This window comes from Nocardia sp. NPDC047648 (assembly GCF_040642815.1).
Taxonomy (GTDB): domain Bacteria; phylum Actinomycetota; class Actinomycetes; order Mycobacteriales; family Mycobacteriaceae; genus Nocardia; species Nocardia gamkensis.
In genome coordinates, this window is sequence record NZ_JBEYSX010000015.1 from 1 (window position 1) to 57,671 (window position 57,671).

The 57,671-nt window shown below is 69.4% G+C and carries 47 protein-coding genes, 1 tRNA gene and 1 other RNA gene (1 of these 49 running past the window's edge); 21 read left to right on the forward strand and 28 right to left on the reverse strand.

Going from position 1 to position 57,671, the window contains the following annotated elements:
• The coding region (locus ABZ803_RS27120; protein WP_357043476.1) for a cytochrome b N-terminal domain-containing protein at positions 1 to 465 on the reverse strand (465 nt) is incomplete at its 3' end.
• A gap of 174 nt (positions 466 to 639) precedes the next feature.
• Between ABZ803_RS27120 and ABZ803_RS27125 the strand changes: the two genes are divergently transcribed.
• Entirely contained in the window at positions 640 to 2,412 is a 1,773-nt protein-coding gene (locus ABZ803_RS27125) for a WS/DGAT domain-containing protein (protein WP_357043780.1), read from the forward strand.
• Here the strand turns inward: ABZ803_RS27125 and ABZ803_RS27130 are convergent.
• Positions 2,354 to 2,992, reverse strand: a complete 639-nt coding sequence (locus ABZ803_RS27130; RefSeq protein WP_357043478.1) for a hypothetical protein — start codon at positions 2,990 to 2,992, stop codon at positions 2,354 to 2,356. The two genes, ABZ803_RS27125 and ABZ803_RS27130, sit on opposite strands and share 59 nt — an antisense overlap.
• A 283-nt stretch (positions 2,993 to 3,275) precedes the next feature.
• A tRNA-Ser gene (locus tag ABZ803_RS27135) sits at positions 3,276 to 3,363 on the reverse strand.
• Positions 3,364 to 3,491: 128 nt separating this feature from the next.
• Between ABZ803_RS27135 and ffs the strand changes: the two genes are divergently transcribed.
• Together ffs and ABZ803_RS27145 are read left to right on the forward strand one after the other, a co-directional pair.
• Positions 3,492 to 3,586: signal recognition particle sRNA small type (gene ffs, locus ABZ803_RS27140), an RNA gene on the forward strand.
• Positions 3,587 to 3,827: 241 nt separating this feature from the next.
• Entirely contained in the window at positions 3,828 to 5,117 is a 1,290-nt protein-coding gene (locus ABZ803_RS27145) for an aminotransferase class I/II-fold pyridoxal phosphate-dependent enzyme (protein WP_357043480.1), read from the forward strand.
• 109 nt (positions 5,118 to 5,226) lie between these two features.
• On the opposite strand, the gene ABZ803_RS27150 is transcribed toward ABZ803_RS27145, so the two are convergent.
• Positions 5,227 to 5,667 (reverse strand): SRPBCC family protein, encoded by a 441-nt coding sequence (locus tag ABZ803_RS27150; protein ID WP_357043482.1) that lies wholly within the window; start codon positions 5,665 to 5,667, stop codon positions 5,227 to 5,229.
• 8 nt (positions 5,668 to 5,675) lie between these two features.
• Positions 5,676 to 6,482: a methyltransferase domain-containing protein gene (locus tag ABZ803_RS27155; protein ID WP_357043782.1), complete on the reverse strand. Its 807-nt coding sequence runs from the start codon at positions 6,480 to 6,482 to the stop codon at positions 5,676 to 5,678.
• A gap of 217 nt (positions 6,483 to 6,699) precedes the next feature.
• Between ABZ803_RS27155 and ABZ803_RS27160 the strand changes: the two genes are divergently transcribed.
• The 3 genes from ABZ803_RS27160 to ABZ803_RS27170 all read left to right on the forward strand — a co-directional run bounded on the left by ABZ803_RS27160 (position 6,700) and on the right by ABZ803_RS27170 (position 9,730).
• On the forward strand, positions 6,700 to 7,275 hold the full coding sequence (locus tag ABZ803_RS27160) for an HhH-GPD-type base excision DNA repair protein (RefSeq protein ID WP_040864395.1): 576 nt from the start codon (positions 6,700 to 6,702) through the stop codon (positions 7,273 to 7,275).
• A 125-nt stretch (positions 7,276 to 7,400) separates the two neighbouring features.
• Entirely contained in the window at positions 7,401 to 8,111 is a 711-nt protein-coding gene (locus ABZ803_RS27165) for a hypothetical protein (RefSeq protein ID WP_357043484.1), read from the forward strand.
• 344 nt (positions 8,112 to 8,455) lie between these two features.
• A complete protein-coding gene (locus tag ABZ803_RS27170) occupies positions 8,456 to 9,730 on the forward strand; it encodes an ROK family protein (RefSeq protein ID WP_357043486.1) in 1,275 nt (424 codons plus the stop codon).
• 57 nt (positions 9,731 to 9,787) lie between these two features.
• On the opposite strand, the gene ABZ803_RS27175 is transcribed toward ABZ803_RS27170, so the two are convergent.
• Entirely contained in the window at positions 9,788 to 11,419 is a 1,632-nt protein-coding gene (locus ABZ803_RS27175; protein ID WP_357043488.1) for a DUF2207 domain-containing protein, read from the reverse strand.
• Between the two features lie 286 nt (positions 11,420 to 11,705).
• On the opposite strand from ABZ803_RS27175, the gene ABZ803_RS27180 reads away from it, so the two are divergent.
• Positions 11,706 to 12,626, forward strand: coding sequence for a neutral zinc metallopeptidase (locus ABZ803_RS27180; RefSeq protein WP_357043490.1), 921 nt, complete (start codon positions 11,706 to 11,708; stop codon positions 12,624 to 12,626).
• A gap of 16 nt (positions 12,627 to 12,642) precedes the next feature.
• On the opposite strand, the gene ABZ803_RS27185 is transcribed toward ABZ803_RS27180, so the two are convergent.
• The 4 genes from ABZ803_RS27185 to ABZ803_RS27200 all read right to left on the reverse strand — a co-directional run bounded on the left by ABZ803_RS27185 (position 12,643) and on the right by ABZ803_RS27200 (position 17,920).
• Complete coding sequence (locus tag ABZ803_RS27185; RefSeq protein ID WP_357043492.1) at positions 12,643 to 13,959, reverse strand: ammonium transporter; 1,317 nt, start codon at positions 13,957 to 13,959, stop codon at positions 12,643 to 12,645.
• A gap of 85 nt (positions 13,960 to 14,044) precedes the next feature.
• Positions 14,045 to 14,734 carry a TetR/AcrR family transcriptional regulator gene (locus ABZ803_RS27190; protein ID WP_357043494.1) on the reverse strand — a complete coding sequence of 230 codons (690 nt, stop codon included), beginning with the start codon at positions 14,732 to 14,734 and terminating at the stop codon, positions 14,045 to 14,047.
• Positions 14,731 to 16,977, reverse strand: a complete 2,247-nt coding sequence (locus tag ABZ803_RS27195; RefSeq protein ID WP_357043496.1) for an MMPL family transporter — start codon at positions 16,975 to 16,977, stop codon at positions 14,731 to 14,733. The genes ABZ803_RS27190 and ABZ803_RS27195 overlap by 4 nt, the downstream gene beginning before the upstream one ends.
• Before the next feature lie 79 nt (positions 16,978 to 17,056).
• Positions 17,057 to 17,920: a hypothetical protein gene (locus tag ABZ803_RS27200; RefSeq protein WP_357043498.1), complete on the reverse strand. Its 864-nt coding sequence runs from the start codon at positions 17,918 to 17,920 to the stop codon at positions 17,057 to 17,059.
• 404 nt (positions 17,921 to 18,324) lie between these two features.
• On the opposite strand from ABZ803_RS27200, the gene ABZ803_RS27205 reads away from it, so the two are divergent.
• From ABZ803_RS27205 to ABZ803_RS27220, 4 genes are all read left to right on the forward strand, one after another.
• Positions 18,325 to 21,606: a DNA polymerase III subunit gamma and tau gene (locus tag ABZ803_RS27205; protein WP_357043500.1), complete on the forward strand. Its 3,282-nt coding sequence runs from the start codon at positions 18,325 to 18,327 to the stop codon at positions 21,604 to 21,606.
• 370 nt (positions 21,607 to 21,976) lie between these two features.
• Complete coding sequence (locus ABZ803_RS27210; protein WP_040864405.1) at positions 21,977 to 23,191, forward strand: acetyl-CoA C-acetyltransferase; 1,215 nt, start codon at positions 21,977 to 21,979, stop codon at positions 23,189 to 23,191.
• 115 nt (positions 23,192 to 23,306) lie between these two features.
• Entirely contained in the window at positions 23,307 to 25,457 is a 2,151-nt protein-coding gene (locus tag ABZ803_RS27215) for a 3-hydroxyacyl-CoA dehydrogenase NAD-binding domain-containing protein (protein WP_357043502.1), read from the forward strand.
• 113 nt (positions 25,458 to 25,570) lie between these two features.
• Complete coding sequence (locus ABZ803_RS27220) at positions 25,571 to 26,668, forward strand: esterase-like activity of phytase family protein (RefSeq protein ID WP_357043504.1); 1,098 nt, start codon at positions 25,571 to 25,573, stop codon at positions 26,666 to 26,668.
• On the opposite strand, the gene ABZ803_RS27225 is transcribed toward ABZ803_RS27220, so the two are convergent.
• Positions 26,665 to 27,135 (reverse strand): MarR family transcriptional regulator, encoded by a 471-nt coding sequence (locus tag ABZ803_RS27225; RefSeq protein ID WP_357043506.1) that lies wholly within the window; start codon positions 27,133 to 27,135, stop codon positions 26,665 to 26,667. The genes ABZ803_RS27220 and ABZ803_RS27225 overlap by 4 nt on opposite strands.
• Before the next feature lie 94 nt (positions 27,136 to 27,229).
• On the opposite strand from ABZ803_RS27225, the gene ABZ803_RS27230 reads away from it, so the two are divergent.
• Together ABZ803_RS27230 and ABZ803_RS27235 are read left to right on the forward strand one after the other, a co-directional pair.
• A complete protein-coding gene (locus tag ABZ803_RS27230) occupies positions 27,230 to 27,682 on the forward strand; it encodes an SgcJ/EcaC family oxidoreductase (protein ID WP_357043508.1) in 453 nt (150 codons plus the stop codon).
• Positions 27,683 to 28,021: 339 nt separating this feature from the next.
• Entirely contained in the window at positions 28,022 to 31,603 is a 3,582-nt protein-coding gene (locus ABZ803_RS27235) for a protein kinase (RefSeq protein ID WP_357043510.1), read from the forward strand.
• A 10-nt stretch (positions 31,604 to 31,613) separates the two neighbouring features.
• Here ABZ803_RS27235 and ABZ803_RS27240 read toward each other — a convergent pair whose 3' ends face one another.
• On the reverse strand, positions 31,614 to 32,930 hold the full coding sequence (locus ABZ803_RS27240) for a class I SAM-dependent methyltransferase (RefSeq protein ID WP_040864410.1): 1,317 nt from the start codon (positions 32,928 to 32,930) through the stop codon (positions 31,614 to 31,616).
• Positions 32,927 to 34,369 (reverse strand): FAD-binding oxidoreductase, encoded by a 1,443-nt coding sequence (locus tag ABZ803_RS27245; RefSeq protein ID WP_357043784.1) that lies wholly within the window; start codon positions 34,367 to 34,369, stop codon positions 32,927 to 32,929. The genes ABZ803_RS27240 and ABZ803_RS27245 overlap by 4 nt, the downstream gene beginning before the upstream one ends.
• Positions 34,370 to 34,568: 199 nt before the next feature.
• On the opposite strand from ABZ803_RS27245, the gene ABZ803_RS27250 reads away from it, so the two are divergent.
• Positions 34,569 to 35,003 carry an SRPBCC family protein gene (locus ABZ803_RS27250; RefSeq protein WP_040864411.1) on the forward strand — a complete coding sequence of 145 codons (435 nt, stop codon included), beginning with the start codon at positions 34,569 to 34,571 and terminating at the stop codon, positions 35,001 to 35,003.
• Positions 35,004 to 35,056: 53 nt separating this feature from the next.
• Here ABZ803_RS27250 and ABZ803_RS27255 read toward each other — a convergent pair whose 3' ends face one another.
• Genes ABZ803_RS27255 through ABZ803_RS27265 form a run of 3 tightly spaced genes read right to left on the reverse strand, consistent with a single transcriptional unit; the run spans position 35,057 to position 36,931 of the window.
• On the reverse strand, positions 35,057 to 35,404 hold the full coding sequence (locus tag ABZ803_RS27255) for a VOC family protein (RefSeq protein WP_357043513.1): 348 nt from the start codon (positions 35,402 to 35,404) through the stop codon (positions 35,057 to 35,059).
• A gap of 13 nt (positions 35,405 to 35,417) precedes the next feature.
• Complete coding sequence (locus ABZ803_RS27260) at positions 35,418 to 36,230, reverse strand: MerR family transcriptional regulator (RefSeq protein ID WP_357043515.1); 813 nt, start codon at positions 36,228 to 36,230, stop codon at positions 35,418 to 35,420.
• Positions 36,231 to 36,280: 50 nt separating this feature from the next.
• Positions 36,281 to 36,931 carry a hypothetical protein gene (locus ABZ803_RS27265; protein ID WP_357043517.1) on the reverse strand — a complete coding sequence of 217 codons (651 nt, stop codon included), beginning with the start codon at positions 36,929 to 36,931 and terminating at the stop codon, positions 36,281 to 36,283.
• Positions 36,932 to 37,122: 191 nt separating this feature from the next.
• Between ABZ803_RS27265 and ABZ803_RS27270 the strand changes: the two genes are divergently transcribed.
• The 3 genes from ABZ803_RS27270 to ABZ803_RS27280 all read left to right on the forward strand — a co-directional run bounded on the left by ABZ803_RS27270 (position 37,123) and on the right by ABZ803_RS27280 (position 38,758).
• Positions 37,123 to 37,455, forward strand: coding sequence for a YbaB/EbfC family nucleoid-associated protein (locus tag ABZ803_RS27270; RefSeq protein ID WP_062972321.1), 333 nt, complete (start codon positions 37,123 to 37,125; stop codon positions 37,453 to 37,455).
• Between the two features lie 13 nt (positions 37,456 to 37,468).
• The gene (gene recR / locus ABZ803_RS27275; protein ID WP_357043519.1) at positions 37,469 to 38,077 is read left to right on the forward strand and encodes a recombination mediator RecR; all 609 of its coding nucleotides are present in this window, start codon (positions 37,469 to 37,471) and stop codon (positions 38,075 to 38,077) included.
• Between the two features lie 63 nt (positions 38,078 to 38,140).
• The gene (locus tag ABZ803_RS27280) at positions 38,141 to 38,758 is read left to right on the forward strand and encodes a LysE family translocator (RefSeq protein WP_357043521.1); all 618 of its coding nucleotides are present in this window, start codon (positions 38,141 to 38,143) and stop codon (positions 38,756 to 38,758) included.
• Between the two features lie 6 nt (positions 38,759 to 38,764).
• On the opposite strand, the gene ABZ803_RS27285 is transcribed toward ABZ803_RS27280, so the two are convergent.
• Positions 38,765 to 39,409 carry a hypothetical protein gene (locus ABZ803_RS27285; protein WP_357043523.1) on the reverse strand — a complete coding sequence of 215 codons (645 nt, stop codon included), beginning with the start codon at positions 39,407 to 39,409 and terminating at the stop codon, positions 38,765 to 38,767.
• A gap of 21 nt (positions 39,410 to 39,430) precedes the next feature.
• A complete protein-coding gene (locus ABZ803_RS27290; RefSeq protein ID WP_357043525.1) occupies positions 39,431 to 39,637 on the reverse strand; it encodes a hypothetical protein in 207 nt (68 codons plus the stop codon).
• 246 nt (positions 39,638 to 39,883) lie between these two features.
• Here ABZ803_RS27290 and ABZ803_RS27295 point away from each other — a divergent pair, with 246 nt between their 5' ends.
• Positions 39,884 to 42,799, forward strand: coding sequence for a circularly permuted type 2 ATP-grasp protein (locus tag ABZ803_RS27295; RefSeq protein ID WP_357043786.1), 2,916 nt, complete (start codon positions 39,884 to 39,886; stop codon positions 42,797 to 42,799).
• A complete protein-coding gene (locus ABZ803_RS27300) occupies positions 42,796 to 43,719 on the forward strand; it encodes a transglutaminase family protein (protein ID WP_357043527.1) in 924 nt (307 codons plus the stop codon). Before ABZ803_RS27295 ends, ABZ803_RS27300 begins: the two co-directional genes overlap by 4 nt.
• Positions 43,720 to 43,766: 47 nt before the next feature.
• Here the strand turns inward: ABZ803_RS27300 and ABZ803_RS27305 are convergent, their stop codons facing one another.
• The 8 genes from ABZ803_RS27305 to ABZ803_RS27340 form a co-directional block, all read right to left on the reverse strand.
• A complete protein-coding gene (locus ABZ803_RS27305) occupies positions 43,767 to 44,687 on the reverse strand; it encodes a hypothetical protein (RefSeq protein WP_357043529.1) in 921 nt (306 codons plus the stop codon).
• Between the two features lie 841 nt (positions 44,688 to 45,528).
• A complete protein-coding gene (locus ABZ803_RS27310; protein WP_357043531.1) occupies positions 45,529 to 45,972 on the reverse strand; it encodes a MerR family transcriptional regulator in 444 nt (147 codons plus the stop codon).
• The gene (locus tag ABZ803_RS27315) at positions 45,969 to 46,313 is read right to left on the reverse strand and encodes a hypothetical protein (RefSeq protein WP_357043533.1); all 345 of its coding nucleotides are present in this window, start codon (positions 46,311 to 46,313) and stop codon (positions 45,969 to 45,971) included. Before ABZ803_RS27315 ends, ABZ803_RS27310 begins: the two co-directional genes overlap by 4 nt.
• A 117-nt stretch (positions 46,314 to 46,430) precedes the next feature.
• Complete coding sequence (locus ABZ803_RS27320; RefSeq protein WP_062972307.1) at positions 46,431 to 47,135, reverse strand: glutamine amidotransferase; 705 nt, start codon at positions 47,133 to 47,135, stop codon at positions 46,431 to 46,433.
• Complete coding sequence (locus tag ABZ803_RS27325; protein ID WP_357043535.1) at positions 47,132 to 48,370, reverse strand: MurT ligase domain-containing protein; 1,239 nt, start codon at positions 48,368 to 48,370, stop codon at positions 47,132 to 47,134. Before ABZ803_RS27325 ends, ABZ803_RS27320 begins: the two co-directional genes overlap by 4 nt.
• Before the next feature lie 65 nt (positions 48,371 to 48,435).
• Positions 48,436 to 49,059, reverse strand: a complete 624-nt coding sequence (locus ABZ803_RS27330; RefSeq protein WP_357043537.1) for a pyridoxamine 5'-phosphate oxidase family protein — start codon at positions 49,057 to 49,059, stop codon at positions 48,436 to 48,438.
• A gap of 76 nt (positions 49,060 to 49,135) precedes the next feature.
• Positions 49,136 to 50,908, reverse strand: coding sequence for an FAD-dependent oxidoreductase (locus ABZ803_RS27335; protein WP_357043539.1), 1,773 nt, complete (start codon positions 50,906 to 50,908; stop codon positions 49,136 to 49,138).
• Positions 50,909 to 51,135: 227 nt separating this feature from the next.
• Positions 51,136 to 52,086: an EamA family transporter gene (locus tag ABZ803_RS27340; RefSeq protein WP_357043541.1), complete on the reverse strand. Its 951-nt coding sequence runs from the start codon at positions 52,084 to 52,086 to the stop codon at positions 51,136 to 51,138.
• Positions 52,087 to 52,188: 102 nt separating this feature from the next.
• On the opposite strand from ABZ803_RS27340, the gene ABZ803_RS27345 reads away from it, so the two are divergent.
• Positions 52,189 to 53,124: a LysR family transcriptional regulator gene (locus ABZ803_RS27345; RefSeq protein ID WP_357043788.1), complete on the forward strand. Its 936-nt coding sequence runs from the start codon at positions 52,189 to 52,191 to the stop codon at positions 53,122 to 53,124.
• Between the two features lie 36 nt (positions 53,125 to 53,160).
• On the opposite strand, the gene ABZ803_RS27350 is transcribed toward ABZ803_RS27345, so the two are convergent.
• On the reverse strand, positions 53,161 to 54,789 hold the full coding sequence (locus tag ABZ803_RS27350; RefSeq protein WP_357043543.1) for an AAA family ATPase: 1,629 nt from the start codon (positions 54,787 to 54,789) through the stop codon (positions 53,161 to 53,163).
• Positions 54,790 to 55,051: 262 nt separating this feature from the next.
• Entirely contained in the window at positions 55,052 to 56,845 is a 1,794-nt protein-coding gene (gene leuA / locus ABZ803_RS27355) for a 2-isopropylmalate synthase (RefSeq protein ID WP_357043545.1), read from the reverse strand.
• A gap of 269 nt (positions 56,846 to 57,114) precedes the next feature.
• Between leuA and ABZ803_RS27360 the strand changes: the two genes are divergently transcribed.
• A protein-coding gene (locus tag ABZ803_RS27360; protein ID WP_357043547.1) for a sulfite exporter TauE/SafE family protein crosses the window boundary here: on the forward strand, positions 57,115 to 57,671 show its 5' portion. Its footprint extends 211 nt past the window's final position; 557 of the gene's 768 nt are visible here — the first part of the coding sequence; its start codon is at positions 57,115 to 57,117; the stop codon falls past the right edge of the window.

Genomic DNA, 57,671 nt, shown 5'->3' on the forward strand with positions numbered 1-57,671 from the left:
GCCCTCGAACATCGCCAGGATCAGCAGCAGCGAACCGATCACCCAGTTCGCCTCACGCGGCTTGCGGAACGCGCCGGTGAAGAAGATCCGGAACAAGTGCACGATGATGGAAATGGCGAACAGCAGCGCCGCCCAGTGATGCACCTGCCGCACGAACAGGCCGCCACGCACTTCGAAGGAGAGATCGAGCGCCGTCTCGTACGCCCGCGACATGGTGACACCGCGAAGTGGCTGGTAGGAGCCGTTGTAGACGACCTCTGTCATGGACGGGTCGAAGAACAGCGTCAGGTACACACCCGACAGCAGCAGGATGATGAAGCTGTAGAGCGCGATCTCGCCGAGCAGGAACGACCAATGGGTCGGGAAGACCTTGTTGATCGACCGCTTCACGAACGCGGCGGCCTTATACCGCTCGTCCGCCTCATCGGCTTGGTTGGCGATTTTGCGAGCTAGATCTATTGCCATGGCCGACACCCCGCCCTGGGTGAGTGGTATCCGTTCCTACTACAGACGGTAGCAGAGCTGTCTGCCGGAATCGATGGGGTTCTCCGGAGGAATTGTGGAACAAGATCATTCACATTTGTCCGGCTCGCGGGGCGTCGTTCGATCCGAGTCGATATCGTTTTACTTGTGAGCGCCATGGCACCGCAGGACGCGACGATGTATTGGCTGTCCGAACGGACGCGCAACGACCTTTTTCTGCTGTATTGCTTCGCCGACCGCGGACTGCCCACCGAGGAACTGCGCGCCGCCGTCGCCGAACGGAGCGCGCGGATCGCGGACCTCCGGGTCCGGCTGCGCGAACTGCCCGCCGACGTCGATTACCCGTTCTGGACGCGATGTGAATTCGCTGCCGAGCAATTCGTGGAACACGAACTGGCGGAGCGTAATTGGTCGCACCTGCTGCACGTGCTCGGCGAGCTGCTCGGCACCGGCGTCGATGCCGCCGTGCGTCCGTGGCGGCTGCACGTCTTCCGCGCGATCGCCGACGCGCCAGGGCAGGAAGGCGAGCCCGCGCTGGTAGTGGTGCTCCAGATGTCCCACGCGCTGGCCGATGGGCGACGTGCTTCGGCGATAGGGCGTGCGCTTTTCGGCGCGGTGGGGGACGAAGGCCGAACACGGTTGCCCGCGCCCGGTGGGGTACGGACCGGAGGCGACGGCGGTACCGAGGCCGCAGGTGCCGGCAGTTCGGTCGGCGAGGCTCGGAGCACGCCGAGTGATCGATCGTCGCTGGACGTATCCACGCAAAAGGTGCTCGCCGATTCCCAGGGGTTCAGCTGGACGGCCGAGGCGTGTGGTCGGACGATCGGTGACGCCGTGTCGGCGAGCGTGTCGTCCGCGGGAGGGCGCGTCGGCTCGGTGGTAGTGCGTGGGCGGGCGATCGGTGATGCGGTGTCGGCGAGCGTGTCGTCCGCGGGAGGGCGCGTCGGCTCGGTGGTGCTGCGCGGGCGGATGATCGGTGATGCGGTGTCGCCGATCGGTGTGCTGATCGATTCGGCGGTCGGTCTGCTGCGCGTGCCGGTTCGGATGGCCGCGACGGCGGTGCGTGGCTACCAGGCGTTTCGAGCCCAGCAGCGGCTGGCGGAGCTGACCGAGGCGGGCGAATTGCCGCCGCCCGGGCAGGGTTACCCGCCGAGCGCGCTGAACCGGACCACGGCAGAGGGGATCTCGCGGCACGAAGCTCGGCTGCTGGTGTTCCCGGCGGAAGATCTGCGGGTGCCGGGTCGTACCGTCACGGTCGTCGTCTTGACCGCGGTGTCGCTGGCGCTCGCCCGCTACCTGGCCGATCGGGGCGAGCCGGTGGAGCGTCTCGGTGCGCAGGTCCCGATGGCCCTTCCCGAGGTCGACCGCCCGCGCAACAACTATCGCAGCCTCGGCGTCGATCTCTTCATCGACGAACCCGATCCGGGACTGCGCGCCGACAAGATCGCCGCCGCGCTCGCCGACCGGCGCATCCGCGCACGGCACCCGCTGCTGTCGGCGCAGGACCGGGTCACCGCGACAGTCCCGGCCCCGGTGCTGCGCCGGGACGTGGACCGCTACCCCCTCGACACCGTTCCCGACTCGATAGCGGGGCACACGGTCGTCTCCAGTGTCGACCGCGGCCCGGCCGACCTGTCCTTCGGCGGCGGGGAGGTGCGCTTCACGGCCGGGTTCCCCGCACTCGGCTCGGTCATGCACCTCACCCACGGGGTACACGGCCTCGGCGACACCATCACCATCTCCCTGCACGCCGACCAGGCGGTCCTACCGGATCTCGACGCCTACGCCGCCCACCTCCGCGCGGCGCTGCTGGAAGTACACCGCACCCGGCTCGACTCCGCCCCCGGCGTGACGATCGCACGCCCGCGGGTCAAGAACGGACGAGGGCGGGCTGGGGTGCGGACTGGTGGACCTCGGCGGAGATCTTGATCTCCAGTTCCAGCCGGGTGGCGTTGATGACCGAGCGCTCCTCCTCGACGGTGTTCTCGATCGCCCGCGACCACAGCGCCTGGATCTCGGTGATCTCCTCGGCGACGGCCTCGCCGTCGAGTTCGATCCTGCGGCGCTGCAAACTGATGTTCAGCGCCGCCGTGAGCGTACGCATCAGGTCCTCGCAGCGATTGGGGATCTTGCGATGCGCTACGACGCGCAAACTGCTGATGAAACCTCGCGAACCGGTGATGATCTGCCGGATCTCCTCGTCCACCCGATCCAGCTCCTCGGCCTCCCAGCGTTCGCAGCGCAACAACTGCTGGCGCACGTCGCTCGAGATGGCCAGCACCGAGGACACCGCGGTGAGCACCGACTCCCGCCGCCATTTGTCGTGCTCGCGCCGCTCGGCCGCCGCGTTGGTCGATTCCACGCTGCGCTGCGCCGCGTCCAGGGTGACCCGGTTGCGCTCGTCCGCGGCGGTGAGCGCCGCCCGGTTCGTGCGGTTGTTGACCAGCACGCCGACCAATGCCGCCATGGCGACGATGAGGGAACCGAAGAGCGGGAGCCACTGAGTCACGGGGACGATCATTCCATCGGAATGGGAAGTCGCACAGCCTAGATCGGACGAACGGGGCTCGCCCAGCTGCCGGACGCCGTTGGTCGGCCCGGGCGTCTCGGCTTCTGAAGACCTGCCGCACCGCGAACCCGTAGCCATCGAACGGCGAACGCCTCCGGCGAAGCGATTCGATAGTGGCCCGCGTCACAGCCGTGCCCGGTCGCCGAATGCCCGGCCGCCGCGCTCCCGTATCTCATGCGAAAGGCCGGGCCGGACGCGATCAAGCGTCCGGCCCGGCCTTTCGTGGCGGAGGATAGGGGATTTGAACCCCTGAGGGCGTTAACCCAACCCGCGTTCCAGGCGAGCGCCATAGGCCACTAGGCGAATCCTCCGTGGAGCAGCATACCGGTAGCCCCCCGTCGGTCGCCAAACAGGGTGGGGGAAGGAGGGTGAAACACCTGCTCGGGCGGTGTGATGGACCCGGAAGATGGTGTTGCGGACCGGAGGCGCTACACTGGCCGACGGATCCCGCGCGGCGCGCATCCTGTGAACTCCCCCAGGGCCGGAAGGCAGCAAGGGTCAACGGGCTCTGCCGGGTGCGCGGGGTCCCCTATCTTACGGCTCGCGCGGTGTATGCGCGGTTGCCGCGCCTTCGCTCGATCGATGCGGATTGGACGTGGCCCGGGTTCTGGGCGAACCCCGTTCGTCGGCGGATAACGCCTCCAATTCCGGGCATCACACGGGTAACGTGAACACCGTCCGCGGATGCATGTGCGTCTGCATGGACAACTGTTCGGTCGCCGCCCATCGGTCCGGCCAGACCATCGTCCCCTAGCTGCTTGAAAGGCTGCCCAGGATGCCCCGGCAAACGCAGATCGGTTTGATGAGCCATGAGGAGCTCGTGCTCGAGCACGACACCCAGACCGCGAACTACGCGACGCTCAAGACCGAGAAGCTCACGCTGGACCTGACCCGGGGAAAACCTTCGCCGGAGCAACTCGACCTGTCCGCCGCCCTGCTGCACCTGCCCGGCGAGGGCGATTTCCGCGACGGCGCGGGCACCGACTGCCGCAACTACGGTGGCCTGCACGGTCTCCCGGAGTTGCGCGCGATCTTCGGCGAGCTGCTGAACATCCCGGTGGACAATCTGCTCGCGGGCAACAACGCCAGCCTCGAGCTGATGCACGACGTGATCACCTACGCGATGCTGTACGGCACCAATGATTCCGAGCGTCGCTGGGCCGCCGAGGACACCCTGAAGTTCCTGTGCCCGGCCCCCGGTTACGACCGGCACTTCGCGATCACCGAGGCGCTCGGCTTCGAGATGATCCCGATCCCGATGCGCCACGACGGCCCGGACACCCACGCCATCGCCGAGCTGCTGGCGAAGGACCCGCAGATCAAGGGTCTGTGGGCGGTGCCGAACTACGCCAACCCGACCGGCGTGGTGTTCTCCGAAGACGTTGTCCGCGAATTGGTCTCGATGCCGGCGGCGGCGCCCGACTTCCGGCTGTTCTGGGACAACGCGTACGCGGTGCACCCGCTCACCGACACCGCCGCCCCGGTGATCGACGTGCTCGGGCTGGCCGCCGCCGCCGGAAACCCGAACCGCCCGTTGGTGTTCGCCTCCACCTCGAAGATCACCTTCGCCGGCGCGGGCGTGAGCTTCCTCGGCGGTTCCACCGCGAACCTGGACTGGTACCTGAGCCACGCCGCGAAGAAGAGCATCGGCCCTGACAAGATCAATCAACTGCGTCACCTGCGCTTCTTCGGCGACGCCGACGGCGTGCGCGCGCACATGCAGAAGCACCGCGCCATCCTGGAACCGAAGTTCGCCCTGGTGCTGAAGGTCCTCGAGGACCGCCTGGGCGCGTCCAAGGTGGCGTCCTGGACCGAGCCCAAGGGCGGCTACTTCATCAGCCTGGATGTGCTGGAGGGCACCGCGGCGCGGGTGATCGCGCTCGCGAAGGACGCGGGTATCGCGCTCACGGCGGCCGGTTCGGCCTTCCCGTACAAGAACGACCCGGAGGACAAGAACATCCGGATCGCCCCGAGCTTCCCGAAGCTGCCCGAGCTGGAGAAGGCGATGGACGGCTTGGCCACCTGCGTGCTGCTGGCGGCCACCGAGAAGCTGCTCGGCAAGTAGCGGCGGATCGAGAACATAGAGATCGCCCGGCACGGATTCGTGCCGGGCGATTCTCGTTGTGCCTCGGTCCGGCGCCGACCTGGGCTGTACCGGCGGGACGGGCAGCCGCCTACCCCGTCTCCAGCAGTTCCTTGAGCCGCGCCAGATCCCCCCGGTTCGCCCGCCGGATCGCTGCTTCCAGTACCGGAGCGGCGAGTTTCCCGAATCCGCTCGGCTCGCCGCGGTTGCGCAGCGTCATACGGGTGCCGCCCTCCGGCGTGTCCGCCCAGGTGTAGGTCGTCTCCATCGGAAACGGCCCCTGCGCGGTGCGCATCACCAGCCGTATGCCGGGCTCGTAGGCGACCACCTCGTAGGTGTAGGTCAGTTTGTTGCCGAGGAAGTGCGCGACGAACGCCATCCGCGAGCCGACGCCCAGCGGCGGCTCCGTTTCCCAGGTGACGCCGTGGATGCGCGAATACCAGGCCGGAGCGTGCGCCGGATCGGCCGCGTAGGCCGCGACCAGCTCGCGGGAGCGGTCGATCACGACGTCGGTGAGCACGTCGACGGCCATCGGCCGGGTCAGTGCGGCTTGTGCGCGAGGACGGCGAACATGGTGACCGAGAGGTGGATGTCGCCGTTGGCCGCGCCCGCCTCCAGGTCGGTGAGCAGCTGCTCGCGCTGCGCCTCGGTGATGGCGCCGCGCGCGACCGCCATCGCCGAGACCCTGGTCACCAACGAGCCCGCGCCCACGCTGCGGTCCTGCACCAAGGCATGCGAACCGATGTCGTCGACCACCAAACCCGCCTTGGTGAGCAGGCCGGGGAGCCGACGGCCGGACAACGGATTGGTGGTGGCCGACACGAGGGTGTCGATCACCTCCCGGACGACCTGCCGGTCACCGGGGTGCATGATCGCCGTTCCCCAATCGCTGTCCACCACGACCACGCGTCCACCCGGGCGGAGCACGCGCGCGATCTCGTTGGCCGCGCGGGCCGGCGCGGTCAGGTGCTGGAAGACTCGTTCGCACAGGACGGCGTCGAAGCTCTCCGCGCCGAACGGCACGCCGTACGCGTCCCCGGAGTGGAATTTGGCGGTCGAGCCGGCCTCGGCGGCGCGGCGCTCGGCGGAGGCGAGCAGATGCGGGTCGGGCTCGATCCCTACCGCGCTGCCGTCCGGGCCCACCGCTTCGGCGAAGGTGACGACCTCCGTCCCGGTGCCGGAGCCGATGTCCAGGGCGTGCTCGCCGGGCCGCAGCGCGAGCGCTTCATGCGCCCAGCTGCGCAAGCGGCGGATACCGGGCAGCGCGGCCTGTAGGTCGCGCACGTCTACGAGTTGGTCCTGGCCTGCTCGGTCGAACCGGTCGGGGCGCAATGCGTAGGTGTTCATGGGCCCGTGTCCATCCCTGGCCGTTGCCGTCGTCTTGGTCGGTGTCGCCGTCATCTGAGGCATGGTCTGGAGCCTACGCGGCAGGTCATCTACCCGCGCGTAGGCAGTGTGAGGTGAGTCACTCTCCATCTCGGTCGGCGACGACCGCGGCGTCCCGCCCCGTCGGCGCCGGTGAGATGATCGACCCGTCCCCAGCACACCGAGCAGGAGGTAGGCGATGACTCGCACGCTATGCCTGGCGCAGGACGCCGAGGCGGACAAGCTACTGACCGAGGACCACTTCGCCACCCTGCTCGGCATGCTCCTGGACCAGCAGTACCCGATGGAGCACGCTTTCCGCGGCCCGAAGAAGATCGCCGACCGGATGGGCGGCTTCGACATCCAGCGCATCGCAGAGGCCGACCCCCAGGAGTTCGAGGAGCTCGCCGCGACGCCGCCCGCGATCCACCGCTACGGCAGGTCCATGGCCCGGCGCGCGCAGGAATTGGCGCGCTACGTCATCGAGCACTACGACGGCAAGGCGGAGAACATCTGGACGGCGGGCGACCCGGACGGGAAAGAGGTGCTGCGCCGCCTGAAGGATCTCCCCGGCTACGGCGAGCAGAAGGCGAAGATCTTTCTGGCTCTTCTGGGTAAGCAGCGGGGCGTGCAGCTGGAGGGCTGGCGCGCGGCGGCGGGCGCGTACGGCGACGAGGGCTCACGCCGATCGGTTGCCGACGTGACGGACGCCGAATCTCTCGCACAGGTAAGGGAATTCAAGAAGCAGGCGAAAGCGGCGGCCAAAGCGAAGTAGTACGGCAACTGTAACTCGACGGTTGCCTATTTGAAATCTTCCTGCGTTTTTTCCTCGTTCTCGCACAGCCGGTGCCTGATGCTTTTGCCTGGAACGGCTCCAGCTGAGATGAGGGATTGCAGGACATGAGGATGAGGAAACTCGCCGTGGTGGCGGCGCTGGTGACCATTGCGACCGGAGTGGCCGCGGGGACATCCGGTGCCGCGCCGGCGGAAGAAAGCGCCGAAAGCGCAATCAATTTCACCGCGTACGCGACGGACACCCAGTCGATCATCGAAACCGACGCGGGTTCGCTCGCTGTCGAGGACGAGGTGCTCCAAGTGAAGGCCTCCAACGGTACCGTGCTCGCGGCACAGCCGCTGCGGTTTCAGCTGGAGGACTTCGAATTCCCGATCGCGGCACAGATTTCCGGTCGTAACGCGACGCTGACGCCGCTGTTCGACCGGGAGCACGCGGTCTACAAGCCGGTCGCCCTGCCGTACGAGGACAAGGCGCCGTGGAAGACCGAGTACGACCGTGAGGTCGCCGCCTGGACCCGCCTGACCAGCACGATCGCCGCCGGGGCGACCATCGGCACGCTCGTCGGCGGCATCGCGGGCGGTGCTGTCGGTTGCGTGCTCGGCGGCATCGCGGGCGCCACCGTCGCCTCCGCGGCGATCGTCGGCCTGTTCGGCGCGTTCATCCCGGCCGCCGCCATCGGCTGCCTCGGCGGCATCATCGCCGTCGGTGCCCTCGGCACCCTCGCGGGCCAGCTGCTGGTCACCGCCCCGGTCGCGGTCGGCGCCGCGATCCAGTACTTCACGACGATCAATCAGCCGTTCAACGCGCCGAAGTAATCCTTCCGCGCGAAAATACCCCGCCCCCGTGGAGCTCTCCGGGCAGCGGGGTCTTTTCGCGTGGCCGCGACCTGCGGAAACAATGTGCCTGTGCACACAACGGCGCGTCGAGGGTTGGTGCGTCGCGGAAATCGGTGTTAATTTTGATGACATGTCTGCCGGCCGATCGAACCTCCTGCGCGTCACTTACGTGACCGCCGCGCTGGGTCTGCGGCTGCCATTGACACGCGAACTGTGTCGCCTCTCTTGCTGCAGCTGAGCGGTTTTTCCTGCTCATTTGCTGCCTCGCCGCCCATGTAGGCATGTCCCGTCGATTGCGCGGGACTTCAGCAAGGATCCGCACAATGTCCCTTCCCACCCTTGAACGATCCGTCTCCAGGGTTGCCAACGGCCGTGCCCGCGTTCAGCGTCCGGTTGTCGCTCCCGAACTGCGCCTCGCCGACAACCCGGCGGCCGCGGTCCTGCGCGCCGCCACCGGAGGTCCCGTTTCCCGCGACAACGCCGCGCGCACAACGGGTTTGAGCATCGCCACGGTCAACCGCCAGGTCTCCGCGCTGCTCGCGGCCGGCCTGCTGCGGGAACGCCCCGACCTGACGGCCTCGGGTGCGGTCGGGCGCCCCCGCGTCCCCTTCGAAATCGACCACGACGCCTACCTCACCATCGGTATCCACATCGGCGCCGCGGTCACCAAGATCGTCGCCGCCGACCTGCGCGGCCGCATCCTCGGTGGGCTGGCCATCGCCACCCCGCAGACCGGTCAGGAATTCGCCACCACCACCGTCGCGCGCAGCGCGAAGGCGTTCCTGCAGCGCTGGCACCGGCGCAAGGCGCTGTGGGCAGGCGTCGCGATCGGCGGCCGGGTCGACCCGCTGACCGGTGTCGTCGATCATCCGAAACTGGAATGGCGTGGGGCGCAAGTCGGTTCGGTCCTCGGCGAGGTGCTGGAGTTGCCCGTCTCGGTGGCGCCGCACGTGGAGGCGATGGCAGGCTCGGAGCTGTTGCTGCCCACCGGCGAGCCCAAGGACCAGGCCCGCCTCGAGCGGGGCAGCAGCCTGTACTTCTACGTGCGTGAGACCGCCGGTGTCGCGGTGACCCTGGATGGTCGCGTGCACACGCCGAGCAACGGTCCCGGCTCGATCGCGCATCTGCCCACGGGTTCGGACGTGGAATGCACCTGCGGACGGCGTGGCTGCTTGGAGGTGACCGTCGGTGATCGGTCACTGCACTCCAGGGCCGTCGGGCGCGGCATCATCCCGGCGCACAACGGCACCGCGGGCTCGACCATCGCCGACCTGTACCGGGCCGCGGAGGCCGGATCGGAGTCCGCGCGCGAACTGCTCGCCGAGCGGGCCACCATCCTCGGCCACACCGTGGCGATGGTGCGCGACATGCTCAACCCCGATCGGGTGATCCTCGGCGGCCAAGCCTTCACCGGCTACCGCCCCGCGGTCGCGCATGTGGCGCGGGCGTTCAACCAGGGTTCGACCTTGCCGCCCACCGACATCCGGATCAGCGGTTTCGGCGGCAAAGTGCAGGAATACGCCGCGGTGGTGACCTCGCTGAGCGTTCTCTACGCCGATCCGCTGGCCGCGGTCCGGCGAACCGGTCTGCACGACTGAGTGATACGGCAAAGGGCGATCGGCCGCAGCGGCTGATCGCCCTTTGCGTGCGCGACGCTAGCGGTGCGGATCGCCCGCGAGGGCGAAAAGCCCCTCCAGGGCGGTGATGAAGAACGGGAAGTGGCCCGCGAAGCGCTGCAGGTTGCGGTCGCGTTCGAAGCCGCCGAACCAGTAGAGGCCGGGTTGCGCGTCGGCCGAGGGATCCAGATCGCGGAAGGCGCGGATCCAGTTGTCGGCGCGTGCGCCGAGCACCATGAACGGCAGGGCGCGGGAGAACACGGTTTCCTGGTCGATCGGCGGGATCTGTTCGCGCCGAGTGTTTTCCAGGCCGCGTTGCAGCGCGCGGATCTGCCTTGCGAGTTCCAGCCCGCGCGCCGTCCGCACCGGCAGGTACTTCGGCGAGAGCAGGGTCGCGACACCCCCGAGCGCGATGGCGACACCGACCAGGGCATGTCCGGAGGTGAGTGCGAGCGCCACGGTGGTCGCGACACCCGCGACCACCAGCGCCCCACCGAGCCACAGGGCGAGGCCGGGACGGCGGCGATCGAGGAAGTTGCCGCGGGCGACGGCGTCGGCGACCAGTGCGGCGCGTACCGGTTCGGAGGCCACGCGCCCCGGCTTGCGCAGCTCGCCCAATGTCACCGCGTCGGCGCCTTCGGGCAGCAGCGCCTGGTAGACGGCCTTCTCGTAGTCGCGCAGTTGGTCGTCGGGGGTGTTCACCCGGGTGATCCGCCAGTCGCTGTCACTGAGCGGCGCGATCCGGATGTACCGGCGCACCGCGAGATCCACCACGGTGGCGGCGATGTCGACGGGATCGACATGTCCGTCCAGCAGCAGCCCGGCCGCACCGGGCAGCGTGCCCTCGGGCGAGGTGAACTGCACGCGATCACCCTCGCGCACCAGCGGATCGATCGTCGCGGCACCGCCGCCCACCGTCGCGTCCAGGCGGCGAGCGCGCAGCACATAGGCGACCAAACCGGCCAGCGCGAGCAGCAGCACGCCGAACGAGACGAGCACCGGGGCGGTGATCGCGAAGGGGCCCGCGTCGCCGCTGTCGCGGACATCCGCGTTGCTCGGCACGGTGCCGGGCGGCAATTGCAGCGTCAGATCGATCGCGTCGCCCTTGTGCAGGTCGGTCTGCTCGAGGAAGAGGACGCCGTCGGTCTCGATCTTGACGTCGGCGCACGGCCGGGTGCTACCGGGCGGGCCGAGTTTGCAGTCCACGATGCCCATTTCGAAGCTCGGGCTGATCAGCGAGGCGCTGATGGACGCGATGTCGGTGTTGAGCACACCGAGCCAATGGAAGACCTGGGTGCCCCGCGCGTCGCTGACCGTGTTCTGCACGGAGTACCGGAAGGTCGATTCGCCGGGCCGGGCCTCGATGGTGAACTGGTCGTTGGCGACCGTCGCGGTGCCCGCGCCCTCGGTGTCCACGTCGGTGACCCGGAAGACGCGCTCGGCGTCGTCACCGACCCGCAGCCGCAGCGGAAGTGACATCCGGAACGAGCCCTCCGGCGGCACCGAGACCTGTTCGACCACTTCGAGGACGCCCTCGCGGCTCAGCTTCAGATCGGCGGTGATGGTCACGCCCTCCGGGGCGGGCTGGGCCTGGGTGACCGGCGCCGTCGCGAACATTCCCGCGATGGCGAGAAGCAGCGCGCCTAGGGCGGCCCCCCGAAAAGTCAGCATGGCTGCCTACTCTAGACAGCTTGCTATCCTGCGTCAGCGGCTGTCGGCGATCACTGAGACGAGGGGGTACGGGGGCGTGACACAACCACCGTACGGACACGGACCGGTCCCGCGCGGGGGGCGTCCGGTGCCTCCGCCGCCCGGCTACGGTGCGCCATACGGCCCGCGCCCGGGTTACGGCCCGCCGCCTGGGTACGGTCCGCCTCCCGGTTACGGCCCGCCGCCGGGATACGCGCCGCCCGCCTACGGTCCGCCACCGGGTTACGGCCCGCCGGTCCCTCCGCCCATGCCCTATGGTCCGCCCGGACGGCCGCCCTACCCGCCGCCACGCAAGCGGGGAGGCGGCGGATGGGTTGTGCTGCTGGTCGTCGTCGTATTCCTGGCGGCGGCGGGACTGGTACGCAACGCGATCTCGGTGGGGCGCGACGCGAGCGACGCGTCCGGTCCGCAGCCGAGCTTCACGTTCGACACACAGCCGGACGGCACGGTCGGACCGTCGGAAACCGGCGACAACCCGCTGTTGACCGACCCCAACGCGACGCTGCTTCCGGCGCAGTGCGACTACTCGCCGTGGGGCACCCAGGTGGACGCCGCGCGCAAGTTCTTCGAAAGCGCCGCGTCCTGCCTGGAAGCGGCGTGGAAACCCGTGCTGCGCAAGGCGAATCTGCCGTTCCAGCCGCCGTCGCTGAACGTCAGCGCGACCACGACGGGCATCACCACCCCCTGCACCGGCTCGACCAGCAATTTCGCCGCGTTCTACTGCCCGGCGAACAAGACCGTCTACATGCCGATCAGCCAGTTGCAGACGGACTACTTCAAGGACAACTGGGTGGTCTACCTATCGGTTTTCGCGCACGAGTACGGACATCACGTGCAGGCGATGTCCGGCATCCTGCGCAAGGCCAACAGCGACCGGGCCGACGTGGGGCCGCGCAGCGCCAAGGGACTGGAGCTGTCGCGCCGAGTCGAACTGCAGGCCAACTGCTTCGACGGCATGTACCTCTCCTCGTCGTCGAAGGGCGGTTCGCTCACCGACCCGCAGCTCACCCTGGCCCGCAAGGACGCCTACGGGCGCGGTGACCAGGCCGGGGACATGCGCGACCATGGGTCGTCCGAGAACGGCGGCCAGTGGTTCGAGGCGGGTTTGGACAACAACCGTGCGGCCCAGTGCAATACGTTCACCGCGTCGGCGAGCTCGGTGAGCTGAGTCGCGACGCGGGCGCTCATGCCGTCGGATCGTCCTCGAGCGGGCGCTGGGCGTGCGGACGCCCGAGATGCCCTTCGCCGAGGCGGCGCGGCGCATGGCCGTGCACTCCCTCCGCGTACGCCGTCTCGGCGTGCAGGGCGAAGTCGATCCCGGCGGTCTCGTCCTCCTTGCTGACCCGGAATCCGACGAACCGGTCGATGCCCTTGCCGAGCGCGAACGAGACGCCGAACGCGTAGGCCGCGACGACGAGCACCGCCACCAGCTGCTTGCCGAGCTGAGCGAGCCCACCGCCGAAGAACAGGCCCTCGACACCGCCGGTCATCACCTCGGTGGCGAGCAAGCCGATCAGCACGGTCCCCACGATGCCACCGACGAAGTGCACGCCGACCACGTCGAGCGAATCGTCGTAGCCGACTTTGAACTTCCAGCCCACCGCGAACGAGCACAGCACGCCAGCGGTGAGCCCGACCAGCAGCGCACCGAGGGTGTTGACCGACCCGCACGAGGGAGTGATGGCGACCAGACCGGCCACCACGCCGGACGCGGCGCCGAAGGTGGTCGGCCTGCCGTCGCGGATCTGCTCGACCGCCAGCCAGCCGAGCATGCCGAGGCAGCCCGCCACCAAGGTGTTCAGGAAGACGGCCGCGGCCAAGCCGTTGGCCGCCAGCGCCGACCCGGCGTTGAAGCCGAACCAGCCGAACCACAGCAGGCCCGCCCCGAGCAGTACGAAGGGCAGGTTGTGCGGGCGCATCGCATCGACCTTGAACCCGACGCGCGGGCCGAGCACCAGCGCGAGGGCCAGGGCCGACGCGCCGGAGGCGATCTCCACCACCAGGCCGCCCGCGTAGTCCAGCGCGCCGAACGAGGCCAGCCAGCCGTCCGGGCCCCACACCCAGTGGGCGATCGGCGCGTACACCACCAGCGCCCAGAGCGGCACGAAGATCATCCACGCGCCGAACTTGGCCCGGTCGGCGATGGCGCCGCTGACCAGCGCGGCGGTCAGGACCGCGAAGGTGAGCTGGAACGTCGCGAACAACAGCTCCGGCACCGAGCCGCGCACCGAGGACGGATCGATGCCCGCCATGCCGAGGTGGGCGAGGCCGCCGATCAGGCCGCCGCCCGCGTCGTCGCCGAACGCCAGGCTGTAGCCGAGCAGTAGCCAGGTCACCGTTACCAGCGGGATGGCGATGAAGTTCATCATCAGCATGTTGAGTACGCCGGTCGAGCGGACCATGCCGCCGTAGAAGATGGCCAGGCCCGGGGTCATCAGCAGGACGAGGGCCGTGCTGACCAGCAGCCAGGCGGTAGCCGCGGGGTCGATGGTTGAAGACACGGGTTCACTCCTTCCGCGCGCGTGCGCTGCGAGGAAGTTACCGAATGGTCGCTCGCGGGCCGACAGCCGATCGGTCGAAAGGCGGTCAGGCCGGCGTCTGGTCCTTCCTGACGCGGCGCAGCCACGCCGTCACCGTGTCCGGTGTGGGCGGGTCCGAACCCACCAGGTCGAGCACGCTGTAGCCGACGCATGCCGCGCCCATCACGCGCGAGGCGACGGCTTCCGCGTCGCCCCACGGCAGGAAGGGCTTGGCGAGCAGCAGGGAGGCGATGCCGTGGGCCGCCGACCACAGTTCCAGCACGATCGGCAGTGGGTCGCGCCGCGCCATCGTCCCGTCCTCCATGCACTTGCGTACGGTGGCCGTGAAATGTTCGAAGGCACCGCTGGTGAGCACTTGGTCCACCACGCCCTCGGTCTCGGTGGGCGCGGTCGCGAGCCGGTATTGCTCGGGATGCTCGAGCGCGAAGCGGACGTAGGCCATGCCTTGATCGTGCAGCTGGTGCATCGGAGAGGTGGTGGGATCGGTGGCCGCTCGCATCGCCTCGGCGAGGTCTTCGAAGACCTGGGCGACGACGGCGTCGATCAACTCGTCCTTGTCCGCGAAGTGCCGATAGATCGACGGCGCGCTCACCCCGACCAGCTTGCTCACCGCCCGGATGGAGACGGCGTCGGCATGCCCGGTCGTGGTGAGTAGTTCGGCCGTGGCCCGCAGGATCTCCTCGCGCAGCTGGGCGCCGGAGCCGCGCGGCGAACGCGGACGCCTGCCACCGATCACGCGCGCCCCGCGGTTTCCAGCGGGCGCGCTGCGGCGTCCTCCTCGCCTTCGGTCAGCCCGATCTTGGCGTGCAGGCGGGCCAGCGGTGCGGGCGCCCACCAGTTGGCCGGACCGAGCAGGCGCATGAGCGCGGGCGCGAGCAGACCGCGGATGATCGTGGCGTCGGCGAGCACGGTCAGCGTGAGGCCGAGGCCGAGCAGCTGCATGAACGACACCTTCGCGGTGACCAGCGCGCCGAGCACGATGGCCATCAGCACGGCGGCCGCGGTGAAGATCCGGCCCGTGCGGGCCAGGCCGACCGCCACCGCGCGAGTGTTGTCGTGGGTGGCCAGCCACTCCTCGCGCACCCGCGAGAGCAGGAACACCTCGTAGTCCATGGACAGGCCGAAGGCCAGGCAGAACATCAGGATCGGCATGGTCGGCACCAGATAACCGACCGCCGTGAAGCCGAGCAAACCGGACAGATGGCCCTCCTGGAACACCCACACCATCGCGCCGAAGGCGGCGGCCAGCGACAGCGTGTTCAGCACCAGGGCTTTGATCGGCAGCACGACACTGCCGGTGAACAGGAACAACACGATGAAGGTGGTGAGGGCGATGAGGCCCGCCGCGAGCGGAAGGCGGGCGGCCAGCGCGTGCAGGGAGTCGGCATTGGCCGCCGCGGCGCCGCCGTAGAGCGCCTCGCCCGGGGCCGGGATCGCCCGGATCGCCGTCAGCTGACGGTCCCCGGCGGGGGAGAAGGGATCGAGCTTGGTCGCGACATTCAGGTAGGTCCCGGTGTCGTTGGCCATCCCGGGCGGAGCGGGCGCGACTCGCGCGCCCGCCGCGTAGACCCCGGCCGCGGACAGCACCGCGGGCACGCCTTCGACCTTCGACAGTTCGGCGGCGTACCCGCCGAGCGCCGCGTTGTCACCGTGGTAGCCGTCCAGCACGATCGTGGTGCCCGCGACCGGATCGGCCTGCGGGAACTCGGTGCGCAGGGCGTCGCCGACCTGGCGGCTGGTGGCGCTGACCGGCAGCACCCGGTCGTCGGGATAACCGAACTTCACCGACAGGAACGGTGCGCCGAGCGCCAGCAGCAGCGCGATGATCACGATCGCGACCGGCGCCGCGTGCCGCATCACCACACCTGCCAGCCGGTACCAGCCGCTGTCCTCCGGCGCCCGCGGGCCGGGCGCGGGCGCGCCGCGGCGCAACAGGCGGCGCAGCGGAGCCCGCAGGTCGAGGGAGTTCACCCGGTGCCCGAGCAGGACCAGAGCCGCGGGCAGCACCACGATCGATGCGGTGGCCGCCGCGGCGACCACCGCGACGCCCGCGTAGGCGAAGCTCTTCAGGAAGTACAGGTCGAACACGCTCAGCACGGCCAGCGAGAGCGCGACGGTGAGCGCGGAGAACAGCACGGTGCGCCCCGCGGTCTGCACCGACCGGATGGTGGCGGCGGCCGGATCCAGGCCGCGCGCCAGTTCCTCCCGGAAGCGGCTGACGATGAACAGGCTGGAATCGATGGCCAGCGCCAGCCCCATCGCCGTCGTCATGTTCAGCGCGTAGATCGAGACGTCGGTGAACAGCGTGCACAGGCGCAGCAGCGCCAGCGTCGCCAAGATGGCGAACACCCCGATGGTCAACGGGAGGGCCGCGGCGACCAGACTGCCGAACACCAGGACCAGCACGATCATCGACAGCGGTACCGCGACGCCCTCGGCCAGGGTGAGGTCGCGGGTGGTCTGCTCGGTGACGTCGTGGTAGATCGCGGCGATGCCGCCCTGGCGGACCGTGATGCCGTCGGAGACACCCGAGAACTGCCGCTTCAATTCACTCGCGGTCTGCTGGACCTGCGTCTCGTCGCCGTCGAGATAGGCGACGACCAGGGCGCTCTTGCGATCGGCGCTGCGCAACGCGTTCGACAGCGGCTGCGGCGTGGTCCAGTAGGACTGCACGCCTCGCACGTCGCCGCGGGCCTTCAGCGCGTCGGCCAGCCCGATGCCCGCCGCCTTGGTGGCCGGATCGTCCGCGCCCGCGTCCGAACCGACCAGCAGGACGAAATTGGGCGCGGCGCCGGCGAAGTTGTCGGCGATCAGCTCATTGACGAGGGCGGATTCGGCGTCGTCCGAGGTGAACCCGCCGGACTTCAAGTGCGCGGGCGCGGTGGCGCCGAAGACGCCGCACAGCACGGCGACCGCGAGCGCCGCGGCCAGCACCGCGCGCGGAGATCGGGTGATGAATCGGGCCATCCGGGTCAGCATCGCGGCTCCGCTCGATAGGTTAACGGCGTTAGAGTAACGCCGTTAACCCAGGGTGTCGAGCCCGCGGGCGGCGCCCGAGTCAGCCGCGGGACTTACGGATGGCCCGCAATCCCCTCCGTCCGGGCACGGGCAGGTCGTCGCGCATCTCCACCCACTCCGCGGTGGTCAACCAGAGTTCCTGGGCGCGGGCATCGGCGGTGTTGTGGAAAATCCGGCGGCCGCGGTCGTCGCGCAGTTCTTGCGCGACCACCGACCAGCGTGGCGCGCGGCCGTGTTCGTCGAGGTAATCGGCCAGATAGGCCGCGATCGCGGTGCCGATGGTGTTCACCGGGCGCAACGAGACCCGGTTTCCGTACTGGGCCGCGTAGAAACGGCGGGCCGCGCACAGCGACCGGGGATTGGCGTTGGAGGCGATCCATCCCGCGCGCTGGGCCCGCTCGATCAGCCAGAGGTGTTTGACCGCCGATGGGGCGATGTTGCCGACGCGGGTGCGGATCAGCGACATGATCTGCTCGGTGCACAGCACGTCGCGGCGGGTGGGCCCGTAGCCGTGCGCGGTCCAGTGCGCGTCGGCCAGTTTGGCCAGCACCCGGCCGAAGTCATCGATGCTGCGCTGGGCGCGGCGGCCGAGACGTTCGATGCGCTCGGCCTCGCGGCGCATCTCGTTCTGCGCGGTCAGGGTGCGGATCGCGGCCATGGTCGGCACCTGGCCGCGCTCGAGGAGTTCGAGGATGGCGGCCGCGGTGGCCGGATCGGCTGCCGCGGTGACCGGCAGCGAGTCGCGTTTGATCGCGAACTCCTGCGGGCTGATGGCGCGGCTCAAGAGGGCGACGGCGGAGCGGTCGCCTGCGAAATCGGTGCTGGACAGCCAGGCGGCGGCGATGTCGTCACACGACACGGTGGACGGTCCTCCGGTGGAAGTGGGGGAATTGGCGCTGGTCACCCGTGGTGCTCTCGAGGTTGTGCCCCGGTCGGGATGAGGGACCGGCCGGGGTCACCAACCTGATGAAGGTTTGGCTACCGAAGTTGCCGACTGCCACGTTAGCCAGACGATTGCATCGATGTCACCCATGGTTGCGGTTTCGTTATCTCCGAAAAGTCGAGGTAAATCGGGGTGTGAGTCCGCATTCTCCGGCTCGGGCAGGGCGCCGTGGCGGCTGTGTCCGGACTTCGCTCGTGCAGCGTGAGCGATAGCTCTGAGGTTGCTATCGCGCGTGCGAGGGGCGGCCGTCGAAGAAGACGTGGCGCATGTTGTGACTTGGATCACATTCGCGCGCCCGTGGGAGCCCGCACCCGGCGCGGCGGGCGGGCATGTCCTTTGTCGGAGGCCGCCGGTAACCTCTGGCCGTGGCTCTGTACCGGAAGTACCGACCGGCAACGTTCGCTGAGGTGGTGGGTCAGGAGCACGTCACCGACCCGCTGAGTATCGCGCTCGACACGGGGCGGATCAGTCATGCCTATCTGTTCTCCGGTCCACGCGGCTGCGGTAAGACGTCCTCCGCGCGCATCCTGGCCCGATCGCTGAACTGCGTGTCGGGCCCCACTTCGACGCCCTGCGGTACCTGCCCGTCCTGCGTGGCCCTCGGGCCCGGCGGTACCGGCAACCTCGATGTCATCGAACTCGACGCCGCGAGCCACGGCGGCGTCGACGACACCAGGGAATTGCGGGACCGCGCCTTCTACGCGCCCGCCGAGTCCAGGTACCGGGTCTTCATCGTCGACGAGGCGCACATGGTGACCACCGCCGGATTCAACGCGCTGCTCAAGATCGTCGAGGAGCCGCCCGCCCACCTGATCTTCATCTTCGCCACCACCGAGCCGGACAAGGTGCTGCCCACCATCCGCTCGCGCACGCACCACTATCCGTTCCGGCTGCTGCCGCCCGCCACGATGCGCGGACTGCTCGGGCGGATCTGCGAGCAGGAGCACGTGCCCGTCGAAGAAGCGGTGTACCCCTTGGTGATTCGCGCGGGCGGCGGCTCGCCGCGCGACAGCCTGAGCGTGCTCGATCAATTGCTGGCCGGCGCGGGCCCCGAGGGCGTCACGTACGCCCGCGCGGTCTCGCTGCTCGGCGTCACCGACGTGGCGCTGATCGACGACGCGGTCGAGGCGCTGGCCGCCGACGACGGCGCCGCGTTGTTCGGCACCGTCGACCGGGTGATGGAGGCGGGCCACGACCCGCGGCGATTCGCCGCCGACCTGCTCGACCGCTTCCGGGACCTGATCCTCATGCGGGCGGTGCCCGACGCCACCGAACGCGGCCTGGTCACCGGCCCGGGTGACGTGCTCGACCGGATGCGGGACCAAGCCGAGCGATTGGGTTCGGCCACCCTGACCCGTTACGCCCAGCTGCTGCACGAGGGTCTCGGCGAGATGCGCGGCGCGACGGCGCCGCGACTGCTGCTCGAAGTGGTCTGCGCGCGCATGTTGCTGCCCTCGGCGTCCGATGCGGAATCCGCCACGCTGCAACGCCTGGAACGGCTCGAGCGCGGTATGGCCGGGGGCTCCTTCGCCGCTCCCGCCGCGTCTTCGGCGCCCGCTCCCGCGCAGCCCACGGCGGGGGCCGGGTCGCCGTCGGAGTCACCTCGCCGCCGGGGTGCCGAGGCGCTGGCCGCGATTCGTCGCGAGAACCGCGGCGGTGGTCGCTCGGAGGACGCTGCCGAAGCCGGGGGAGCTGATCCCGTCGGCGGTTCGGCGCAAACCGAGGGGCCTGGTGTCGGAACCGCTGATCGCCCCGTGCCGATCGGTGGCGGGGGAAGTCCGTCTTCGGGTGCGGCAGGTTCCACTGTCGCCGCACCGGGCGGCGAGGATCGACCGATGTCCGCCGGTGGCGAGTCGTCCACGAATGCGTCGGCTCCGGCCACCGAAGGCGGCGCGGATCATGTTGCGCCGGTGGCCGAACCAGACGCCGCCGTTGGGCCCGGCAGCGGGTCGGCGGGAACGATGCAGGCGGGAGGGCCGAGCGCGACCGCCGCGCCGAGTACTTCGAAGGCCGGGACGGCAGGTGCTTCGGGGGCGAATCCTGAGGCGTCCGGGCCGGTTGGCAGCGCAGCGGCCGCCGAAACTGGCCGCATTCCTTCCGGACCGGCTGCCGTGCAGCGCGTTTCCGACGCCATAGCGCAATCGGGACTTTCTCCGTCGCCGCAGCAGGCGGGTTCTCCGGCATCGGATGCGCAGGCGGCGCCGCCTACCGTCGATCCGGCCGTCGGGAACGCCCCCGGGGCCGACCCAACTGCCGCGCGGGGTTCCGTGCACGAGCGCGGGGCCGCCGACGCGACTGCTGCGCGGGATTCTGCCGTGGGGCCTGATCGCGGGGCCGCCGAGTCGACCACACCGCGGAATTCTGCTGGGGGATCTGATCAGGGGGTCGCAGAGTCGACCACGGCGCGGGATCCCGCTGTCGGGCGGGATCGCGGGGCTGCGGATTCGTCTGCTGCGCCGAGTTCTGGGCGCGAGCAGGGGACCGCAGGCCCGGATGCGGCGCGGAGTTCCGCTGTGGGGACTGATCGCGGGGCTGCGGGAGCGAGTTCTGGGCGCGAGGACGGGAGCGCGGGCCCGGATGCGGCACGGAGTTCCGCTGTCGGGCGTGATCGCGGTGCCGTCGAGTCGTCCTCCGGGTCGGGTTCGGGGCGCGAGCGCGGGAGCGCGGGCCCGGATGCCGCGCAGAGTTCCGCTGTCGGGCGTGATCCTGGGGCTGGGGGCCCGAGTGTGGCGCGGCGTGCTGCCGCCGGGCCCGATGGTGGTGCCGCCGACTCGCCCGACGTGCGGGATTCCGGTGCCGGTCAGGGCGATCCTGGGCGATCCGAGGCAGGGCCGCCCCACGCGCCCGCGCAGGAGCCCGCCGGTTCTGCCTCGGCGCCGAGCGGTGATCTGCTGCGCGAGGTGGAAGCCGCTTGGGCGGATATCCGCGCCAAAGTGCGGGAATTCGGCGCGGCCGTGCAGGCGATGCTCGCCGGTGCGTCGGTCGCCCGGGTGGAGGGTGAGGTCATCGTCTTCGCGCATCAGCACGCGCCGCTGGCCCAGCGCCTGTCCGATCCGCGGAATCTGGAAGCGGTGCGTTCGGCGGTGCGGGCGGTGCTCGGCCGCGACCACGAGGTGCGCTGGGAAGCGGGCGGCGCGGCGCCACGGCCCGCGGCGGCGCCACGGGCCGGCGGTAGCGGGAACCGTGCTCGCGGACAGGCGGCGGGCCAGCCGGGACGTGAATCCGGCAACGCGACAGGCCGCGCTCCTGATGCCGCCGCACCGCCGAGGTTCTCCCGCCCCAGCCAGGCGCGCAACGCGGGCGCCGAGAAGCCGGGTAACGCGGGTCGCGCCCGCGCGGGCGGCGCGAATCCGCGCCCGTTCCCCGCGGAGGACGACATCCCGCCGCCCGACTATCCCGACCTGCCGGATGATCCCGGCCCGGCGGACTATCCGCCGCCCTACGACGCCGAACCGAGCGGAAGCGACGCCGCGAGCAGCCGGGGCTGGAGCGGCGACGGCGCCGTCCCCGCCTCGACGCCGGAAGAGGAGCGGGAGATGATGGCCGCCGCGGCCGATCCGGTGGCCCCCGGCGATCGGCGCGACCCGGACGAGGTCGCCCTCGAATTGCTGAAGAGTGAGCTGGGTGCCACACGGTTGGATGGTTGACAACCACCGCTCTCACGACGTTAAGTTAACCGGAGTTCGCACTCCACGGTAGTATGTACGGGTAGCCGGGAGCTTCGGTACGCCGACGTTCTATGGTATGCCCAGGCGTACGGGCGACCGTGACGTGCGATCGCTCTTGCCTGCCTGGTTTTGTACAGCGTTAGGAACGGTCGGCCGCAAGGCCGGTCGGCGAGGTCAGCCGCAGCCACGCCGCACCCGCGGTGTCGCCGCAAACCAGCGCTCGGACGGACGTATGTCCGGCCCGGCCGCACAGGAGCGCTCGGACGGACGAACGTTCCGGTCGACCGCACAGAAGCGCTCGGACGGACGAACGTCCGGCCGCCGCACATTGAGGAAGGAACACTCCGATATGACCACAGAGGCCTACATTTACGAGGCCATCCGCACTCCGCGTGGCCGTGGCAAGAAGAACGGCTCGCTGCACTCGGTCAAGCCGATCGACCTGACTGTTGGTCTGATCCAGGAGCTGCGCGGCCGCTTCCCGAACCTCGACGAGGACCGGATCTCCGACCTGATCCTCGGCGTGGTCGCGCCGGTCGGCGACCAGGGTGCGGACATCGCCCGTACCGCGGTCACCGTGGCCGGCCTGCCCGACACCGTCGGCGGGTTCCAGCTCAACCGCTTCTGCGCGTCCGGCCTCGAGGCGGTCAACCTGGCGGCCCAGAAGGTCCGCTCCGGCTTCGACGACCTGGTTCTCGCCGGTGGCGTCGAGTCCATGTCGCGCGTGCCGATGGGCTCCGACGGCGGCGCCTGGGCGCTGGACCCGGCCACCAACTACGACACCTACTTCGTCCCGCAGGGCGTCTCCGCCGACCTGATCGCCACCATCGAGGGCTTCAGCCGCGACGATGTCGACGCCTACGCGGTGCGCTCGCAGGAGCTGGCCGCCAAGGCCACCACCGGCGGTTACTTCGCCAAGTCGATCGTCCCGGTCAAGGACCAGAACGGCATCGTCGTGCTGGACAAGGACGAGCACATGCGCCCCGGCACCACCGCCGAGGACCTGGCCAAGCTGCAGCCGTCTTTCGCCGTGATCGGTGAGATGGGCGGCTTCGACGCGGTGGCGCTGCAGAAGTACCACTTCGTCGAGAAGATCAACCACGTGCACCACGGCGGCAACAGCTCCGGCATCGTCGACGGCGCCGCGCTCGTGCTGATCGGTTCGGAAGAGGCGGGCAAGGCCTCCGGTCTGACCCCGCGTGCGCGCGTCGTCGCGACCGCCACCAGCGGCGCCGACTCCACCATCATGCTCACCGGTCCGACCCCGGCCGCCAAGAAGGTGCTGGCCAAGGCGGGCCTGACCCTCGACGACATCGACCTGGTCGAGATCAACGAGGCGTTCGCCTCCGTGGTGCTGAAGTTCCAGAAGGATCTGAACATCCCGGACGAGAAGCTGAACGTCAATGGCGGCGCGATCGCGATGGGCCACCCGCTGGGCGCGACCGGCGCGATGATCACCGGCACCATGGTCGACGAACTGGAGCGCCGCAACGGCCGCTACGCGCTGGTCACCCTGTGCATCGGTGGCGGCATGGGCGTGGCGACCATCATCGAGCGGGTCTGAGCCCCAACCGACAGCTGAAGATTTACGGCGGCGTGAGCGTAAGGCCCGGAGGCGGGAGCCTGCGTGACCACGTAGGGCCGCGAACGCCGCCAATTCACTTAGGAGACACAGAGCTGTGAGCGAAACCAACATGATCGGTTGGGAGCAGGATTCGGACGGCATCGTCGTACTGACGATGGACGACCCGAACCAGGGCGCCAACACCATGAACGAGCTGTACAAGAAGTCGATGACCGCCACCGTCGACCGGCTCGAGGCGGAGAAGGACAACATCACCGGTGTCGTCCTGACCTCCGCGAAGAAGACCTTCTTCGCCGGCGGCGACCTGAAGAACATGATGAAGGTCGGCCCGGACGACGCCCAGGCGCTGATGGAGGAGCTCGGCGAGATCAAGAGCGCCCTGCGTCGCCTGGAGCAGCTGGGCAAGCCGGTCGTCGCCGCCATCAACGGCGCGGCGCTGGGCGGCGGTCTGGAGATCGCGCTGGCCACCCACCACCGGATCGCGGCGGACGTGCCGGGTTCGCAGATCGGTCTGCCGGAGGCCACCCTCGGCCTGCTGCCCGCGGGCGGCGGCATCATCCGCACCGTGCGCATGCTGGGCCTGCAGAACGCCCTCATGCAGGTGCTGCTGCAGGGCCAGCGCAACAAGCCGGCCAAGGCCAAGGAGATCGGCCTGGTCGACGAGCTGGTCGGCTCGATCGAGGAGCTGGTCCCCGCCGCCAAGGCGTGGATCAAGGCCAACCCCGAGGCCGGCGTGCAGCCCTGGGACAAGAAGGGCTTCAAGATCCCCGGCGGCACCCCGTCCTCGCCCGCGTTCGCGGCGAACCTGCCCGCCTTCCCGGCGAACCTGCGCAAGCAGCTCAAGGGCGCGAACATGCCCGCGCCGCGCGCCATCATGTCGGCCGCGGTCGAGGGCTCGCAGGTCGACATCGACAACGCGTCGCTGATCGAGTCCCGCTACTTCGTGCACCTGCTCACCGGCCCGGTCGCGAAGAACATGATCCAGGCGTTCTTCTTCGACCTGCAGACGATCAACAACGGCGGTTCGCGTCCGAAGGACGTGCCGAAGAAGGAGATCAAGAAGGTCGGCGTGCTCGGCGCGGGCATGATGGGCGCGGGCATCGCCTACGTCTCGGCCAAGGCGGGCTACGAGGTCGTGCTGAAGGACGTCTCGATCGAGGCGGCCGAGCGCGGCAAGAACTACTCCGAGAAGATCGAGGCCAAGGCCCTCTCCCGGGGCAAGACCACCGAGGAGAAGTCCAAGGCGCTGCTGGACCGGATCAAGCCGAGCGCGGACGCGGCCGACTTCGCGGGCGTCGACTTCGTCATCGAGGCCGTCTTCGAGAACACCGAGCTCAAGCACAAGGTGTTCCAGGAGATCGAGGACGTCGTCACCCCCGACGCGCTGCTGGGCTCGAACACCTCCACCCTGCCGATCACCGGTCTGGCGACCGGCGTGAAGCGCCAGGAGGACTTCATCGGCATCCACTTCTTCTCGCCGGTCGACAAGATGCCGCTGGTCGAGATCATCAAGGGTGAGAAGACCTCGGACGAGGCGCTGGCCCGGGTGTTCGACTACACCCTCGCGATCAAGAAGACCCCGATCGTCGTCAACGACAGCCGTGGCTTCTTCACCTCGCGCGTGATCGGCACCTTCGTCAACGAGGCGATCGCCATGCTCAATGAGGGCATCGAGCCCGCCACCATCGAGCAGGCCGGTCTGCAGGCGGGCTACCCGGCCGCGCCGCTGCAGCTGTCGGACGAGCTGAACATGAAGCTCATGCAGAAGATCGCCAAGGAGACCCTGGAAGCCGCGCAAGCGGGCGACACCACCCTGGGCGTCAAGCGGCACCCGGCGCAGGATGTCATCGACTACATGGTGTCCGAGGGTCGTCCGGGTCGCCTGGAGAAGGCCGGCTTCTACGAGTACGACGAGAACGGCAAGCGCACCGGTCTGTGGGCCGGCCTGCGCGAGCACTTCAAGACCTCGGCGGACTTCGGCGTCCCGCTGCAGGACCTGATCGACCGCATGCTGTTCGCGGAGGCGATCGAGACCCAGAAGTGCTTCGACGAGGGCGTGCTCACCTCCACCGCCGACGCCAACATCGGCTCGATCTTCGGCATCGGCTTCCCGGCCTGGACCGGTGGTGTGCACCAGTTCATCGTCGGTTACCCGGGTGGCCAGGAGGCCTTCGTGGAACGCGCCGACTACCTCGCCAAGAACTATGGCGAGCGCTTCGAGGTCCCGGCCTCGCTGCGTAAGTAGTCTCGCGCCGGAGTGCAACGGCGAAGCCCGTCACCGCTTTTCGCGGTGGCGGGCTTCCGTCGTTTCCCAGCCCGTGCACGTTCGCGTCCTTCCGGCCGGATAGGTTGGCAGCCGTGCCGAGACGTAGTCGCCATGTTCTGATTGCCGGTTGTGCCCTCGTCCTCGCATCGGCGCCGGTGGCGGGCGCCGATTCCGCGCCCGCGCCCTCGGTGCGCTTGCTCGGCGAGCAGGTGATCGCATCGGGCCTGGACTTCGAGGGCACCACCGTGGGCGGCCTGTCCGGTATCGATTACTCGGCACGCACGGGTGAATTCGTGCTGATCAGCGACGATCGGTCGAGCAAGAACCCCGCGCGGTACTACACCGCGCGCATCGAGGTCGGCGAGCGCGGCGTCGGACCGGTGACGATCACCGGCACCCGGCCGCTGCTGACCGCGACGGGCGCTGCCTACCCGCCGATGTCGGTGGACCCGGAGGAGATCCGGGTCGATCCGTGGACCGGCGACTACTACTGGACGCAAGAAGGCGAGCGCGACGGCGACCTGCTGGCCGACCCATCGGTGCGGATCGCGCACCCGGACGGCTCCTATGCCGGTGAGCTGCCGATTCCGGAGAACGAACGGATGCGTCCCGGCTCCGGTCCGAGGCAGAACCAGGCGCTGGAGGCAGCGACCTTCCTGGCCGCCGGCGCGTTGTTCGCGACCGCGACGGAAGGGCCGCTGCTGCCGGACGGACCGCCGCCGACCACGACCAGTGCAGCGCTGGCGCGCATCACCGTCCAGGCTCGATCCGGACCGCTACTCGCGCAGTACGCGTATCCGATGGAGCCTGTCTTCGCCGAGTCGCGGCCCGAACCCGGCCGCGGCGGCACCGGGATCGCGTCCATCCTCGCCGCCGATCCGCTCGACCCGACGAAACTTCTTGTGCTGGAACGGTCTTTCTCCCCGGGTACGGCCAACAAGATCCGCGTCTACGAGGCCGACCTGAGCGGCGCGACCGACATCCTGGATGCTCCGCTCGGCGCCGCGCGCCCGGCGGCCAAGCGGCTGCTGGTGGACCTCGACGACGTCGGACTCGCCGCCGTCGACAACGTGGAGGGTATGACGTGGGGACCCCGGCTGCCTTCCGGCGAACGAACCCTGGTCCTGGTCAGCGACGACAATTTCGACAGCCGCCAGATCACCCAGGTCGTCGTCCTCGCCGTCGCCTAGTCCGCGGGACGCAACTCCTCGGCGGCGGCCTGGTAGGCGGCGGCGGCCCTCGCGAAGTAGTCGAAAAGCACTTCGCGCTGTTCGGGTGAGTAGCCGCCGATGATCTCGCCGATGCGCCGCCGCGCCGGGGCGAGAACCTCGTCCAGATCAGCGGGCTTGCCGACCAGTTCGACGATCACCTTGCGCCGATCGCCCGGGACCGGCGCGCGGCGGACGTAGCCCGCCTCCTCCAGCCGGTCGATCAGCCGGGTGGTCGGGCCGGTGGTCAGGCCGCTGCGAGCGCCGAGTTCGCCCGGCGTCATCGGTCCGGCCAGTCCCAGGATGTTGAGCGCGTAGAGGTCGGTGGCGCCCAGATCGACCGCACGCGCCCCGGCTTGGCCGTGCAGCATCACCGCGCTCAGATAGCGCCGGTAGACCTCATGGGCGTCCGGTCGAAGGCCGTGCGGCCCGGTCTCGGGTGTTGACACGAGATCCCTCCATCCACTAATTTCTTCTTACACGAAGAGACTTCTTTTAAGAAGAAAGCTCTCACAAGAAGTAATCTACCATGGAGGCACCATCATGAGCGGCGACGAGAGCACCGACCGGCGCGGCATCCTGGCCGTCCTCGCCGAGCTGACAGACGCCTGGGGGCGGGGAGATGCCGACGCCTACGGCGAGGTCTTCACCGAGGACGCCACCTACACCAGTTACCTCGGCACCCATTACCGTGGCCGCGCGGACATCGTGGCTTCGCACCGAGCTTTGTTCGCGGGCGTCCTGAAGGGCACCCGGCTGGCCGACGAGGTGCTGGACATTCGTTACTACGGTCCGGATGTAGCCGTGGTCACCAGCCGGGGCGACACCTACAAGGGATCGCCGAAGCAGCCGCCGGCCAAGGTCCAGACCTACACCCTGGTCCGCAGGGGCGGCAGATGGCGCATCGCCGCTTTTCAGAACACCAAACGCAGGAAGCTCATGGAGCGCATGACCTTCTGGATCACTCCAGCGACACGTCCCGCCGAGCAGCGCTGACCGATCCGCGACGGATAGCCCGTGGACCCGGTTGGCCGGCTCCTGCTCGGGTATTCGTCCGGGTGGACCAGACGTGGCGGCGGTCACGAGCCGAGGCGGCACCTGCAAAGGTGAGCGCGAGAGCCCATTTCGCGGCGGACATCGAGCCCCGGCCGGAGCGCTGAGCTGCGCGGAACGCACGGATCGGCGGCACGGGTCGTCCTGTTCGGAAACGTCACCCGCCTGATACCGGGCCGCGCTACGTTGGAGTATGCGCAGACATATCGGACACGGCGTCCGGGGTCGGCGCGGAGTTTGGTCGCCGATGTCGCCGATTCGATGTGAGTTCGAGGTGATCACATGAATCCACAGACGCGTTCGGGCGGGGTGCGCCCCGAATCGACTGCGGCCGAAACGGACACGCGGCGGGAGGCGCCCATCGACATCGCCGACGAGTTGGAGGCGATGGGCCTGTCCGGTGCGGTGGAGATCGGCCGGGGCGGATTCGGCGTGGTGTATCGCTGCGTGCAGACCGCGCTGGATCGGGTGGTCGCGGTGAAAGTGCTCTCCTCGGAGATCGACCAGGAGAGCCGGGAGCGGTTCCTGCGTGAGGAACAAGCCATGGGCAGGCTGTCCGGCCACCCGAATATCGTCGACATCCTCCAGGTAGACGTGACGGCGACCGGCATGCCGCTCATCGTCATGCCGTACTGCACCCACGGGTCACTGGAGCAGCTCATCCGCGATCAGGGCCCGCTGACCTGGGCGGACTCGCTGCGAGCCGGGGTCAAGCTGGCGGGCGCCATCGAGAGCGCACACCGCGCCCGGATCCTGCACCGTGACGTGAAACCGGCCAACGTCCTGCTCAGCGGCTATGGCGAACCGCAGCTGACGGATTTCGGCATCGCCCGCATCCCGGGCGGGTTCCGCACGTCCAGCAGCATGATCACCGGCTCGCCCGCGTTCACCGCGCCGGAGGTCCTCAAAGGCGACGAGCCGACCATTCGTTCCGACGTCTACGGCCTCGGCTCGACGCTGTTCGCCTTGCTCACCGGGCACGCGGCCTTCGAGCGCCAGGCGGGGGAGCGGGTGGTGGCGCAGTTCTTGCGAATCACCACCCAGCCGGTGCCGGACCTGCGCGAACAGGACATTCCGCCGGATGTGGCCACCGTCATCGAACACGCGATGGCTCCGAGTCCGCGAGATCGCCCGGCCAGCGCTTACGAGTTCGGCGAGATGCTGCGCGAGGTGCAGCGCGGCCATGGCCAGCTGCCCGACGAGATGGCGCTGCTGGACACCACGCCGGAACCCGAACCGACGATTCCGACCGCGGTGGGCATACCGACCGTGGCGTGGACCGGTTCCCGCCCCGCGGTCACCGCGCGGCGTAGCTGGCCGTTGACGCTGCGGCCCGCCGTCTCGCAGCATTCGGCGACCTCGACGACGGCACCGCCGACGGCCGTGACCAAATTCCGTCCCCCCACGCCCACGCGAGACCCGATACCGCGGCCGCGTCTGCTGGACACCCTGCGCGGGGGCGGACGGCGCAGACTCGCGGTGATCCACGCGCCCGCGGGGTTCGGCAAGAGCACACTGGCCGCGCAGTGGCGCGCCGAACTCACCGAAGGCTCTGCCGCCGTCGCCTGGATCGGTATCGACCGCGACGACGACAACGAGATCTGGCTGCTCGCCCACCTGATCCAGGCGATCCGCCGGGTGCATCCGGACGTCGGCGCCGGTCTGGACCAGGTGCTGGAGGAACGGCCCGCCGACGCCGCCGCGTTCGTGATTCCCACGCTCATCGACGAGATCCACGCCGCGGGCAAGACCGTCGTGGTGATCGTCGAGGACTGGCAGCGGATCACCGACGCGGGCGCGCACCGGGCGATGGAAGCCCTGCTGGACAACGGGTGCCACCACCTGCGTTTCGTCGTGACCAGCCGAGAGCAATCCGGCCTGCCGACGAGCCGGATGCGGGTACACGACGAACTGGTCGAGATCGGCTCGGCCGCGTTGCGCCTGACCGAGGCGGAGACCAGGCAGATTCTCGTCGAGCGCAACGGATTCGACCTGACCCCCGAGCAGGTGACCGAGATCCACACCGCCACCGACGGCTGGCCCGCGGCCATCCAGCTGGTCGGACTGTCCCTGCGCGGCAACGCCGACCCCGCTCAGCTGATCGCCACGCTGTCGGAGGGCAACCACGGCATCCGCGAATACCTCGCCGAGAACGTGCTGGACACCTTGGAACCCAAGATGCTCGAGTTCCTGATGTCGATCGCGGTGACCGAGCGGATCTGCGGCTCGCTCGCCGCGGCGCTGTCCGGTGAACCGGACGCCGAACAGCTGCTCGAGCAGGCCGAGCAACGGGAGCTGTTCCTGCGGCGCATCGAGCACGACCCGGAGTGGTTCCGGATGCAACCGCTGTTCGCCGAGCATCTACGGACCCGGCTCGATCGCGTTCACCCCGGCAAGTCGAAGTCACTGCACCGCAAGGCTTCGCGCTGGTACGCCGAACACCAGCTGCTGCGCAAGTCGGTCGACCACGCATTGGCCGCGACCGATCTGAAGATGGCGCTGGACCTGCTCGAGGGCGGCGGGATGGACCTGATCGACGGATCCCGGCTCGCCACCCTGCTGGGCAGCGTGTCGAAACTGCCGATGCAGCAGGTGGCCTCGCGCTCGAAGTTGCTGATGGCGGTGGCCAGGGCGAACGTCAACCTGCAGCAGTCCGGCGCGGCGCGCAACGCGCTGGGCAGGCTGTCCAACATCCTGGCCCGCGGCTCCACCGGTGACGCGGATGTGCGCGTGCAGCGCTGCCAGGCGGCAGTGCTCGCCGCTTCGGACCAGATCGCGCGCGACCACACCGAGGGCGTGCTGGATCGGGTCGCGGACTGCTTGCGGGAGCCGGACGATTTACCGGCGTGGACGGTGTCGACCGCGGCGAACCTCACCACGTTCGTGCGCCTGTGCGGATTCGACTTCGAGGGCGCCAGGAAGATCCAGGAATGGGCCGAGGACTACCACAAGGACTCGAAGGACCCGCTGGGCCTGGTATTCGGCCGCTGCGGCCAGGGCGCGGCCGCCTACGAGCAACTCGACGTCGCCACCGCCACCCGCTGTTTCCAGCAGGCCTGGGAGTCCGCGCGTGAGCGCTCCGGACCGCGCTCGCACGCGGTGCGCGTGGCCGCCGCTCTGCTCGGCGAAACGAGTTATCGCCGAGGTGATCTGGAGACCGCCGACCGGCTGCTGGACGAAAGCCACGAGCTGGTCACCCGGGTGGGGCCGGTGGACTTCCTGATCTCCACCTTCGTCGTCGGCGCGCGGGTCAAGGCGGTCGGCGGGGATCTGTTCACCGCGGCCACGCGGCTGGACGAGGGCGCGCGCATCGCCGCCGACAACCGCTTGGCGCGCCTGGCCGCGCACATCCGCGCCGAACGGCTGCGCCTCGGGCTGCCGCTGGAGGCCGGGGAGCGCCGCTACACCGATCTCAGCGAGTCGACGCCGCTACAGATGGGGCATCGGCTGACCGGCGCCGCCCTGCTCACCGCCGAGGCGGAGGAACTCGCCGCGATTCGCGCGCTGCTCGCCGAACACCGGCCCGGCTCCGACGACCGCGCCGTTCGCCGCGCCCGCGCGCTCTACGACCACACTCTGCAAAAGCACCGTCCGCGCGCCCAATTGGACGCCGCGCTGCTGCTGGCCGAATGTCTGGCCACCGCGGGCTGGGTCGGCGAGGCCACCAACCTGCTGCTGCCCGCGGTCACCACCTGCGCGGGACTCGGATGGACCAGGCCGCTGCTGGACGCGGGCCCCGGCGTGGTCGGCATCCTGCGCGTGCTGCGCGCCGACCTGCCCGCCTCGGCCCAGGTCGGTGACATCGAACTGCCCGCCCCGTTCCTGGATGAACTCCTGAACGAGGCGGGCAGTCAGGCCTACTGAACGAACCGGACTACGGCTGCCACCACGGGCGCAGCGGCACGGTCCAGTCGCCGTCGGCGGGGAGCTTGACCCCCAGCACCTGGTGCAGCTGAACCACGTTGCGCTGGAAGCCCAGCCGGCAACCCGCCATGTACAGACCCCACACCTTCGCGGTGCCCTCGCCGACCTCGGCCACGCAGGCGTCCCAGTTGGCGACCAGGTTCTTGCACCATTCGTGCAGGGTCAGGGCGTAGTGTTCGCGCAGGTTCTCCTCGTGCAGCACCTCGAGCCCGATGTTCTGGATCTCGGAGATGATCCGCCCGGAGCCGATCAGCTCGCCGTCCGGGAACACGTAGCGGTCGATGAAATCACCCGCCTTGGTGGTGCGGGTGTTGTCCGGGCGGGTGATGCAGTGATTCAGGAACAGGCCGCCGTCGCGCAGCTTGCTCTTGATGAAGTCGAAGTAGAACGGGTAGTTGTGCACACCGATGTGCTCGGTGAGGCCGATCGAGGACACCGCGTCGAACTCGCCCTCCGGCACATCGCGGTAGTCGGAATGGCGCACCTCCGCCAGGTCGGCCAGGCCTTCCTCGGCGATCTTCTTCTGCGCCCAGTCCGCCTGCTCGGCCGAGAGCGTCGCGCCGATCACCTTCACGCCGCGCTTGGCGGCGTAGCGCACCATGCCGCCCCAGCCGCAGCCGATGTCGAGCAGCCGGTCGCCCTCCTTCAACCGGAGCTTCTCGAACACCAAGCGGTACTTGTTCTCCTGTGCCTGTTCGAGCGTCCAGTTCTCGTCGCCGTAGACCGCGCAGGTGTAGGTCATCGACGGGCCGAGCACGTACTCGTAGAAGGCGTTCGAGACGTCGTAATGGTGGTGGATCGCCTCGGCGTCGCGGGTCTTGGAGTGGCGCAGGCCCTCGAAGGCGATCCGGCGCCAGCGCGGCAGGGTCTCCTGCGGCGGCGGGGCGACCGGCTTGAGCCGCTCCCAGCCCAGCGAGCGCGCGATGGTCACCAGGGCCAGCGCGGACGGACGGCGGAACTTCAACCCGTCCAGCGCCTTCAGGATCTCGTACGGATCACCCGGGTGCACGCCGGTCGCGGTCATGTCGCCGGAAATGTAGGCGCGGGCCATGCCCAGGTCGCCGGGGGCCGTGGCCAGATAGTTGATGCCGCGCGGGGTACGGATGTCCAGCGCGAACTCCGAATCCCGCGGTCCGGTCGAGCTGCCGTCGTAGGCCGTCAAACGGATCGGGACTTCACCCTCGACGAGGGTCTCGAAGATCTCGGCAATGCTGAGTTTGGTCCCGAGATCGGCGAAGACATCGGAACGGTCCTTGAATGTCGTCATCTGCGTTGCACCGCCTTCGAATACAAATCCAGCAGGCGCTGGTCCGGGTCGTAGCGTTTCTTCAGTTCGGTATAGGTGTTTCCGCCGTAGAGCGCCGCGAACTCATCCTTGTCGTAGAAGGAATCCGAGTACAGCGACTTATGACCGTCGAACTCGGTCACCGTGCGCTCGATCGCGCGGTTGGCCGCGCCCTCTCGCTGCCCGGGGGTGGTGGGCACGGCCGACCAGAACCCGACATTCACGTACGTCCGGTCCGGCTCCAGGGGGTACAGCGGCCAGGTACGTCCGCCCGGCCCATCCGGGTCGCCGCTCTCGCGCAAACGCAGTGGGCACAGCCAGATCGGCTCGATCGGGATTTCGCGCAGAAACCATTCCACGAAGGCGGCGGTGCGGTCCACCGGCACCTCGATGTCCTGCACGACCCGCTCGCGCGGGGGATTGCCCTTGCGGGCCTCCAGCTTGTCCGCGATGGCGTACTTGTGGTCCAGCGCCACGAGCTTCCAGTAGAAGCTGCTGCGCCGGTAGCGTTTCGGCCAGATCCGGCGGATCCTCGGGTGCTGTGCGCCGAAGGCGCGCGAGCACCAGAACCAGTCGGTGTCCCAGCGCCACAGGTAGTCGTGGATGGTCAGGCGGTCGCGCTTGGGTGTGTCGCCCTCGTGCTGGATGGACCGGTAGAAGATGTCCATACCGGTGTAGTCGCTGACCGGGCCCGGTTCGTCGGTGCGGCGGCCCAGCGTCAGGTAGCTCTCCTCGGCGGAGAAGACGACGCCGTCGAGATAGTCGACGGGCTCACCCTCGAAGGCGCGGTCCGCCACGATCGTCGCGAGGGCCGCCTCCAGTTCGCGCAGGTCCCGGAAACGCACGTGTCGCAGCGCGACGTACGGTCGCACCTCTTCCAGCTCGATCTTCAACCGCACCGTGTAGCCCAGCGTGCCGTAGGAGTTCGGAAACCCACGGAACAGATCGGCGTGCTCGTTGTCCGGCGTGGCGGTGAGGATCTCGCCCGCGCCGGTGAGCACGTCCATCTCCAGCACCGACTCGTGCGGCAGGCCGCTGCGGAAGGACGTGGACTCGATGCCGAGGCCGGTGACCGCGCCGCCCAGCGTGATCGTCTTGAGCTGGGGAACGACCAGCGGCGCGAGCCCGTACGGGAGGGTGGCGGCGACCAGCTCCTCGTAGGTGGTCATGCCCGCGACATCGGCGGTCTTGGCGACCGGGTCGACGGCGATGACCCGGGTCAGTCCGGAGACGTCGAGACCGGGGGCGGGGTTCTTCGCCCTGGCGCGGAATAGGTTCGACGTTTTCTTCGCCAACCGGACGTTGGCGTGCTCGGGTATCGCGCGGTAGCTCGCCAAAAGACGGTCCACGCCCGCTCGATGCGCGGCAAATCCTGATTCGCGTGCGGCCGGTGCGTGTCCGGCCTTCCCCAACAGACTCACTGCCACCCCTCGACGCTAGTACGGACCAAACGGCGGGGCCACCGCGCGGGCATGGTGGCGGAGAAATGTCACGCATATGTTGCGAAATGGAATACCGAATTGTCTGGAGTAGTTCGCGGCACCCTCGGCGCTTTCCTCCCGCGCCGACAGTGCAGGATGGAGATCGGTCGAGACACCGCACCCGGACAAGGAGCTCATTGTGGGACAGGTCAGCGCCAGTAGTTCGATCGACGTGCAGGCGGATCCGCAGCGCGCGCTGGAGGCCATCGCCGACTACGACACGGTGCGTCCGCGAATTCTCTCGTCGCACTACCGCGACTACAAGGTGGTCGAAGGCGGCAAGGGCGCGGGCACCGTCGCGGAGTGGACGTTGCAGGCCACCGAGAAGCGCTCGCGCAATGTGCACGCGGTCGTCTCGGTATCCGATTCCATTGTCACCGAGCGCGACTCGAATTCGACGCTGGTGAACACCTGGACCGTCACGCCGGAGGGTACGGGGGCGCGGGTCACGCTGCGCACCACCTGGAAGGGGGCGGGCGGCATCGCGGGCATCTTCGAGGGCATCTTCGCGCCGCTGGGCCTGAAGAAGATCCAGGCCGAGGTGCTCGGGAACCTGCAGCGCGAACTGGCCTGATCGGACGGACGCGACGACGGTCCGTGCGGGCCGTCGTCGCGATGTCGAGCGGCCTACTCGGCCGCGATGTCGAAGAGGTTCCCCTCGGGATCGGCCAGCGTCGTCCACTTCATGCCCCACTCGTCGAAGTCGCCGACGTGCTTCGCGCCGAGTTCGATCGCGCGTCCGACTTCGTCCCGGTCGGAGGCGAGCAGGTCGAGGTGGATCACGTTCTTTCCGGGGTTCTTGTCGGGCACCCGGAGGAACATCAGCGCGGTCGCGGCACCCGTGGTCCGGCCGACGGTGGCGAACTCCGGGGTGGGGCCGGGATCGACGGGCGTCTCCAGCAATCGCGACCAGAATTCGGCGAGCGCGCCCGCGTTCTCGCAGTCGATGGTGACGTGGGCGATAGAGAGCGTCATGGATGTCTCCTTTTCACGGTTGGGCGATGGGCCAGCACACTTCGGTTCGGTAGGTGGCGGGATCGTCGGACGCGTCCGGTCCGACCAGGTACAACTCGCGGATCGGTTCGGGCAACGCGACATCGTGTTCGGCGACATGACTGCCCAGCGCGCCGTAGGTTCGGTCGAAATCCTCGAACGGGCCCTCGTGCACGGTGACGGCGAATCGGCGCGCGGGTAACTCGATCGCCGAAAGACCAGGGGGCAAGACGATATCGGCCCCGGCGACCGGGACGAACGCGACGACCGCGCCCTCGTCCTGTTCGAAGAAATCGGTGCCGTAGGTGGCGCCGCCGACCCCCGCGGGTGCGATATCCGCGGCGGCCAGCGCCTCGTACAACGCCGGGAACGTCGACGCGCACCACTGGTCGATGTGTTCGCGCGCCACCGTCGCGCCGATCGCCGCGGCCGGGAACGCCGGAACCACGCGATACTCCACGGTGATCGGGGGTGCGGGCGTCAGCAGCGAGCGCAACGACGCCACGACCGCACGGGTACGGATCAGCTCCGCCTCCATGCGCTCCAGATGCGCGCGCAGCGTCGCGTCACGGACGTCGTCGTCCGGCGCGGCGAGGACGGCGCGGATCTCCGGGACCGGCATGTCCAGCTCGCGCAGCCGCCGGATCAACTGTGCCTGCGTGACCTGCGCCGTCGCGTACCGTCGATAGCCCGACCCGGCGTCCACGTCGACCGGGGCCAGTAGGCCGATCTCGTGGTAGTAGCGCAACGTCTTCACGCTGAGATTGCTCAGCCTGGAGAACTCCCCGATGGGGACGGTTGCCGTCATGGCATCAGCCAACACCCTCCAGTGACGGGAGGGTCAACGACACACGGTGTTCAGGCGAGCGCGAAGGTCAGCAGCAGGGTGGTCTGGAACGCGCCGCGCCACCACGAATAGCCGAACCACACACCCGGGGTGACCTCCCGGATCTCGTCGTAGACCGGCGGCGTCGGGGAGGGCGCGTAGTTCAGTGCCCAGGCGGGCTGCCCGTCGGTCAGTGCGGGCGCCGCGTAGACGTCGGCGCGCCAGCCCTCGATGCCCGCACCGGTGAGGCGGTTCATCAGGTAGCCGCCGTCCGGGCCGGTGTAGAACGTCTTGCCGATCCACAGCGGGGGCGCGACGGCTTGCATGACCGGTGGACGAGTGACCCAGCCCGACTTCACGCCGGAGGGAACCTCGCCCAGCGGCGCGGCGCGGAAGATGGCGTCCTGCTGCTGCGCCGAGCACCGCAAGCGCAGCGAATCGAGTGTCGCGGCCTTGTCGTCCGGATAGAGGACGCAACCGTCACCGTAGTCCGCGACCGCCGGGGTGGTTTCGGCATCGATGACCTCCTGGGCGTCGATCCCCTCGGTCGCATCGATCACCTCGGTCGCATCGACGATCTCCGTGTCCGCGGACGCCATTGGCGCCGTAGCGCCGAGAAAGATGCTGGGAACACCAAGCGTGAGCACCAGGGTGCTCAGGAAACGTGCACGAACTGCGATCATCTTTGTCTCCAGATTTGCACACCGACCCCGACTCGGTGTCGATGGTAAGGCGCGCTCGGTCGGTCTCCACCGGAACTACCCAACCTGTTACCCGCCATGCGCCGCGACATCGGACCCGTCGGGCCGCGCCGGGGACACGGTGCGGCAGGACTAGGCTGGCCGGTGACACCTTCTCCAGAGAGGACCCTCCCGTGCAGCCAGGTGGCCAGTTCGATATGCAACAGTTGCTCGCCCAGGCGCAGCAGATGCAGCAGGCGGTGATGGAAGCCCAGGAAGAGATCGCGGCGACCGAGGTGGAAGGCGAGGCGGGCGGCGGCCTGGTCCGGGTCACCATCAAAGCCAGCGGCGAGGTGGTGTCGCTGACCATCGACCCGAAGGCCGTGGATCCCGACGACGTCGAGACCTTGCAGGACCTGGTCATCGGCGCGGTCAACGACGCGATGGCCAACGCGCAGCGCGTCGCCGCGGAACGGCTCGGACCGCTGTCCGGCGGCCTCGGCGGCGGTTCGCTGCCCGGTTTCTGAGCCGGGGTAGCAGTTGTACGAGGGTCCGGTCCAGGATCTGATCGACGAATTGGGCAAGCTGCCCGGCGTCGGTCCGAAGAGCGCCCAGCGCATCGCCTTTCACCTGCTCGGGGTGGAGCCGCCGGAGATCGATCGGTTGCAGGTCGCGCTGCAGAAGGTGCGCGACGGTGTGCAGTTCTGCGTGACGTGCGGGACGGTCTCCGACGGCGAGCTGTGCCGTATCTGCGCCGACCCGCGCCGGGACCGGACGATGATCTGCGTGGTCGAGGAACCCAAGGACGTGCAGGCGATCGAGCGCACCCGGGAGTTCCGCGGTCGCTACCACGTGCTCGGCGGCGCGCTCGATCCGCTCAGCGGCATCGGCCCCGACCAGCTGCGCATCCGGGAGTTGCTGGCGCGCATCGGAAACCAGGAGGACGGCGTCGACGTCAGCGAGGTGATCATCGCGACCGATCCGAACACCGAGGGCGAGGCCACGGCCACCTATCTGGTCCGGATGCTGCGCGACTTCCCCGGCCTGAGCGTGACCAGGCTGGCCTCGGGCCTGCCGATGGGCGGCGACCTCGAATTCGCCGACGAGCTGACCCTCGGCCGCGCGCTGTCCGGGCGGCGCGCGCTGTAGCAGGCGCAAACGCTTCTCCCGTGCGGGATTGCGCGCCGCCCCGCGTGGGTTACCGTGTCGGAGATGAGCATCGAATTCTTGCTGACGACGCTCGTCATCGTCGCCACCCCCGGAACCGGTGTGCTGTTCACGCTCGCGGCCGGGCTGGCCCGGGGCGTGCGGGCCGCGGTGATAGCGGCTTTCGGCTGCACGCTCGGCACCGTCCCGCACCTGATCGCGGCGATCACGGGTCTGGCCGCGCTGCTGAACGCCGGCGCGGTCGCCTTCCAGACGCTGAAGTACCTCGGCGTCGCCTATCTGGTGTACATGGCCTGGAGCACCTTCCGGGACAAGGGCGCGCTCGCCGTGCCGGAACGGACCGGGCACACCGCTCCCTCGGTGCGGAAGGTGATCACCTCGGCGGTGCTGCTGAACCTGCTCAACCCCAAGCTGACCATCTTCTTCTTCGCGTTCCTCCCGCAGTTCGTGCCCAGCGGCGCGCCGGACGCGGTCGCGCGCATGCTCGAGCTGAGCGGCATCTTCATGCTGGCGACCTTCGTGGTGTTCGCGGTCTACGGCGCCTGCGCGGCCGCCGTCCGCGACCAGGTCGTCTCCCGGCCCGCCGTCGTCACCTGGACGCGGCGGGTTTTCGGCGCCTCGTTCCTCGCGCTGGCGGGCCGGCTGGCCATCCAGAACCAGTGACAGGTGCTACAGATCGACGCGCGACCAGGGTAGGCCGGGGAAACGGCTGCGGTCGTCGTTGGCCCAGCCCCAGATGAGGGCGGCCACGGTGGCCGGGTCGGCGACGGTGGTGCCGAAGTGCCTGTCGGGATCGCCGTCCCGATATTCCACGGTGTACGCGCCGGAGTTGTCGCGGTAGGTCTGGATGTAGAACTGGTCGGCGCGCTCGACCACGAGGTACGGGTTGGGCGGGCTCAGCTCCGGGATCCACTGCTGGACAAGCGCTTCGGTCAGGTACGGGAATTCGCCCGCGCCACCGTGCGTGACCAGGGCGCTGACGTGCCCGGCGGGATCGATCAGCCAGGCCAGCTGGGGGTCGTAGACGGCGTAGTTCAGCGGTGTGGCCAGTTCGAACAGCAGGTGGCGGACGAAACCGATCGCGTCGTAGGGACACGCGACGTGCAGCACCGCGCCGGTGGCCGCGCCGCCGACCGGCGCGGTGCTGAGAAAACCGTCCTCCTCGGGCAGTTCCGCGTTGCGTCTGTTCAGTTCGGCCGCGATCCGCGCTACCGTCCCCGACTCGGGGGCGCCCTGCTGGGTGCTCAGGTAGGCGTCGACCTCCGCGATCGACGACGCGACACCGGACGGTAGCAACACGTGGTCATAGCTCACCGGGCCAGGGTACGGAACCGGTCAGGCGCGGCGGCGGACCGTGTCGTCGTCGGTGCACCGGCAGCCGCCCGCGAGGTCTCGGCAATCGAGGACGAAGGCGTGCCGGTCATGGCTGAGCTCGAGGCACTGCTCGTCGGTACATTCCGCGATCCGGCTCGCGTGCACGATCAGGGTTCCGTGGCAGTGGTCGAACGCGGATTCGCAAGATGAACAACCTGGTTTACGCATATGACCTCCTGACGAGATCGTTGTCGTGGTTCGGTGATACCACCGGCTCGGCGGTCGCGGTGGGACCCCGGCCCGTGTGTCGCCGTGTCCGGCGCGGGTGCTGCCACGCCGCGCGGGCTGCAGGTTCGCCCGGTTCCGGGGCCGCGACATGCGAAAATAGTCACATGGCCCGCCGGGCGCGGACCGCCCGGAGCGTTCGACGACCGTTGGCACGGATGGCGCGGAAGCGAGGTCGGCGCGGTGACGTTGCGCGATGAGCGGCTGGAGACCGCGACCGGCGCCACGGTGCGCGAGCAGTTCACGCGCTACCGCTCGGAGGGCGCCGAAACCGCCGCCTACGACGAATGCGGCGCGCCCGTCGCGGGTTACTACGACGAACTGGTCGACGCGGACGGCAACGTGCGCCGGATGTGGTCGGAGCTGTCGGCCGACTTCGCCGAACTCGGCGGGGACGGCCTCGGCAGGCTGGACAGCCGGGTGCGCAGGCTGATCGATGACGACGGCATCACCTACCTTGAGGTCGGCGCGGCGGCCGAAACCCCGGCGCCGTGGCGCCTCGATCCGATTCCCCTGCTGGTCGCCGCCGACGATTGGACCCGGCTGGAGGCCGGGCTGGAGCAGCGCTCCCGTGTTTTCGACGAGGTGCTCACCGATATCTACGGGCCGCGCAGGACGCTCGGCTCGGGACTGCTCGCGCCGGAGGCCGTGTTCGGCAACCGCGGCTACGTGCGGGCCGCGCACGGCATCACCGTGCCGGGGCGGCACCAGCTCTTCCTGCACGCCTGCGATATCAGCCGTTGGAGCGACGGGCGGTTCCGGGCGCTCGCCGACTGGACGCAGGCGCCTGCGGGCGCCGGATACGCGCTGGCGGACCGCAGGGTGGTCTCGACCGCTGTCCCGGAATCGTTCGAGCACGCCAATCCGCGTCCGCTGACGCCGTTCGCCAGGGCGATGCGATTGATGCTGATCGAATCGGCGCCGACCGACGACGACGAGCCGGTGGTCGTGGTGCTCAGCCCCGGCGTGCACTCCGAGACCGCGTTCGATCAGGCGTATCTCGCTTCCACGCTCGGTTTTCCGCTGGTGGAGAGCGCCGATCTGGTGGTGCGCGACGGCGCGCTGTGGATGCGGTCGCTGGGCACGCTGAAGCGGGTGGACGTCGTGTTGCGCCGGGTGGACGCCGAATTCTCCGATCCGCTCGATCTGCGGCCGGATTCCCGGCTGGGCGTGGTGGGACTGGTCGAGGTACTGCGGCGCGGCGCGGTGACGGTGGTGAACACGCTCGGCAGCGGGCTGCTGGAGAATCCCGCGCTGGCCGGTTTCCTGCCCGCCCTGTCCCGCGCCCTGCTGAGCGAGGACCTGCTGCTGGAGAGCGCGCCGTCGTACTGGGGTGGGCACGAGCGGGAACGCAAGCACTTGATCGCGCAGCTGGACAAGCTGATCCTCCGCTCCGCGGTCGACGGGGCCACGCTGTTCGGTCCCGAGCTGAGCCGGGATCAGCGCGCGCAGCTGAGGGCCAGGATCGATGCGTACGGGTGGCAGTGGGTGGGCCAGGAACCGGCGCAGTTCTCCGTCACGCCCGCCATCCGCGATCACGACGGCCTCGGCGCGGCTCCCGTCGGCATGCGGTTGTTCTCGCTCGCCCACCGGGGCGGCTACACCGTGATGTCCGGTGGTCTCGGCCAGCTGCGTCAGCGCACGCCCGATCGTGCCGCGCGCAAGATCGCCGCCAAGGACATCTGGGTACGGGCCGCCCCGACGGCCGCCGCCGCGATCAGCACCGAGCCGCCCCGCGAGCGCGAACGGCGCACCGCCCCTACCGTGGCGGCGATCAGCTCACCGCGCGTGCTCAACGACCTGTTCTGGATCGGCCGCTACGGCGAGCGCGCGGAGGACGCCGCCCGTCTGCTGATCGCCACGCACGAGCGCTACCAGGAGTTCCGTTATCGCCCCTGGCTGGAAGGCGCCGAGGCGCTGCCGATCCTGCTGGCCGCCCTCGGCCGGGTCACCGCCACCGCGGCTCCGACCGAGGGACTGTTCGGCCCCGAGGTGCGAGCCCTCGCGCCGCAGCAGAGTTCGGCCGATCGCGGCACGCTCGCGCCGGGCGGCGTCGTCGACGGGGGAGTCGCGCGATACGGCGACGAGCGGGCGCACGCCGAGCCCGGCTCGACCGCGTATGCCGAAGGGCAGCCGAGACCCGTTCCGGCACCGCCCGGTGCGGGAGGAGCCCCCCGCGAGGAAGCCGTTGCCGGTGCGGATGCGCCTCCGGTCGCGGCCGGTGTGGAGGCCGTCGCCGGGCGATCGGACAGCGACGAGACGACGAGCGCGGCGGAGGACAGCGCGCCGCCGGTGCCCGGCGCGTCCCGTGCCGGTCACGACTACCTCGTCGCGCTGACGATCGACCGGGAGCTGCCCGGATCGCTGGCCTTCGCGATCGACCGGTACGGCAACGCCGCGCGCGCCGTGCGCGACCAGTTGTCGGTGGACACGTGGATGATCCTCGGTGCGGTCGACCGCGCGCTGGCCGGTTATCCGGCCGGGGTGGACGACCTGGAGGCGGAGTTGTCGGACGTGCATTCGCGCACCCTGGCCGGGCTGCTCGCACTGTCCGGGATCGACGGGGAGTCGCTGATCCGCGACACCGGATGGCACGTCAGGGACATCGGCAAGCGCATCGAGCGCGGCCTCGCCATGACCGCGTTGCTCTCGGCCGCGCTGACCAAGCGGTACCCGGAGCAGACCGAGCGAGAAGTGACCGACTGGGTGTTGCGAGCCACCGAGTCCTCGGTGAGTTACCGCAGGCGGCATCAGGATTCGGTGCGCCTGTCGAACGTCGCCGAACTCCTGCTGTTCGACACCGCCAACCCGCGATCACTGGCCTACCAGCTGGAACGGCTGCACGCCGATTTCCACGCGTTGCCCGGCGCTTCGGCGTCCTCGCGTCCGCAGCGGCTGCTCGCGGACGCACGCCGCATGCTGCGCCGCCTCGACCCCGACGACTTGGAGGTCACCGACTCCGACGACCGGCGCACCGAACTGGCGGAGTTGCTGGAGGGAGTGCACTTGCGGCTGCGCAAGGTGTCCGAATCCTTCGAGACCACGACGCTGTCGCTGCCGGTCGGCATCCAGCCGCTGTGGGGTAGCGCGCAGGTCGTCGAATGACCGGCCCGGGCGGTGCGGTGCGCCGCTATCAAGTGGAGCATCGCACCAAGTACTCGTACTCCGGGGAGGTCACCAATTCGTACGGTCGCGCGTACCTCACGCCGCGTGATCTACCCGGTCAGCGACTGCTGTCCCACGACATCCGGATCGACCCGGCTCCCTCGGACCGGTCGGTGGGCGCGGACGTGTACGGCAACATCACCTCCTACTTCCACGTCACCACCGAACATCGTGCGCTGACCGTCGTCGGTGAATCGCTGGTCGAAGTCGACGCCCCCCTTCGGGATGGCGGCCCGGCCGCCGAACCGTGGGAGAAAGCGCGGCCGACCGGTGCGAACGGACCGTTCGCCGTGGAGTTCGCCCTCGACCTGCACCCGCCGGAGATCACCGCGGAGGTCACGGCGTACACGGCCGAATCCTTCCCGCCGGGCAGGCCGCTGCTGGACGCGGTGGCCGAGCTGAACACGCGTATCCACGACGACTTCGCCTACCGTTCCGGCGCCACGACCGTGTCCACCCGGGTGGCCGACGTGTTCGCCGCGCGCGCGGGCGTCTGTCAGGACTTCGCCCGCCTCGCCGTCGCCTGCCTGCGGTCGCACGGCCTCGCCGCCCGTTACGTGTCCGGCTACCTGGCCACCGATCCGCCGCCGGGCAAGGAGCGGATGGTCGGCGCCGACGCCACGCACGCCTGGGCGGCCGTGTGGACGCCCGCCGCGCACGGACCCGACCGCGTCGGCCACTGGCTCGACCTCGACCCCACCAACGACCAGTTCGGCGACGAGCGCTACATCACCGCCGCCTGGGGCCGGGACTACGCGGACGTCCCTCCGCTGCGCGGCATCATCTACACCGACGCCAAGGACAGCACGATCACCGTTTCCGTCGACGTCACCGAGATCGGAATCAGACCGCCCTCGTGAGTTCGACATTCGGTCGGCGATTCGTCGGACACGCGCGGAGTGCGCGGCTACGGATGATCGGGTTGTTTCGGGGCGCGTCGCGGTGCGAGGTCGATGCGGATGTTGTCGGAGGTGGTGATGACGAAGACCCGGTCACCGCGTTCTTTGTCCCAGTCGGCGGGGATCAGGAAATAGCGGTCGTCGGCGCGGGCGAGCAGCAGGAGTCCGCTGTACTGATAGCGATATCTGGTGTCAGGCAGCGTGATCGCGTCGATTCTGGACTTTCCGCCTGCGATGGCGAGTCGGTCGACACTGAATACCACGACCGCGGGCTGATGCCCGAGACCACGGTTCTCCTCCTCGGTCGCGCTACGGCTGCCTTGCACGCTGGCGTAGTACCCGATAGCCCAGAATCCGGCGAGGAAGGCCAAACCCAATAACGTGACCAGCAGGGGTACCGACCGACGGGGTGGGGAGTCGCCGGGTCGTCGGTAGAGCAACCGGTGGTAGGTGGTCGACAGTTCCTGGGCGTACCAGATCAATGCGACGCCGGTGATGAGCATCAGCGGCAGGCCCAGACTCATCCAGCTGGGCAATTGCTTACGCAGCACAAGCCCTGCCGCGACCCCGGTGCACAGCAGCACCCCGACGACAGTGACTGCCCGCACCCACAGCCGCAGCGCCCGCCGCGGCCGTCGAGTGCGCCTGACCGTTACGAGCGGAACCTGCCGCAGTGCGAACACCGCGGCAGCGATCAACAACGCCAGCACGACCGGGAAGAAGGCGCCGTCGAGGCTCTTGATGACGTAGTCGGACACGCTGAAGTCCAGCAGACGAGCGTCGATTCCGAAATGCCCGTACCAGGAGCGGGTGTACACCGACCCGACGTAGTAGAGCACCGCCAGGGTCAGGGTCGCTTCCGATGTCGCCACCGCGAAAGCCATCGCGCGCCGAGACGGTGACGTCTCATCGGTGCGCGCGCTGCTCATCGCGACGGCGTAGTGGCAGGGGGACTGGTGAAGGGGGAGGTCGGGGGCGTGGTGAGCCGAGCCCCTTCGTCGGGCGTGGTCGCCCCGATATCGGCTGTCGTCGGCAAGCTTTCGGTCAACGGGACGGCTGTGAGTGATAACGAGGTCTGGGGCACGTTCGCCGAGTCGGTGTTTCGGGCCGGCTGAGACCGGATCACCGTTACCGTCGGCTGGTCCGCCGACATCGGCGCGGGTTCGGTAGTCGATATCGATGGCGCCGCCGCTGATGACGTCGGCACAGTCGTGGTTGTCGGGCTGGGAGCGGGCTCGGGTGTGCCGCAGGCGACCAGGCACAAACCCAACGCGACGAGCAGTGGCGCCGAACGCATCAGTCCCCCTTGCATCTGGAGAATCAAGCGATTGTCCCACGAACTCGTTGTGTCGGCGGGGTTCTGAACACCCGGAGCGGACGCCCATTCCGGGCCACCCTGCGCCACAACCACCAGCGGGCGCAGCCGATCTCGGTGCGACGGCGGCCAGGGCGGACAGCGGAACCGAAAGGGTGACGGCCGCAGAGCTTACGAATCGGGTTCAGGGTGCCGTGGGCAGTCGCATCCCGAAGCCGTACAGCCGGTCGAGGTTTCGGTGCGCCGGGTGCGGGTCCGAGACCACGACAGTCCGATCACCCCGGCGGCGCTGAGGGCGAGGCCGAGCTGTGCCGGCCGGGACGAACTCACCAGTGTGATGCCTCCGCCGAAAACTACGGCGGCGATCAGAACGGGGGCCAGGCAGCACCCCAGGCACAGGAGCGCGCCAAGTCCGATGGGCGCCCACCAGCGCCGTGTGCTGGGGTTCTCAGTGGTCACAGTCGCCTCCCATAACCCGCAGCGTCGCTGTTCAGGGTGTCGAAAGGCACTGGGCAGCAGGGGCTCTCGCTGCAGGCGAGCAGGTCGTCGCATCCGGCAGCGAGTGCGGCGCGCAGGGTGTCGCGCACCGCGGTCAGCTCGGCGAGTTTCGCGTCGATCTCGGCCAGCTTGGCCGTGGCGCGAGCCTGCAACCCGGCGTCGGCGCGGCGGCGGCCGAAACGGGTGGCGGCCAGCAGTTCGGCGACCTCGTCGAGGGTGAACCCGAGCCGCTGGGCCGCTTTGATCACCCGCAACACCGTGACCGACCGCTCCGGATACAGTCGATGCCCACCCAGGGATCGCCGTGGTTCGGCGAGCAGCCCGCGCCGCTCGTAATACCGCAACGTCTGGGCGTTCACTCCCGCCGCCGCGGCCAGCTCGCTGGTGCGCAGGCCGGTCACGTCCCGCCGCCGATCGAAGCTTCTACCCGCGTCGCGAGCGCATCGAGGAACTCGACCTCGGTGTCGGGAACCTCGATGTGCATCACCGGTCCGGCATCGGCGGTGCCGAAGCTGAAGGCGAAGAACGAGCAGCAACCCGATTCCCGGGCGGCGAGATCACGGCCGACCGGTTCGGCGTCGGCGTCCAGCAGCAGATCCAGCCGCGTGCGCGCGGGCCGGCGCGCGCCCCGCACCGAGTCGGCGAAGAACCGATCGAACTCCGCGACCCGGACAGGCTGCTCGACGGTGGGCAAGGTGCATGACTCCGGCACCCAATCCCCAGAGGAAGGCGAAACCATCATGTGGCCACGGTAAGCCTGTACCCGGGTACAGGATGCAACCCCGGCCGGGCGCAATGGGCCCGCCTACCACGCGTCGACGTGCGCACGGAGCCGGACGGGGCGAGACACTCGCCGAACTCAGGCGCGCAGGCGCTCCCGCCGGAGCTGATCGACCTCGGGGAGGTCGAGGGGAGCCAGCTCGGTGACGCCGAGGGCGCGCGTCAGCAGCAGGTCGGCGAGTTCGGGGTTGCGGGCCAGCGCGGGGCCGTGCATGTAGGTGCCGATCACCGATCCCTGGACGACGCCCTCCAGCCCGTCGCCGACGCCGTTGCCGACGCCACGGGTGACGCGCGCGAGGCCGTGCGCTTCACCGCCGAGTTTCGTACCGCCACGGTGGTTTTCGAAGCCGGTGAGCGCGGCGGTGAGCCCGTCGAGCAGCGGCGCGGTGGTCACCTCGCCGATCGCGCGTTCGGCCTGCGGCGAGGTGGTGACGTCGATCAGGCCGACGCCGTCCACCCGCTCGCCCACCGAGGTCTCGTACCACTGGCCGAGCACCTGGATGGCCGCGCAGATGGCCAGCACCGGGGCGCCTTTCGCGGCGGCGCGCTGCAAGCCGGGATAGCGTTGCAGGTGCCGGGTAGCCAGCCGCTGGGCGGAATCCTCCGCGCCGCCCAAGGTGTAGATGTCCAGGGAATCCGGCACCGGGTCGGACAGCGTGATCTCCACGATCTCGGCGTCGTAGCCGCGCATGCGCAGTCGCTGGCGCAGCACGAGGGCGTTGCCTCCGTCGCCGTAGGTGCCCATCACGTCCGGCAGCACCAGGCCGATGCGAAAAGTACTCACGATGCCTGCTCCTCGAGGTCACGGTTGAGATCGCGGAACGCGGTGTAGTTCGCCAGCACTTCGACGTGGCCCGCGGGGCACGACGCGATGGCGCGCACCGGATCGGGCACCAAGGTGTGCTCCACGCCCGCGTAGGTCAGCCGCACCGCCAGGTCGGTGGCGCGCTCGCCCGCGGCCACCACCTGCACGCCTTCGAAGTGCTCGAACCGTACGTCCCACAGCCAGGACAGGTCCTCGCCGTCGGGCACCTGGCCGTTCACCGCGATCACCAGGCCCGCGGAGGTCGGCTCGATCATCGACAGCGCCTCCTGCCAGCCTGCCGGATTCTTCGCCAGCAGCAGACGCGCGTCGTGCTCACCGACCTGCACGGTGCGGTAGCGGCCCGCGATCTCGCGGACCGTGCCCGCGGCCGCGACGGCCTGCTCCGCGTCTGCGCCGAGTGCGACGGCGGCGGCCACCGCCTGGGCCGCGTTGCCGCGATTGGCCCGGCCCGGCAGCGCGAGCCGCAGCGGGAACCGCGCGTCCTCCGGCCCGACCAGGTCTTCCCCGTCGAGCCACCAATCCGGTTCGGGGCGTTGGAAATCCGCACCGGTACTGCGCCAGTGCGTGCCCTCCCAGACGATCGGCTCACCGCTGCGCGGGCAGCTGGTCGCGTCCATCGCCCAGCCGCTGCCCGCCGACACCCACACCACGTTGGGGTGGTCGTAGGCGATGGAGGTGACCAGGACGTCGTCGCAGTTGGCGACCACGACGGTGGCGGGGTGCCGGGCCAGCCCGGCGCGCAGCTTGCGCTCGATCATGTTGATCTCGCCGACCCGGTCGAGCTGGTCGCGGCTGAGATTGAGCAGCACCACCGCCGAGGGGTTCAGCGCATCGGTGACGTGCGGCAGGTGCAGTTCGTCCACCTCGATCGCGGCCAGCGGCGCGCGCCGGTGGGCGTTGAGCGCGGCGACGATGCCCGCGTCCATGTTCGCGCCGTCGGCCTGGGTCGCGACCGCGCCGAGGGTGCTGAGCGCGGCGGTGGTCATCCGCGTGGTGGTGGACTTGCCGTTCGTGCCGGTCACCAGCACGGTGCGCCGCTGCCGCCCCAACTGGTCCATGACGGTCGGATCGATCTTCAACGCGATCAGGCCGCCGATCATCGAGCCCTTGCCGCGACCCGCCTTCTGCGAGGCCCAGGACGCCGCTCCCGCCGCCGCCAGCGCGAGCCGTCCGCGCACCGATATCTCTGCCACGTCGCGAGTCTATGTTCGCGCCGCGCTCCGGGCGCGCCGCGGTCGGGTGGCGTGGGCCACGCGGCTCAGTCCCGGTAGAGCTTGGCCGCGTAGTTCTCCGGCGAGTAGTAGCGCTCCAGTTCCTCCACCGTCTCGGTTACGTTCGTCTGCACCTCTTTGACCAGGCACGCAGCGCTCGGCAAGGTGTCCTCCGGCCACTGCTCGGGCTCCCACAGGTGGCTGCGCATGAACGCTTTGGCGCAATGGAAGAAGATCTGGTCGATATCCACCTCGACGGCGAGGATCGGGCGGTGCCCGCGCACCACCATGTCGTCGAAGTAGGGCGCGTCGCGCACCAGCCGGGCGCGGCCGTTGATCCGCAGCGTCTCGCGGCGGCCCGGGATCACGAACAGCAGCCCGACATGCGGGTTGGCCAGAATGTTGAGGTAGCCGTCGGCGCGCCGGTTACCGGGGCGCTCCGGCACGGCGAGGGTGGTGTCGTCGAGCACCCGCACGAACCCGGCCGGATCACCTTTCGGGGAGGCGTCGCAGTTGCCGTTCGCATCGCTGGTGCTCATCACCAGGAACGGGGAGGCGGCGATCCACTCCCGGTCCCTGGCGTGCAGCGCGGGCCGCTCCTTGGTGGCGGTGCGCGGCGCGACTTCGCCGAGCAACGCCCGTAGATCCGCCGGGTCGGTGATCTCGCTCATGATTCGATTCAAGCACCGCCCCCGCGGCGATGGCGATCGAATGCGGTTCCGGCGAAGGGGGATCGGTCACATCCGTTCAGACCGGCACGTCGAACAGGTTCGGCTGCCCGGCCGCGTAGCGGTCGGCGTCGATCCGGCGCAGCGGTTCCAGTTCGGGCGCGCGGAAGAGGGTGTACGTCCGGCAGCGCTCCGCGTTGGAACCGGCCACGTCCAGCAGCGCGTTCACCGCGGCGCGCGCGGACTCGTTGGCGCCCTCCATGGTCGCGAGGTCGACATTCGTGCGCACGTAGTCGCCTGCCAGGAAGAGGTTTTCCAGGGCGCCGTGCGCCTGCGGACGGTACTCCCACGACCCGGCGGTGTTGATCAGCAGCGGGTCGGCGTTGGCATTGCGCCGCTGCCCCTCCTGCCAGGTGATGCCCGGGTCGAGGAACCAGGAGTGCAGGTCGGCGTCGCCCAGCACCTCGCCGCGGTCGTCCAGGTGCGCCCGGATCTGCGCCCACGCCTCGCGCGCGATCTCCTCGTGCGTGCACTCCTTGGCCGGTTTGCCGAACAGGATGCCGGGGGTGTTCCAGTCGGAGATGTCCACCGACAGGCAGTCCCGCACAGCGCCGTCGCCGAACTCGGTCAGCTTGCGGCGCCACAGCTGGTTCTGGCTGATCGAGGTGAGCGACCACGGCGCGTCGATATAGGCGGTGTGGCCGCGCGAGATGTCGGCCGACCTGCGCAGATAGAACTGGATGCCGTTCATCCAGTCGGTGACGAGGTTGTCCATCCCCCCCAATTCCGGCTGGACGGCGAGCACCTGCGGCGACCACAGGGTGCGCGCTCGTTCGGCGGGCAGCGCGACGACGAAATAGTCCGCCTCGATCGTGCGCTGCGCGCCGGTTTCGTCGACGACGCGGGCCGCGACGATCCTGCGGTCGCGCACCTCCAGCTCGCGCACCTCGGTGCCGAGCGCGAACTCGGCCCCGAGTTCGCGGATCCGCCGCATCCACGGCTCGATCCAGACCGCGGTGGTCGGGCCGTTGAGCACGCGGTCCAAGCTGCCGTCGTTGCCGATCCCCAGCGGATTGCCGAGGAACTGCTCGCCCATCGTGCCGATGGTGCGCACGCTCGCCACGTTCTCCTTCGCGGCGACCATGATGCTGGTCAGCGTGCGCGAGAGCAGCGCGCGGAACTCGTGCGAGCGGGCGTGGCCGCCGACGAAATCGTGCCAGGAGGTGCGCTCCCACTGGCCGACGCGGCGGGCATCGCAGCTGGTGTTGAAGACCAGCAGGCGTTGGGCGAAGTAGATGCCCTCGTCGGGGGGCATCTTCAGCGCGGTCGACAGCGCCGCGCCGAGCGTTTCGCGGAAACTGTCCGGTGCGAATTCGGCGCGGGAACGCGGACCGAGCGGGACGCGGAAGTCGTCGCCGCCGCGGCGGGCGAATCGCGCTTCCGGTACCGCGACGAGGTTGTCCCATACGCCGTTCGCGTTGCCAGGGAACGGGATTCGGCGCATGGTGTCGGGCACGTGCTGATAGAAGCCAGGAAAGAAGCGGAAGCCGTGTTCACCGGGCAGGTCCGGTCGTCCTTCGACTCCGGTGCCCGGTACGCCGACGCTGCGGGCTTTGCCGCCCCACGCGCGCTTTTCGTAGACGGTGACCTGGAATCCGCGTTCGGCCAGCTCGTGCGCGGCGGTGAGACCGGCGACACCGCCGCCCAGCACCGCGACCCGTCTTCCGCCGGGATTCGCCGCGCCCGGCGTCGGTCGCACCGCACCCGCCGCCAGCGCACCCGCTGCCACTCCCGCCACGACCGTGTTACGAAGCAGTGTTCTTCGCGATACGGTCCATCGATTTTCTGCCATGCGCCGCTCTGTTGCTAGAACCGGGACCAACTTCCACGCCGGGCACTACTGTAAGGCGGCAATTCGAGGATCTCGCACCGACCCCGCGAAGCGATCGGTGCGAGGTACGGAACTCGTGCCACTGCGGGCGTGAGCGCTTCGGCGTCCGGGCGGCGCCGATCAGGTCGCGCGCGTTCGTCCGCCCGCGGCTTCTGCCGTCGGCGGTGCCGGATCGGGGCGTGACCTCGTCAGGCCGGGTGGCCGGAGCCGGCCGGCACGGGGGCGCTCGGTGCCATGGTGCGGACGTCGGCCGTCACGGCCCGCGGCCTGCTCGACGTGGCGGCGAACGCGCCTGCCAGCACCACCAGGCCTCCGACCAGCGACAACGGGGTCGGTGTCTCGCCGAGTGCCAGCCAGGCGGCGGCGATCCCCACGACCGGAACGAGCAGCGAGAACGGGGCGACCAGCCCGGCGGGGTAGCGCCCGAGCAAGTAGGTCCACAGTCCCGTGCCCGCGACGGTCGCCAGAACGGCGATATAGGCGAGAGCCAGCAGCGCGGGCAAACCCTCGGCTGTGCACGACTCGGCGAAGGCGCGAGCGCCCGTGGTCGGCCCTTCGGCGACCATGGACAGCGCGAACAGCGGCACCGGCGGCACGGCGGTGGTCCACAGCATCAGATGCAGCGGGTTGGCGCCCGGAGTCTCGGTACCCGCCAGGCGCGCGCCGATGTTGCCGAAGGCCCAGCCGAGCCCGCCCGCCAAGGTGAGCAGCACCGGGAGCAGGGTCGCGTGTTCCAGCCGGTCCCAGCCGATCACCGCCATGCCCGCCACCGCCACGGCGATCCCGGCGACCTGCGCCGGGCGAAGCCGCTCACCCAGCAGCAGCGTGCCGAGCAGCACGGTGAAAGGCGCCGAGGACTGCAGGACCAGCGAGGCCAGCCCGGTCGGCATGCCCACCCGCATCGCCGTGAACAGGAACGCGAACTGCAGGATGCCGAACCCGGTGCCGTACAGCAGGATCCAGCGCATCCGCACCGGAGGGCGCGGAACGAACAGCAGTGCGGGCACCGCGAGCACCGCGAAGCGCAGTGCCGCGAAGAAGAACGGGGGGAAGTGGTCGAGCCCCACCCGGATGGCGAGGAAGTTCAATCCCCAGAGCAGGACGACGGTCAAGCCGAGCAGGCGGTCGCGGTTGGTCACGCACTACATCGTGCGACTCGCTAATCATCAGGACAATCGAATAATACTGGATGAATAATGTAGTTTTGCTTAATGGATTACCCGGGCACATCCGGTCCGCCCATGGCCCTGGAGCGGCTGCGGGTGCTGCGCGAACTGGCCGATCGAGGCACCGTGGCCGCCGTCGCGGCGGCGCTGTCGATGACGCCTTCCGCCGTCTCCCAGCAGCTCAAGGTGCTGGCCAGGGAAGCGGGCGTGGCCCTGCTCGAACCCGACGGCAGACGGGTCCGGCTCACCGATGCGGGCCGCGCCTTGGTGGTGCGCGCCGACGAAGTACTCGCGGCGATGGATCGCGCGGTCGCGGAGATGGCGCACTATCGCGGCTCACCGCGCGGCCGGGTCCGCGTCGCGGTGTTCCCCTCCGGCGGCGCCCTGCTGCTGCCGCATGTGCTGCCCGGCATGGTGGACAGCGGTGTCGAGGTGATCGCGCGGGACGAGGACGTGCCACCGTCGGAGGTGGCGCGACTGCTGGCCGACTACGACGTGGTCCTGACCCACCGCGACGAACGCGCCGCGCCCATCGCCGATCCGCGCGTCGCGACCCGGGTGCTCATGCGCGAGCCGATCGATGTCGTCGCGGCGCCGACGCATCGGCTCGCGGGTCGCTCGGCCGTGACGCCGGAGGAGTTGGCCGACGAGACCTGGCTGAGCGTGCGGGGCGGATTCCCCGTCGACGACGTGCTGCGCTCGATCGCCACCGTGACCGGCGTGCAGCCGCGCATAGCGCAGCGCCTCAACGATTTTCGCGTCATCGAGACCTTGGTCGCCGTCGGCTACGGTGTCGCGCTCATGCCGCGCTACGCCGTGGGCCATCCCGACCTGGCGGTGCTGCGGCTGTCCGGTGTGCGTGCCGCCCGGATGTACGAACTGGCCACCCGGCCCCGGGCCGAAGCCCGTCCGGCGATCGCGGCCGTGCTCGCGGCGTTCGAATCGGCCGCCGCGTCGGCGACGGCCGATTCCGGGACGCCGCACGGAAAAGGCGCCGCCGCCCGGGCGTAGCTCCGGGCGGCGGCGCCGAGTCGGCCGATGAACCGGTCAGAATCCCGGCGGCGGCTGGTGCCGGTAGGGATGCTGGGACTGCGAGCTGACGTAGCCGAAGTCGTCGGCGACCATCGCCGCCAGCTCCAGCAGCGCTCGCCGCGTCGGCTTGCTCACCAGTTCCAGATCGATCTCCGCGCCCTCGGCGAGGTGGTCGTCGAACGGCACCACCTGCACCGCGCGGGTGCGGTCGAGGAACAGCTTGCGCAGCTGGTCGAGATCGACGGTGGACGCGCCGCGCCGGGAAGCGTTCACCACCACGACCGTTCGCTCCACCAGCTTGCCGTAGCCGTGGTGGTCGAGCCAGTCCAGCGTGGCCGACGCGCTGCGCGCGCCGTCGATGGCGGGCGAGGTGACCAGCACCAGGGAACTCGCCATATCCAGCACGCCCGCCATCGCGGAGTGCATCAAGCCGGTGCCGCAGTCGGTCAGGATGATGTTGTAGAACGACTGCAGAATGCCGATCGCCTTGCGGTAGTCCGCTTCGCTGAACGCCTCGGAGACCGCCGGATCCTGTTCACTGGCAAGCACTTCCAAGCGGCTGGGCGCCTGCGAGGTGTGTGCCCGCACGTCGGAGTACCTGGTGATGTGCTGGTCTTCGAGGAGGTTGCGCACGGTGGAGCGGGTCTGCCGCGGCACCCGGTGCGCGAGCGTGCCCAGGTCGGGATTGGCGTCGATCGCGATGACCCGGTCGCCGCGCTGTGAGGCGAAGGTGGAGCCGAGACCGACCGTGGTGGTGGTCTTCCCGACGCCGCCCTTGAGCGAGAGGATCGCGATCCGGTAGTCCCCGCGTACCGGCTGATTCACCCGGTCGACGAGGTCCTGGTAGACGATGTCGGCCGCCGACTCGCCCGGGTTGATCATGCCGCCGGACGCCTTGTGCACGGCACGGCGCCAACCGCTGCGCGGCGCCCTGCGGGCCCGCCTGAGCAGGTTGAGGTCGTTCACCGAATGTCCCGGCTGGCCGGGCTGCGGCACATGCTGCGGTTGGAACGGCGGTGCGGACAGATGCGGCGGACCGCCCTGCCAGCTCGGCATCTGCGGTTGCCCGAGCGGCGGCGGAGGCGGCGGTTGGTATGGGGGCGGCGGAGGCTGATGGGTCACCGGCGGGGGCGGCGGCGCCCAGCTGTAGATCGGGCCGCTGGGTTGATCCTGCTGCGGCGCACCGGATTCGGGCTGCGCGGAATCCACCGGAACCCGCCGGACCAAGCCGTCGCCGCCGATCTCCTGGCGGTACTCCCCGTAACCGGGATGGGGTCCGTCGGGAGGTGGAGCTATCGGGTGGCTACCGCTGTGAGTGGGCTGCGGCTGAAATGCGCCGGTAGGGAACGGCTCCCCCGGAAACGGCGACGGAGGGGGATATGAGCCCGGGCTCGGCGGGGCGTACGAACCGTAGGGCTCGGCCGGTCCGGCCTGCGGGGGAGCCCAAGCCTGCGCCGGTGCGCCTGCTTGCGGGTAGACCGTGGTCTGCTCCGTCGAGCCTTGCGGCTCCGGCTGTTCGGGCTGTGCGTCCGGCTGGGCAGGCCCATCCGCCACGTCGGATTCCTTCGCTTCCTCGCCGCCGATCGGTTCGGCCGACGGATCGGTGGCCGCTGACTCCGCGTCGCTGACTTCGGCCGTCTCCACGGAATGACTCTGCAGCCAGGGCGGTGAGGTCGGATTGTGGTCGTTAGTTGTCACGGTTCCCCCATCTGCTCGGGAATTCGAGCAGAGAGCTCGGCGCTTGGAGTGCGAATCCCACGCTAGCACGGGGTTCGCTACGCCGTGTCGCGGAAGGCGTGCCGGACGTGGGGAGCGGCGCGGCCCACAACCGGTCTGCGCCAGCGGGATCGGGCGCCGCGCGGTGGAACCGTCGCGACGCCCGTCCGAGTCCTTCCGGAATGCGCTGTCAGTGCGCCCGGTTCACCGCCGACACCACCGCGCGCAGCGACGCGGTCGTGATCGAGGTGGCGATGCCGACGCCCCACACCACCCGGTCGCCGATCGCGCACTCCACGTAGGCGGCGGCCTGCGCGTCGTCGCCCGCGGACATCGCGTGCTCGGAGTAGTCCAGCACCTCGACGTCGAAGCCGACCGCGGCGATCGCGTCGACGAACGCCGCCAGCGGTCCGTTGCCCTTGCCGGTGATCTCCTGCTCGACGCCGTCGACCTTCACCACGGCCACGATGGAGTCGACCCCGCCGTCGGTCTCCGACGCGGTGACCTTCTGGCGCATCCGCTCCAGCGGGCGGATCGGGCTCAGGTACTCCTCATGGAAGACGTCCCACATCTCCTTGGGCGTCACCTCGCCGCCCTCGCCGTCGGTGATCTTCTGGATCGCCTGGGAGAACTCGATCTGCAACCGCCGGGGCAGCGCCAGCCCGTGGTCGGTCTTCATGATGTAGGCGACGCCGCCCTTGCCGGACTGCGAGTTGACCCGGATCACCGCCTCGTAGGTGCGGCCGACGTCCTTCGGGTCGATCGGCAGGTAGGGCACCTCCCAGACGATGTCGTCGACATCCGCCCCTGCGGCGTCGGCCGTGGCCTTCATCGCGTCCAGGCCCTTGTTGATGGCGTCCTGGTGGCTGCCGGAGAACGCGGTGTAGACCAGGTCGCCGCCGTACGGGTGGCGCTCGTGCACCGGCAGCTGGTTGCAGTATTCGACGGTCCGGCGGATCTCATCGATGTCGGAGAAGTTGATCTGCGGGTCGATGCCGCGGGAGAACATGTTCATCCCCAGCGTGACCAAGCAGACGTTGCCGGTGCGCTCGCCGTTGCCGAACAGGCAGCCCTCGATCCGGTCGGCGCCCGCCTGGTAGCCCAGCTCGGCGGCGGCCACCGCGGTGCCGCGGTCGTTGTGCGGGTGCAGCGACAGCACGATCGAGTCGCGGCGGGCCAGGTTGCGGCTCATCCACTCGATCGAGTCGGCGTAGACGTTCGGCGTGGCCATCTCCACGGTGGCGGGCAGGTTGATGATCAGCGGCTTGTCCGGCGTCGGGGCGATGATCGCCGAGACCGCGTCGCAGACGTCCTTGGCGTACTCCAGTTCGGTGCCGGTGTAGGACTCCGGGCTGTACTCGTAGCGCCACGAGGTGTCCGGGTAGCGCTGCTCGATCTCCAGGCACAGCGCGGCGGCGTCGGTGGCGATCTTCTTCACCGCCTCGCGGTCGGCGCGGAACACCACCTTCCGCTGCAGGATCGAGGTGGAGTTGTAGAAGTGCACGATGACGCTCTGCGCGCCCGCGCATGCTTCGAACGTGCGTTCGATCAGCTCCGGGCGGCACTGGGTCAGCACCTGGATGGTCACGTCGTCGGGGATCGCGCCGTCCTCGATGATCTCGCGGACGAAGTCGAAATCGGTCTGGCTCGCCGAAGGGAACCCGACCTCGATCTCCTTGTAGCCCATCCGCACCAGCAGGTCGAACATGCGGCGCTTGCGGGCGGGGCTCATCGGATCGATCAACGCTTGGTTGCCGTCACGCAGGTCGACCGCGCACCAGCCCGGCGCCCGGTCGATGACCCGGTCCGGCCAGGTGCGGTCGGGCAGCGTGACCGGCTCGACCTCCTCGGCGAACGGCCGGTACCGGAACGTGGGCATCGAGGAGTTCTTCTGTGTGTTCCACCCGGGCTGGTCGGCTGGGGCGGGCTTGCTCGGCGCGGTGATGGTGCGCGCGGCGGATACGAATGCGTCAGCAGGGGACATGGGGGTTTCTCCCGAGGATGTCGTTTTTCCCAATGGGCTGGGTCGACCGGCGCGGCAAAACCCCGCGACGGGAGCCGGTCCGATCAGACCCCGTCGCGGCGGTCGAGAAGAAGTGCCCGCTGCATGATGTCCGCGAGTTTACCGTGCCGCTGTTCGCGCGGGAAGGGAGGTCCATCATCGGGTGATCCGACGACCCGGCTACCGTTCGGTCCGGCAGTGGACAACGCTTGTACGGGCCCGTGGTCCGACGGGACGTCGAAGGATTGGCTATGACCTGGCTGGAGCAACTGGCCGTCTTCGGTGCGGGCATCGCGGCGGGCGGCATCAACACCATCGTCGGCTCCGGCACGCTGCTCACGTTTCCCGTTCTGCTGGCGTTCGGCCTTCCCCCGGTGACCGCGAACGTCTCCAACACCATCGGTCTGGTCCCCGGCTCGATCAGCGGCGTGCACGGATATCGCAGGGAACTCGCAGGCCAGCGCGACCGGCTGGTGCGGCTGGGCACCGCGTCGTTGCTCGGCGGCATCACCGGCGCGGTCCTGCTGCTGGTCTTACCGGCCGGCGCGTTCAAGGCGATCGTGCCCATATTGATCATCCTGGCACTGGTGCTGGTGGTCGTGCAGCCGCGATTGGCGGACTGGGTCAAACGCCGCAGGGAGAACGACGGCGCCCCGGCGCCCGCGCACGGCGGCCCCGTCCTGTTCGCCGCGATCTTCGCCACAGGTGTCTACGGCGGGTACTTCGGAGCCGCTCAAGGCGTGCTGCTGATCGGTTTGCTGGGCGTTTTCGTCCACGACGACATCCAGCGCCTCAACGGAGTGAAGAA

What these genes read in the sequence shown, in the direction of transcription:
- ABZ803_RS27155 (WP_357043782.1), bottom strand. Translation starts at nt 6,482, where the DNA reads ATGAACACCTACGCATTGCGCCCCGACCGGTTCGACCGAGCAGGCCAG.
- ABZ803_RS27180 (WP_357043490.1), top strand. Translation starts at nt 11,706, where the DNA reads ATGCCCTATGGTCCGCCCGGACGGCCGCCCTACCCGCCGCCACGCAAG.
- ABZ803_RS27315 (WP_357043533.1), bottom strand. Translation starts at nt 46,313, where the DNA reads ATGATGGTTTCGCCTTCCTCTGGGGATTGGGTGCCGGAGTCATGCACC.
- ABZ803_RS27160 (WP_040864395.1), top strand. Translation starts at nt 6,700, where the DNA reads ATGACTCGCACGCTATGCCTGGCGCAGGACGCCGAGGCGGACAAGCTA.
- ABZ803_RS27230 (WP_357043508.1), top strand. Translation starts at nt 27,230, where the DNA reads ATGAGCGGCGACGAGAGCACCGACCGGCGCGGCATCCTGGCCGTCCTC.
- ABZ803_RS27210 (WP_040864405.1), top strand. Translation starts at nt 21,977, where the DNA reads ATGACCACAGAGGCCTACATTTACGAGGCCATCCGCACTCCGCGTGGC.
- ABZ803_RS27260 (WP_357043515.1), bottom strand. Translation starts at nt 36,230, where the DNA reads ATGACGGCAACCGTCCCCATCGGGGAGTTCTCCAGGCTGAGCAATCTC.
- ABZ803_RS27330 (WP_357043537.1), bottom strand. Translation starts at nt 49,059, where the DNA reads ATGAGCGAGATCACCGACCCGGCGGATCTACGGGCGTTGCTCGGCGAA.
- ABZ803_RS27145 (WP_357043480.1), top strand. Translation starts at nt 3,828, where the DNA reads ATGCCCCGGCAAACGCAGATCGGTTTGATGAGCCATGAGGAGCTCGTG.
- ABZ803_RS27175 (WP_357043488.1), bottom strand. Translation starts at nt 11,419, where the DNA reads ATGCTGACTTTTCGGGGGGCCGCCCTAGGCGCGCTGCTTCTCGCCATC.
- leuA (WP_357043545.1), bottom strand. Translation starts at nt 56,845, where the DNA reads ATGTCCCCTGCTGACGCATTCGTATCCGCCGCGCGCACCATCACCGCG.
- ABZ803_RS27290 (WP_357043525.1), bottom strand. Translation starts at nt 39,637, where the DNA reads ATGCGTAAACCAGGTTGTTCATCTTGCGAATCCGCGTTCGACCACTGC.
- ABZ803_RS27170 (WP_357043486.1), top strand. Translation starts at nt 8,456, where the DNA reads ATGTCCCTTCCCACCCTTGAACGATCCGTCTCCAGGGTTGCCAACGGC.
- ABZ803_RS27255 (WP_357043513.1), bottom strand. Translation starts at nt 35,404, where the DNA reads ATGACGCTCTCTATCGCCCACGTCACCATCGACTGCGAGAACGCGGGC.
- ABZ803_RS27300 (WP_357043527.1), top strand. Translation starts at nt 42,796, where the DNA reads ATGACCGGCCCGGGCGGTGCGGTGCGCCGCTATCAAGTGGAGCATCGC.
- ABZ803_RS27265 (WP_357043517.1), bottom strand. Translation starts at nt 36,931, where the DNA reads ATGATCGCAGTTCGTGCACGTTTCCTGAGCACCCTGGTGCTCACGCTT.
- ABZ803_RS27345 (WP_357043788.1), top strand. Translation starts at nt 52,189, where the DNA reads ATGGCCCTGGAGCGGCTGCGGGTGCTGCGCGAACTGGCCGATCGAGGC.
- ABZ803_RS27165 (WP_357043484.1), top strand. Translation starts at nt 7,401, where the DNA reads ATGAGGATGAGGAAACTCGCCGTGGTGGCGGCGCTGGTGACCATTGCG.
- ABZ803_RS27335 (WP_357043539.1), bottom strand. Translation starts at nt 50,908, where the DNA reads ATGGCAGAAAATCGATGGACCGTATCGCGAAGAACACTGCTTCGTAAC.
- ABZ803_RS27305 (WP_357043529.1), bottom strand. Translation starts at nt 44,687, where the DNA reads ATGAGCAGCGCGCGCACCGATGAGACGTCACCGTCTCGGCGCGCGATG.
- ABZ803_RS27235 (WP_357043510.1), top strand. Translation starts at nt 28,022, where the DNA reads ATGAATCCACAGACGCGTTCGGGCGGGGTGCGCCCCGAATCGACTGCG.
- ABZ803_RS27195 (WP_357043496.1), bottom strand. Translation starts at nt 16,977, where the DNA reads ATGCTGACCCGGATGGCCCGATTCATCACCCGATCTCCGCGCGCGGTG.
- ABZ803_RS27240 (WP_040864410.1), bottom strand. Translation starts at nt 32,930, where the DNA reads ATGACGACATTCAAGGACCGTTCCGATGTCTTCGCCGATCTCGGGACC.
- ABZ803_RS27125 (WP_357043780.1), top strand. Translation starts at nt 640, where the DNA reads ATGGCACCGCAGGACGCGACGATGTATTGGCTGTCCGAACGGACGCGC.
- ABZ803_RS27280 (WP_357043521.1), top strand. Translation starts at nt 38,141, where the DNA reads ATGAGCATCGAATTCTTGCTGACGACGCTCGTCATCGTCGCCACCCCC.
- ABZ803_RS27150 (WP_357043482.1), bottom strand. Translation starts at nt 5,667, where the DNA reads ATGGCCGTCGACGTGCTCACCGACGTCGTGATCGACCGCTCCCGCGAG.